The organism is Ancylobacter sp. G4_0304 (genome assembly GCF_047501495.1).
Classification (GTDB): Bacteria; Pseudomonadota; Alphaproteobacteria; order Rhizobiales; family Xanthobacteraceae; genus Ancylobacter.
On the sequence record NZ_JAZDRM010000007.1, the window covers coordinates 55,559 to 110,537 of the forward strand.

General features: G+C 69.1%; 56 protein-coding genes (1 of these 56 only partly in view). 37 read left to right on the plus strand and 19 right to left on the minus strand.

The window, feature by feature from the left end; translation table 11 throughout:
- The 4 genes from mutS to VRZ77_RS05845 all read right to left on the minus strand — a co-directional run.
- Positions 1-582: the 5' portion of a DNA mismatch repair protein MutS gene (gene mutS, locus VRZ77_RS05830; RefSeq protein WP_414591722.1), read on the minus strand. 2,199 nt of this gene lie to the left of the window's left edge; 582 of the gene's 2,781 nt are visible here — the first part of the coding sequence; the start codon lies at positions 580-582; the stop codon falls past the left edge of the window.
- A gap of 81 nt (positions 583-663) precedes the next feature.
- Complete coding sequence (locus VRZ77_RS05835; RefSeq protein WP_414591723.1) at positions 664-1,158, minus strand: MmcB family DNA repair protein; 495 nt, start codon at positions 1,156-1,158, stop codon at positions 664-666.
- A 74-nt stretch (positions 1,159-1,232) separates the two neighbouring features.
- The gene (locus VRZ77_RS05840; protein ID WP_414591724.1) at positions 1,233-2,108 is read right to left on the minus strand and encodes a DUF937 domain-containing protein; all 876 of its coding nucleotides are present in this window, start codon (positions 2,106-2,108) and stop codon (positions 1,233-1,235) included.
- Positions 2,109-2,171: 63 nt separating this feature from the next.
- Positions 2,172-3,629 carry an MATE family efflux transporter gene (locus VRZ77_RS05845; protein ID WP_414591725.1) on the minus strand — a complete coding sequence of 486 codons (1,458 nt, stop codon included), beginning with the start codon at positions 3,627-3,629 and terminating at the stop codon, positions 2,172-2,174.
- 175 nt (positions 3,630-3,804) lie between these two features.
- Between VRZ77_RS05845 and argB the strand changes: the two genes are divergently transcribed.
- From argB to VRZ77_RS05880, 7 genes are all read left to right on the plus strand, one after another.
- Positions 3,805-4,701, plus strand: coding sequence for an acetylglutamate kinase (argB, locus tag VRZ77_RS05850; RefSeq protein WP_414591726.1), 897 nt, complete (start codon positions 3,805-3,807; stop codon positions 4,699-4,701).
- 162 nt (positions 4,702-4,863) lie between these two features.
- A complete protein-coding gene (locus tag VRZ77_RS05855) occupies positions 4,864-5,652 on the plus strand; it encodes a pyrimidine 5'-nucleotidase (protein WP_414591727.1) in 789 nt (262 codons plus the stop codon).
- A gap of 87 nt (positions 5,653-5,739) precedes the next feature.
- Positions 5,740-6,603: a 2,3,4,5-tetrahydropyridine-2,6-dicarboxylate N-succinyltransferase gene (gene dapD / locus VRZ77_RS05860; RefSeq protein ID WP_414591728.1), complete on the plus strand. Its 864-nt coding sequence runs from the start codon at positions 5,740-5,742 to the stop codon at positions 6,601-6,603.
- A 159-nt stretch (positions 6,604-6,762) separates the two neighbouring features.
- On the plus strand, positions 6,763-7,950 hold the full coding sequence (gene dapE / locus VRZ77_RS05865) for a succinyl-diaminopimelate desuccinylase (protein ID WP_414591729.1): 1,188 nt from the start codon (positions 6,763-6,765) through the stop codon (positions 7,948-7,950).
- 6 nt (positions 7,951-7,956) lie between these two features.
- Positions 7,957-8,397, plus strand: a complete 441-nt coding sequence (locus VRZ77_RS05870) for an NUDIX hydrolase (protein WP_414591730.1) — start codon at positions 7,957-7,959, stop codon at positions 8,395-8,397.
- Entirely contained in the window at positions 8,394-8,828 is a 435-nt protein-coding gene (locus VRZ77_RS05875) for a TIGR02301 family protein (protein ID WP_414591731.1), read from the plus strand. The genes VRZ77_RS05870 and VRZ77_RS05875 overlap by 4 nt, the downstream gene beginning before the upstream one ends.
- A 131-nt stretch (positions 8,829-8,959) precedes the next feature.
- A complete protein-coding gene (locus tag VRZ77_RS05880) occupies positions 8,960-9,232 on the plus strand; it encodes a hypothetical protein (protein ID WP_414591732.1) in 273 nt (90 codons plus the stop codon).
- Here the strand turns inward: VRZ77_RS05880 and VRZ77_RS05885 are convergent.
- The 10 genes from VRZ77_RS05885 to VRZ77_RS05930 form a co-directional block, all read right to left on the minus strand.
- Positions 9,219-9,731 (minus strand): GNAT family N-acetyltransferase, encoded by a 513-nt coding sequence (locus VRZ77_RS05885; RefSeq protein ID WP_414591733.1) that lies wholly within the window; start codon positions 9,729-9,731, stop codon positions 9,219-9,221. The genes VRZ77_RS05880 and VRZ77_RS05885 overlap by 14 nt on opposite strands.
- Positions 9,732-9,827: 96 nt before the next feature.
- Complete coding sequence (rpsU, locus tag VRZ77_RS05890; RefSeq protein ID WP_241619528.1) at positions 9,828-10,070, minus strand: 30S ribosomal protein S21; 243 nt, start codon at positions 10,068-10,070, stop codon at positions 9,828-9,830.
- A 201-nt stretch (positions 10,071-10,271) separates the two neighbouring features.
- The gene (locus VRZ77_RS05895; RefSeq protein ID WP_414591734.1) at positions 10,272-10,892 is read right to left on the minus strand and encodes a DUF1330 domain-containing protein; all 621 of its coding nucleotides are present in this window, start codon (positions 10,890-10,892) and stop codon (positions 10,272-10,274) included.
- A gap of 29 nt (positions 10,893-10,921) precedes the next feature.
- Positions 10,922-11,650: an orotidine-5'-phosphate decarboxylase gene (pyrF, locus tag VRZ77_RS05900; RefSeq protein ID WP_414591735.1), complete on the minus strand. Its 729-nt coding sequence runs from the start codon at positions 11,648-11,650 to the stop codon at positions 10,922-10,924.
- A 34-nt stretch (positions 11,651-11,684) separates the two neighbouring features.
- Complete coding sequence (locus VRZ77_RS05905) at positions 11,685-12,269, minus strand: NADPH-dependent FMN reductase (protein WP_414591736.1); 585 nt, start codon at positions 12,267-12,269, stop codon at positions 11,685-11,687.
- 41 nt (positions 12,270-12,310) lie between these two features.
- Positions 12,311-12,946, minus strand: coding sequence for a class I SAM-dependent methyltransferase (locus tag VRZ77_RS05910; RefSeq protein WP_414591737.1), 636 nt, complete (start codon positions 12,944-12,946; stop codon positions 12,311-12,313).
- Positions 12,947-13,101: 155 nt separating this feature from the next.
- A complete protein-coding gene (dnaJ, locus tag VRZ77_RS05915; protein WP_414591738.1) occupies positions 13,102-14,238 on the minus strand; it encodes a molecular chaperone DnaJ in 1,137 nt (378 codons plus the stop codon).
- A 203-nt stretch (positions 14,239-14,441) separates the two neighbouring features.
- A complete protein-coding gene (gene dnaK, locus VRZ77_RS05920; RefSeq protein WP_414591739.1) occupies positions 14,442-16,535 on the minus strand; it encodes a molecular chaperone DnaK in 2,094 nt (697 codons plus the stop codon).
- A gap of 61 nt (positions 16,536-16,596) precedes the next feature.
- Positions 16,597-17,523 carry a sugar phosphate isomerase/epimerase family protein gene (locus tag VRZ77_RS05925; protein WP_414591740.1) on the minus strand — a complete coding sequence of 309 codons (927 nt, stop codon included), beginning with the start codon at positions 17,521-17,523 and terminating at the stop codon, positions 16,597-16,599.
- A 180-nt stretch (positions 17,524-17,703) separates the two neighbouring features.
- Positions 17,704-18,087 carry a VOC family protein gene (locus tag VRZ77_RS05930; RefSeq protein ID WP_414591741.1) on the minus strand — a complete coding sequence of 128 codons (384 nt, stop codon included), beginning with the start codon at positions 18,085-18,087 and terminating at the stop codon, positions 17,704-17,706.
- Positions 18,088-18,298: 211 nt separating this feature from the next.
- Between VRZ77_RS05930 and VRZ77_RS05935 the strand changes: the two genes are divergently transcribed.
- Genes VRZ77_RS05935 through VRZ77_RS05945 form a run of 3 tightly spaced genes read left to right on the plus strand, consistent with a single transcriptional unit; the run spans position 18,299 to position 21,005 of the window.
- Entirely contained in the window at positions 18,299-18,988 is a 690-nt protein-coding gene (locus VRZ77_RS05935; RefSeq protein WP_414591742.1) for a glutathione S-transferase family protein, read from the plus strand.
- Complete coding sequence (gene queG / locus VRZ77_RS05940; RefSeq protein WP_414591799.1) at positions 18,964-20,142, plus strand: tRNA epoxyqueuosine(34) reductase QueG; 1,179 nt, start codon at positions 18,964-18,966, stop codon at positions 20,140-20,142. Before VRZ77_RS05935 ends, queG begins: the two co-directional genes overlap by 25 nt.
- Complete coding sequence (locus tag VRZ77_RS05945) at positions 20,139-21,005, plus strand: NAD-dependent epimerase/dehydratase family protein (RefSeq protein WP_414591743.1); 867 nt, start codon at positions 20,139-20,141, stop codon at positions 21,003-21,005. The genes queG and VRZ77_RS05945 overlap by 4 nt, the downstream gene beginning before the upstream one ends.
- 7 nt (positions 21,006-21,012) lie before the next feature.
- Here VRZ77_RS05945 and VRZ77_RS05950 read toward each other — a convergent pair whose 3' ends face one another.
- Positions 21,013-21,711, minus strand: a complete 699-nt coding sequence (locus tag VRZ77_RS05950) for a TetR/AcrR family transcriptional regulator (protein ID WP_414591744.1) — start codon at positions 21,709-21,711, stop codon at positions 21,013-21,015.
- Between the two features lie 552 nt (positions 21,712-22,263).
- Between VRZ77_RS05950 and VRZ77_RS05955 the strand changes: the two genes are divergently transcribed.
- Both VRZ77_RS05955 and VRZ77_RS05960 read left to right on the plus strand, forming a co-directional pair.
- A complete protein-coding gene (locus VRZ77_RS05955; RefSeq protein WP_414591745.1) occupies positions 22,264-24,147 on the plus strand; it encodes a potassium transporter Kup in 1,884 nt (627 codons plus the stop codon).
- Between the two features lie 286 nt (positions 24,148-24,433).
- The gene (locus VRZ77_RS05960) at positions 24,434-25,522 is read left to right on the plus strand and encodes a UPF0104 family protein (protein ID WP_414591746.1); all 1,089 of its coding nucleotides are present in this window, start codon (positions 24,434-24,436) and stop codon (positions 25,520-25,522) included.
- 32 nt (positions 25,523-25,554) lie between these two features.
- On the opposite strand, the gene VRZ77_RS05965 is transcribed toward VRZ77_RS05960, so the two are convergent.
- Positions 25,555-26,223 (minus strand): hypothetical protein, encoded by a 669-nt coding sequence (locus VRZ77_RS05965; RefSeq protein ID WP_414591747.1) that lies wholly within the window; start codon positions 26,221-26,223, stop codon positions 25,555-25,557.
- Positions 26,224-26,569: 346 nt separating this feature from the next.
- On the opposite strand from VRZ77_RS05965, the gene VRZ77_RS05970 reads away from it, so the two are divergent.
- From VRZ77_RS05970 to phoB, 7 genes are all read left to right on the plus strand, one after another.
- A complete protein-coding gene (locus VRZ77_RS05970) occupies positions 26,570-27,892 on the plus strand; it encodes an ATP-binding protein (RefSeq protein WP_414591748.1) in 1,323 nt (440 codons plus the stop codon).
- A 142-nt stretch (positions 27,893-28,034) separates the two neighbouring features.
- Positions 28,035-29,072 carry a phosphate ABC transporter substrate-binding protein PstS gene (gene pstS / locus VRZ77_RS05975; protein WP_414591749.1) on the plus strand — a complete coding sequence of 346 codons (1,038 nt, stop codon included), beginning with the start codon at positions 28,035-28,037 and terminating at the stop codon, positions 29,070-29,072.
- Positions 29,073-29,247: 175 nt separating this feature from the next.
- Entirely contained in the window at positions 29,248-30,222 is a 975-nt protein-coding gene (gene pstC / locus VRZ77_RS05980) for a phosphate ABC transporter permease subunit PstC (protein WP_414591750.1), read from the plus strand.
- A 10-nt stretch (positions 30,223-30,232) separates the two neighbouring features.
- Positions 30,233-31,066, plus strand: coding sequence for a phosphate ABC transporter permease PstA (gene pstA / locus VRZ77_RS05985; RefSeq protein WP_414591751.1), 834 nt, complete (start codon positions 30,233-30,235; stop codon positions 31,064-31,066).
- A gap of 8 nt (positions 31,067-31,074) precedes the next feature.
- Positions 31,075-31,896, plus strand: a complete 822-nt coding sequence (gene pstB / locus VRZ77_RS05990) for a phosphate ABC transporter ATP-binding protein PstB (protein ID WP_414591752.1) — start codon at positions 31,075-31,077, stop codon at positions 31,894-31,896.
- 25 nt (positions 31,897-31,921) lie between these two features.
- Positions 31,922-32,635 carry a phosphate signaling complex protein PhoU gene (gene phoU / locus VRZ77_RS05995; protein ID WP_414591753.1) on the plus strand — a complete coding sequence of 238 codons (714 nt, stop codon included), beginning with the start codon at positions 31,922-31,924 and terminating at the stop codon, positions 32,633-32,635.
- A 32-nt stretch (positions 32,636-32,667) separates the two neighbouring features.
- The gene (gene phoB, locus VRZ77_RS06000; protein WP_241619552.1) at positions 32,668-33,369 is read left to right on the plus strand and encodes a phosphate regulon transcriptional regulator PhoB; all 702 of its coding nucleotides are present in this window, start codon (positions 32,668-32,670) and stop codon (positions 33,367-33,369) included.
- Between the two features lie 156 nt (positions 33,370-33,525).
- Here the strand turns inward: phoB and VRZ77_RS06005 are convergent, their stop codons facing one another.
- Entirely contained in the window at positions 33,526-34,290 is a 765-nt protein-coding gene (locus VRZ77_RS06005; RefSeq protein ID WP_414591754.1) for an SDR family oxidoreductase, read from the minus strand.
- A 129-nt stretch (positions 34,291-34,419) separates the two neighbouring features.
- Between VRZ77_RS06005 and VRZ77_RS06010 the strand changes: the two genes are divergently transcribed.
- Entirely contained in the window at positions 34,420-35,322 is a 903-nt protein-coding gene (locus VRZ77_RS06010; protein WP_414591755.1) for a LysR family transcriptional regulator, read from the plus strand.
- Between the two features lie 15 nt (positions 35,323-35,337).
- Here VRZ77_RS06010 and VRZ77_RS06015 read toward each other — a convergent pair whose 3' ends face one another.
- A complete protein-coding gene (locus VRZ77_RS06015) occupies positions 35,338-36,690 on the minus strand; it encodes a polyhydroxyalkanoate depolymerase (protein WP_414591756.1) in 1,353 nt (450 codons plus the stop codon).
- 288 nt (positions 36,691-36,978) lie between these two features.
- Between VRZ77_RS06015 and VRZ77_RS06020 the strand changes: the two genes are divergently transcribed.
- A complete protein-coding gene (locus VRZ77_RS06020) occupies positions 36,979-38,373 on the plus strand; it encodes an ActS/PrrB/RegB family redox-sensitive histidine kinase (RefSeq protein WP_414591757.1) in 1,395 nt (464 codons plus the stop codon).
- A gap of 112 nt (positions 38,374-38,485) precedes the next feature.
- A complete protein-coding gene (locus VRZ77_RS06025) occupies positions 38,486-39,034 on the plus strand; it encodes an ActR/PrrA/RegA family redox response regulator transcription factor (RefSeq protein ID WP_241619556.1) in 549 nt (182 codons plus the stop codon).
- Positions 39,035-39,293: 259 nt separating this feature from the next.
- Here VRZ77_RS06025 and VRZ77_RS06030 read toward each other — a convergent pair whose 3' ends face one another.
- A complete protein-coding gene (locus VRZ77_RS06030; protein WP_414591758.1) occupies positions 39,294-40,292 on the minus strand; it encodes an adenosine kinase in 999 nt (332 codons plus the stop codon).
- A gap of 195 nt (positions 40,293-40,487) precedes the next feature.
- Between VRZ77_RS06030 and murJ the strand changes: the two genes are divergently transcribed.
- From murJ to VRZ77_RS06105, 15 genes are all read left to right on the plus strand, one after another.
- Complete coding sequence (murJ, locus tag VRZ77_RS06035) at positions 40,488-42,011, plus strand: murein biosynthesis integral membrane protein MurJ (protein ID WP_414591759.1); 1,524 nt, start codon at positions 40,488-40,490, stop codon at positions 42,009-42,011.
- 143 nt (positions 42,012-42,154) lie between these two features.
- Positions 42,155-43,186, plus strand: coding sequence for a tryptophan--tRNA ligase (gene trpS, locus VRZ77_RS06040; RefSeq protein WP_414591760.1), 1,032 nt, complete (start codon positions 42,155-42,157; stop codon positions 43,184-43,186).
- Between the two features lie 94 nt (positions 43,187-43,280).
- Complete coding sequence (locus VRZ77_RS06045) at positions 43,281-43,790, plus strand: universal stress protein (RefSeq protein ID WP_414591761.1); 510 nt, start codon at positions 43,281-43,283, stop codon at positions 43,788-43,790.
- A 63-nt stretch (positions 43,791-43,853) separates the two neighbouring features.
- The gene (gene cobD / locus VRZ77_RS06050; protein WP_414591762.1) at positions 43,854-44,891 is read left to right on the plus strand and encodes a threonine-phosphate decarboxylase CobD; all 1,038 of its coding nucleotides are present in this window, start codon (positions 43,854-43,856) and stop codon (positions 44,889-44,891) included.
- Between the two features lie 105 nt (positions 44,892-44,996).
- Entirely contained in the window at positions 44,997-45,551 is a 555-nt protein-coding gene (locus VRZ77_RS06055) for a NifU family protein (protein WP_414591763.1), read from the plus strand.
- An 81-nt stretch (positions 45,552-45,632) separates the two neighbouring features.
- On the plus strand, positions 45,633-46,316 hold the full coding sequence (tsaB, locus tag VRZ77_RS06060; RefSeq protein WP_414591764.1) for a tRNA (adenosine(37)-N6)-threonylcarbamoyltransferase complex dimerization subunit type 1 TsaB: 684 nt from the start codon (positions 45,633-45,635) through the stop codon (positions 46,314-46,316).
- A 16-nt stretch (positions 46,317-46,332) separates the two neighbouring features.
- Positions 46,333-46,839 (plus strand): GNAT family N-acetyltransferase, encoded by a 507-nt coding sequence (locus VRZ77_RS06065; RefSeq protein WP_414591765.1) that lies wholly within the window; start codon positions 46,333-46,335, stop codon positions 46,837-46,839.
- Between the two features lie 87 nt (positions 46,840-46,926).
- The gene (locus VRZ77_RS06070) at positions 46,927-47,361 is read left to right on the plus strand and encodes a Fur family transcriptional regulator (RefSeq protein ID WP_241619567.1); all 435 of its coding nucleotides are present in this window, start codon (positions 46,927-46,929) and stop codon (positions 47,359-47,361) included.
- A gap of 4 nt (positions 47,362-47,365) precedes the next feature.
- A complete protein-coding gene (locus tag VRZ77_RS06075) occupies positions 47,366-48,136 on the plus strand; it encodes a lysophospholipid acyltransferase family protein (protein WP_414591766.1) in 771 nt (256 codons plus the stop codon).
- A 230-nt stretch (positions 48,137-48,366) separates the two neighbouring features.
- Positions 48,367-49,800 carry a tRNA (N6-isopentenyl adenosine(37)-C2)-methylthiotransferase MiaB gene (gene miaB, locus VRZ77_RS06080; RefSeq protein WP_414591767.1) on the plus strand — a complete coding sequence of 478 codons (1,434 nt, stop codon included), beginning with the start codon at positions 48,367-48,369 and terminating at the stop codon, positions 49,798-49,800.
- Positions 49,801-49,919: 119 nt separating this feature from the next.
- Positions 49,920-50,951 (plus strand): PhoH family protein, encoded by a 1,032-nt coding sequence (locus tag VRZ77_RS06085; RefSeq protein WP_414591768.1) that lies wholly within the window; start codon positions 49,920-49,922, stop codon positions 50,949-50,951.
- A complete protein-coding gene (ybeY, locus tag VRZ77_RS06090) occupies positions 50,948-51,466 on the plus strand; it encodes an rRNA maturation RNase YbeY (RefSeq protein ID WP_414591769.1) in 519 nt (172 codons plus the stop codon). The genes VRZ77_RS06085 and ybeY overlap by 4 nt, the downstream gene beginning before the upstream one ends.
- A gap of 24 nt (positions 51,467-51,490) precedes the next feature.
- Positions 51,491-52,729: a transporter associated domain-containing protein gene (locus tag VRZ77_RS06095; RefSeq protein WP_414591770.1), complete on the plus strand. Its 1,239-nt coding sequence runs from the start codon at positions 51,491-51,493 to the stop codon at positions 52,727-52,729.
- A 67-nt stretch (positions 52,730-52,796) separates the two neighbouring features.
- The gene (gene lnt, locus VRZ77_RS06100; protein WP_414591800.1) at positions 52,797-54,410 is read left to right on the plus strand and encodes an apolipoprotein N-acyltransferase; all 1,614 of its coding nucleotides are present in this window, start codon (positions 52,797-52,799) and stop codon (positions 54,408-54,410) included.
- A 105-nt stretch (positions 54,411-54,515) separates the two neighbouring features.
- A complete protein-coding gene (locus VRZ77_RS06105) occupies positions 54,516-54,923 on the plus strand; it encodes a helix-turn-helix domain-containing protein (RefSeq protein WP_414591771.1) in 408 nt (135 codons plus the stop codon).
- The last annotated feature ends 56 nt before the right edge of the window (positions 54,924-54,979 follow it).

Here is a 54,979-nt window from a genome sequence, read left to right on the forward strand (position 1 = left end):
CGCGACCCGGAACGAGCCGGTGGAGATGTCCGCGAAGGCCAGCGCATAGACGTGACCGTCCTCGCCCTCGCCGCCGCGCAGCCGGGCCAGCGCCGCCAGCACATTCTCGCGCCGGGCATCCAGCAGCGCGTCCTCGGTCAGCGTGCCGGGGGTGACGAGGCGGGTGACGTCGCGGCGCACCACGCTCTTCGGGCCGCGCTTCTTGGCCTCGGCCGGGTCTTCGATCTGCTCGCACACCGCGACGCGGTGGCCGCAGGCGATCAGCTTGTGCAGATATTCCTCGGCGCGCTCCACCGGCACGCCGCACATCGGAATATCCGCGCCCTGATGTTTGCCGCGCTTGGTCAGCACGATGCCGAGCGCGCGCGAGGCGATTTCCGCGTCCTCGAAGAACAGCTCGTAGAAATCGCCCATCCGGTAGAACAGCAGGCTGTCCGGGTTGGCGGTCTTGATCTCGATATATTGCGCCATCATGGGCGTGACGCGTTCGGCGTCGGCTCCCGCTTTGGGCGCGGCGCGCGGGGCGGCGTCCTGCGTCGCGGGCTCAAGGGAAGCGGCGGCGGCCTCAGTTTTCTCGGTCATGGAATCCATAGGCCAAGGCTTGCAGGGGTGGGCCCGGCACTTCAAGCCCGATGCCGGTCTTGTCCCCCTAAAGCTGCCCGCTCACAGCTCGATGCCGCGCAGCGCGTCGGGGTCCATCAGCGCCATCATCCGGCCGGCGGCGGCCCGGGCGAGCCGCAGCGTCACCGCCCGCCGCGTGGACGCGACCAGCGGATGGCGCGGCGCCTCGCGGATCAGCCCGGCGCCGAACGCATCCGCGACCAGTATGCCGACATCCTCGGGCAGGATTTCCAGCGGGAAGTCGGGAGCGACGGCGAAGAACAGCCGGTCGCAGAACAGGCGGTACTCGGCCCATTTGCGGTCGGTGCGGAAGTCGATGACCGAGGATTTGATCTCCACCACCCACACCTCGCCGCGCGCGTCGATGGCGGCGATATCCGCGCGCCGGCCGGACGCCAGCACGAATTCCGGCACGCCGGCCAGCCCGCAGGCCGCGAGATAGCGCAGCGCGCCGCGCTGGATCGCGCGGGCCGTCTCGGACTGGCGGCCATCGGCCGGGGGCACCAGGTCAGGCAGGGCATAAACGGGCTCGCTCATGTCCGTACTCTATATGTTCTCATCGCGCCCCGGCAAGAGCCGATGGCCGGGAGCGAGCCGGCCATCGGACGAGCTCAGCGCCGCCCGCCGCTGCGGGGGTCGAAGAACTGGTCGAAAATGTCCTGGAACGGCTGCATTTTCGGGTCGGCGGAACGTGGACGCGGCTCAGCCTCGGGCTCGGACGGCGTCGCGTTCCCGCCGGCACCACCGCCGCCAAACATGCCGCCCAGCAGGTCCTCCAGCGGATTGCCGCTGCCGGAGCGCGACTGACCGCCACCCGCGCCACCGGCTCCGCCGCCGAACATTCCGCCGAGAAGATCCTCAAGCGGGTTGCCGCTGCCGCCCGACCGCGGCTGGCCGCCACCCGTGCCGCCGGCCCCGCCGCCGAACATTCCGCCCAGAAGGTCCTCCAGCGGGTTGCCGCTGCCGCCCGAACGCGGCTGGCCCGCCCCCGCGCCGCCGGCTCCCCCGCCGAACATGCCGCCGAGAAGGTCCGGCAGCGGGTTCGAGCCCCCGCCCGATGCCCCGCCGCCCTTCATCAGGCTGCCGAGGACAAGGCTGGCGATCACCGGCAGCATCTGCTTGATCAGCGCCGAGGACAGGCCGCTGGTGGCGGCAGCCTGCGCGGCCACGGCGCGGCTGACATCGGGCGAGCCGAACATGGCGGCGAGCGCGTCATTGCCCTGCTCACGCATCTGCGGCGAAAAGCCGAAACCCGTGTTCTGCATTGCCTGCGCATAAGGATTGCGCGCCATGGTGCCGATCAGGCCGAGCATGCCGGCCTGGGTCTGGGCGCTGCGCTCCAGCCCGAGCTGGAAGGCCGGCAGCACCGCATCCACCGCCTGCTGCGCCTGTTCGGGCGAGATGGCGTAGATGCGCGCGAGATTGTCGGCCACCTCTCCGCTCTGCAGGCCGGCGAGCCAGTCGTTCATGTTGTTCCTGCTGTTCATGGCGTCCTCCCGGAACGTTCCTGTTCGGAACCGGAGCCACCATACGCCCGCTTGCCGCGCGGATCACGAGCCGAGCGCGCTGGCGTCCTCGCCCTTGGAGAAGGGCGGCAATTCGCCCACCGCCAGCGCGGGTGGCGGGGCGGATGTCGACGTCGCGGCCCGGCGCTGGAGCCGCGCGACCACCGCGAAGGCGCTGATCAGCGCGGCGACGCCGAAGGCGACCGAACCCAGCGCCTGCCCGGCGATCACGCCCTCGGCGCCGTACCAGCGGCCGCCGAGCCAGACGAAGGGAACGACGCCCAGCGTCGCCCGCGACCAGTTGAACAGGGTCGAGAGCAGCGGCGCACCGAGATTGTTGAAGGCGGCATTGGCGACGAACAGCGCGCCCATGAACACGAAGCTGCCCGCCGCATAGAGGCAGAAGAACTCCACCAGCGCCACGCCCTCGGGCGACAGGCTGAACACGCCGGCGATCGGCTGGCGCGCCAGCGCCAGTACCAGCCACATGGTGAGCACGAAGCCGAGCGTGAGCTTGAGACTGTCCAGGATCGACTGCCGCACCCGGTCGAAGCGCCGCGCGCCGACATTCTGGCCGATCACCGGCCCGATCGCCCCGGTCAGCGCGAAAAGCGGGCCGAACGCCACCGGGATCAGCCGCCCGATCACCGCCCACGCCGCCACCGCCGCATCGCCATAGGGCGCCAGCGCATGGGTGATGTAGGCGTTGCCGGCCGGGGTCGCGATATTGGTCAGGATCGCCGGGATGGCGATACCCGAGAGCGGGCGCACATCCCTGACGAAGCCGGCGACGCTGGGGCGCGCGGCAAGGTCGTGCACCCGCACCACCGCATAGAGCCCATAGGCCGCCATCACCACCCGTGCGAACACGGTGACGATGGCCGCGCCCTCCACCCCGAGCCCCAGCGCGAGGATCAGCAGCGGGTCGAGCACCGCCGTCACCAGCCCGGCGCTCAGCGTCACCCACATCGAGCGCCGCGCATCGCCCACCGCGCGCAGCGTGCCGGAGGCCGCCATGCCGATGCCGAGCAGCGGCGTCGAGGGCAGCACGATGTTTAGGAACAGCGCCGCCACCTCCCGCGTCTGCCCGCTCGCGCCGAGCAGGGCGAGCATCGGCGAGACCAACGGCATCAGCACGGCGACCAGCAGCGCGGTCGCGACCGTCATGTAGACCAGCGCCGAGGTCGAGAGCCGCCGCGCCTCCTCGCGCCGCCCGGCGCCGATGGCGCGCGAGACCAGCGCGGAGCCGGCGATCATCACGCCGATGGCGACCGAGGTGGTGAAGAACATCGCGGTGCCGGCATAGCCGATGGCGGCGGCAAGCTCGGTCTCGCCGAGCAGCGAAATGTAGAACAGGTTCAAGAGGTCGACGACGAACACCGCCACCAGCCCGACCGAGCCGGCCGCCGTCATCACCGCGACATGGCGGAGCGTCGAGCCCTCCACGAAACGGGCCGCGGGAGCGGAAGCGGGGGCGACCGGGCGATCGGCGTGCGTGTCCATCGCCGCTATATGGCACGCGCTCCCGGCCATCGGTAGGCGCCGCCGGGCAAGGCATGACTTGCAGCCGTGCCATTGCGCCCGTCTTCGGTCGCCGCGCATGGCAATTGAGAAGCGTCATGAAAATCGGCTAGAAGGGCGGCCAGCCTCAAGGTTCTCGCCGCGAACGGATTGCCTCATGACCGCCGACATCACCGACGACCACGCCAAGGCCCGCGTCCTGGTCCAGGCGCTGCCGCACATGCAGCGCTATGACGACGCCATCATCGTGGTGAAATATGGCGGCCACGCCATGGGCGACGAGCAGGTGGCGCGTGACTTCGCGCAGGATATCGTCCTGCTGGAGCAGTCCGGCGTGAACCCGGTGGTGGTGCATGGCGGCGGGCCGCAGATCGGCGCCATGCTGGCCAAGCTCGGCATCAAGTCGGAATTCGCCGCGGGCCTGCGCATCACCGACAAGGCCACCGTCGAGATCGTCGAGATGGTGCTGGCCGGGTCGATCAACAAATCGCTGGTCGGCTTCATCAACGGCGCCGGCGGCAAGGCGCTCGGCCTGTCCGGCAAGGACGGCAACATGGTGTTCGCCACCAAGGCGACGCGCTCCGTGGTCGATCCCGATTCCAATATCGAGCGCGAGATCGACCTCGGCTTCGTCGGCGAGCCGGCGCGGGTCGACACCACCGTGCTCGACCAGATCCTCGGCCGCGAGCTGATCCCGGTCCTCGCCCCGCTCGCCACCGGCGAGGATGGCGGCACGTTCAACGTCAACGCCGACACGTTTGCGGGCGCCATCGCGGGCGCATTGGGCGCCAAGCGGCTGCTGCTGCTCACCGACGTGCCCGGCGTGCTCGACCGCGACAAGAACCTGATCAAGGAACTCACCATCACCGACGCCCGCCGGCTGATCGCCGACGGTACCATTTCCGGCGGCATGATCCCAAAGGTGGAGACCTGCATCTACGCGCTGGAGCAGGGCGTGGAAGGCGTGGTGATCCTCGACGGCAAGGTGCCGCACGCGGTGCTGCTGGAGCTGCTGACCGACCACGGCGCCGGCACGCTGATCCGCAAGGGCTGAGACCGCCCCTTCGTCATCCCGGAACGGCTGTCAGGCCGTCTCCGGGATCGCGACGAGTATGCCGCACACCATCCCGGCTCTGCGGCCCTGCCTCCGGCCGGAATGACGATCTTCAGGCTGGTGCCCGCTGACGCCCCTCCCGGATTGAGCTAGAACAGCGCCATGTCCAGCTCCCCGATATCCAGCTCCCCGCCCCCCGCGTCCAGCGCTTCCGTCCTCCCCGCCGCGCTCGACTTCGCCCATGTCGAGACCTGGGTGTTCGACCTCGACAACACGCTCTATCCGCCCGGTCTCGACCTGTGGCGGCAGATCGACATGAACATGCGCGGCTATATCGCGAACTATCTCGGCCTCTCGCTCGACGAGGCCTTCGCGCTGCAGAAGGGCTATTACCGCAAATACGGTACCTCGCTGCGCGGGCTGATGATCGAGCACGGCATGGACCCGGACGCCTTCCTCGACGCCGCCCATAAAATCGACCTCGCCAGCCTCGACCCGGCGCCCGCGCTCGGGCTCGCGCTCGGCGACCTGCCGGGGCGCAAGCTGGTCTACACCAATGGCTCGCGCGCCCATGCCGAGCAGGTTCTGGCCAAGCTCGGCATCTCCGAGCATTTCGCCGACGTGCACGACATCGTCGCCGCCGAGTTCCACCCCAAGCCGCAGGAGCCGGCCTATCGCCGCTTCCTCGACATGTTCGAGGTCGACCCCACGCGTTCCGCGATGTTCGAGGACCTCGCGCGCAACCTCGAAGTGCCGGCCATGCTCGGCATGAAGACCGTGCTGGTGGTGCCGCCCGCCCTCACCGGCGCCCCCGCCGGCCAGCCGAGCGTGACCGGCGAGCCCAAAACCCGCGAGGACTGGGAGAACGAGGGCTTCGACGCCGCGCATGTCGACCATGTGACCGACGATCTGACCGGCTTTCTCACCGCCCTGCGCGCGCCGGCGCGATGAAGCCGCCCTCAACCCCGCGATGAGCCGTTGACAGACGCCGCGCGGGCCGGGACAAGACCCGGCGCCAGCCAGGAGAGGAAGAAGCCCATGTCCGTGTCGTCGTCCGTTCAGTCGAGCCAGCTCAAGACCATCATCGAGGACGCGTTCGAGCAGCGCGGCGGCATCGGCTTCGAGACCAAGGGCGAGATCCGCGACGCCGTGAACGAGGCGCTCGCGCTTCTCGACGCCGGCAAGGCGCGCGTGGCCGAGCCGGATTCGGACGGCAACTGGACCGTCAACCAGTGGCTGAAGAAGGCGGTGCTGCTGTCGTTCCGCCTCAATGACATGACCGCGATTCCCGGCGGCCCCGGCGGGGCGCACTGGTGGGACAAGGTGCCCTCCAAGTTCGCCGGCTGGGGGGATGACGAATACCGCGCTGCGGGCTTCCGCGCGGTGCCGGGCGCCATCGTGCGCCGCTCGGCCTATATCGCGCCGAACGTGGTGCTGATGCCGTCCTTCGTCAATCTCGGCGCCCGCGTCGACGAGGGCTCCATGGTCGACACCTGGGCGACGGTGGGCAGTTGCGCCCAGATCGGCAAGCACGTGCACCTGTCCGGCGGCGTCGGCATCGGCGGCGTGCTGGAGCCGCTGCAGGCCGGGCCCGTGATCATCGAGGACAATTGCTTCATCGGCGCCCGCTCGGAAGTCGTCGAGGGCGTCATCGTCCGCAAGGGCTCGGTGCTCTCCATGGGCGTGTTCATCTCGGCCACCACCAAGATCGTCGACCGCGCCACCGGCGAGGTGTTCGTCGGCGAGGTGCCGGCCTATTCCGTGGTGGTGCCCGGCTCGCTGCCCGGCAAGCCGCTGCCCGACGGCACGCCCGGTCCCTCGCTCTATTGCGCGGTGATCGTCAAGCGCGTCGACGAGCAGACCCGCTCCAAGACCTCGATCAACGAACTGCTGCGGGATTGAGCGGACGCGATCTCCGGATCCCCGAACGACGATCCTCTTGACCGTCGTCCCGGCCGGAGCGCAGCGTAGCGCCGGGATCGCGTGCCGGCGCGGAAGCCTACTTTGCAATCCCGGAGAGCGGTTTCACCGTTTCCGGGACGTTGGCCAGAGGAGCCAGCCATGTCGATGAACGCGACGCCGAAGACCGATCCCGTCGACATCGCCCGCGCATTGATCCGCTGTCCTTCGGTCACTCCCGAGGAAGGCGGCGCGCTCGGCTATCTCGACGCGCTGCTGTCCAATGCCGGCTTTGCGGTGCACCGCGTGAAGCTCACCGCCCCCGGCACCCCGGATATCGAGAACCTCTATGCCCGCTTCGGCACGCTGGGGCCGAATTTCTGCTTCGCCGGCCACACCGACGTGGTGCCGCCGGGCGATGCTGCGCAGTGGCGCTTTCCCCCGTTCGAGGGCGCGATCTGCGAGGGCATCCTCTATGGGCGCGGCGCGGTCGACATGAAGGGCGGCGTCGCCGCCAGTCTCGCCGCCGCGCTGGATTTCATCGCCGAGCGCGGCGACAGCATGCCGGGCTCGATCTCCTTCCTCATCACCGGCGACGAGGAAGGCCCGGCGATCAACGGCACCGAGAAGCTGCTGCGCTGGCTCGCCGATCGCGACGAGCGCATCGACCATTGCGTGCTGGGCGAACCCACCAGCCGGGCCAGGCTCGGCGACATGGTGAAGATCGGCCGGCGCGGCTCGCTTTCCGGCACGCTCACCGTGCACGGCAGGCAGGGCCATGTCGGTTATCCCCACCTCGCCGAGAACCCGATCCCCGGCTTGGTAAAGCTGCTCGCCGCGCTCAACGACGAGCCGCTCGACGCCGGCACCGCGCATTTCCAGGCCTCGAACCTCGAAGTCGTGTCGGTCGATACCGGCAACCCCGCCTTCAACGTGATCCCGGCGCAGGTCGAGGCGCGGTTCAACATCCGCTTCAACGACATCTGGACCCCCACCACCCTGCGTGAGGCGATCGAGCGCCGGCTGGCCGCCGCCGCTGGCAACGAGGTGCGCTGGAGCGTCGCCTTCGAGGAACGCTCCTCCGACAGCTTCCTCACCGCGCCGGGCGCCTTCGTCGATCTCGTTGTCGACGCCATCGCGCGCGAGACCGGCCACACGCCGGAGCTCTCCACCACCGGCGGCACCTCGGACGCCCGCTTCATCAAGGATTACTGCCCGGTGATCGAGTTCGGCCTGGTCGGCACTTCGATGCACGGCATCGACGAGAGCACCCCGGTCGCCGAGCTGCAGGCCCTGACCGGGGTCTATCGCGGCATTCTCGACCGCTATTTCGCGGCCTTCGGGCGCTGAGGCACCATGAGCGACACCCCGGTTCCGCGTCCCGTTCTGGCGGTGAGCACCGCGATCTTCCGCGAGGGCCGCGTGCTGCTCGCCCGGCGCGGCGCCGCCACCATGAACGGCCTGTGGAGCCTGCCCGGCGGGCGCGTCGAGGCCGGCGAGACGCTGGAAGCCGCCGCCCGGCGCGAGGCGATGGAGGAGGTCGGCGTCGACTGCGCCATCCTCGGCCTGTCCGGCGCGCTCGACATCATCCGCCATGACGAGGCCGGCACCGTGACCACCCATTTCGTGGTGGTGTCCTATGCCGGGCGCTGGGTGGCGGGCGAGCCGTCGACCGGCCCCGAGGCCAGCGAGGTCGGCTGGTTCGCTCCGGACGCGCTGCCGGGCGCGCACGAGACCACGCCCGACCTCGCCGGCATCATCGCCAGCGCCCATCGCGTCGTGGAAGCCGGCACTTGACGGCGGGCGCCGGCTCGCGCACCACTCGGGCGATGACGCCCCGCTCCCCCGCCCCGCTCCTGTTCGGCCTCGGCCTGTGCGCCCTGCTGGCGCTGCCGGCCGGCGCGCAGCAGAACAGCGGCGGCCTGCCGCCCTACGAGCCGGACCTGCTGAAGCTCTCCGAAATTCTCGGTGCGCTGCACTACATCCGTCCGCTCTGCGGCGCGGCGGAAGGCACGCGCTGGCGCGACGAGATGCAGGGCATGCTGGACGCCGAACAGCCCTCCGACACAAGGCGCGGCCAGCTCATCGCCGCCTTCAACAATGGCTATGAGAGCTACCGGCAGGTCTATCGTTCCTGCACGGATTCGGCCCAACTCGCCGCCCAGCGGTATCTGGAGGCGGGAGCGAAGCTCTCCCGCGACATTGCAGCGCGCTACGGCAGCAATTAACCGGGTTACAACGGGTTTCAGCCAGCGGGCGCCGTCGCCGTTAACCGTTCTTCAAAACTTGGGCGGAAGCGCCGGCGGAGCGTGCTAATGTCGATTCGGGCGCGTCACTCCAACGCGCGGAGGTTTTGAGATTGTCCCAGCTCCCCGATCCGCTCACGTTCGACGAAACTGCCGACCAGGCGCATCAGGACGAGCGCCATGCCGCGCTCGCCTATCTGGACGAGGCGTGGAACGAAGCGGTCTATGACGGGCTCGACGAGGACTGCCTCGCTCAGGCGGCGCTGTTCACCGCGATCCGCTCCATGGTCGCCACCTATGGCGAGGAAGCCGCCGCCGGCTTTGCCGAGCGCCTGGCCGGGCGCATCCGCGCCGGCGAATACACCGTGCCGTTCAACCGGCAGTGACGGCGCCGGGGCGCGGCTCTGTATCGCGCGCCAGAATATCGAGACCGGCGACATCGGCCTCGATGAGACCCCAGCCGCCGCGACGGTAGAAGCCGAGGTTCGTCGCCTCGGTGCACAGATAGACCCGGGGCGCGCCAAGCGCGAAGCCGGCACGCGCCGCCTGATCCACCAGCGCGGCGCCGATGCCGCGCCGCTGCTCCTCGGGCTCGACCCAGACCGCCGCCACCCAGGGCGCATAGTCCGGCCGCTCCTCCATGTCGGAGGCGATGAGCGAGGCGGTGCCGAGAAAGCGGCCGTCGTGATGGGCGACCAGCGTCACCGGTACGCCCTCCCCTGCCAACGCCTCTTCCACCCGCGCCCGCAGTGCCGCCAGCGCAACGCCGCTGTCGCGCCACCAGGCCTGCCAGACGCATGACGCCACATGGTCCGCGAAATGCGGCACGCGGCGCAGATCGTCGATCCGGCAGGCGGAAGGGGTGTGGGAAGGGGTGCGAGCCATGCGCCGCTCCGGGGGAGTGCCCAACGCAAAAAGCGCGGCGACCGATGTCACCGCGCTTTCTGATAATCGATGAACCGGCCCGAAGGGCCGAAAAGCTCAGCGGGCGCCGGGGCCGACGGGCTTCGGCTTCGAGGGCAGCAGACCCTCGCGCTGGGCGCGCTTGCGGGCGAGCTTGCGGGCGCGGCGAACGGCCTCGGCCTCTTCGCGGGCGCGCTTCTCGGACGGCTTCTCGTAATGGCCGCGGAGCTTCATCTCGCGGAAGATGCCTTCGCGCTGCATCTTCTTCTTGAGGGCCTTCAGGGCCTGATCGACATTGTTGTCCCGAACGAGAACCTGCACGTTTGTTCCTCTTCGTGCCTTCGCGGATCGCGATACGTGAAAATCTGAAGACCGGAACGGTCATCCCCTCAGGACGAAGGGACGGCTCGGCTGCCGATCAAGGTGTGCGCACATAGCAGAGGGCATCCGGCTTGTCCATATCGCAAGGCCGGGAGTCGCCGGATTCCGCTGATATACCAGAAATGCCGGCGTTGCGGGCGCTCACACCCCCTCGGCGACGATCACCTCGCCCTCGGCCGCCGCCTTTCGGAACGCCAGCGCCGCCTGATATTCCGGCGAGCGGTAACACGCGAGCGCGGTCTCGTAATCGGCGAAGGCCAGCACGACATTGCGCGAGCGCGCCGTCCCGCTCACCGCCTCGTGCCGCCCGCCGCGCACCAGGAACCAGCCCTTGTACTTCGCAACCGCGAGGGCGTCGGCCGCGAGATAGGGCTTGTAGCCCTCAGTGTCGTGGACATCGAGGCGCATCACCCAATAGGCGGCGCCCGGCGCCGTGGGCGGGCCGTCGATCAGGCCGGCGGCGGGCTGGTCGCCTTCATAGCCCTCGATGATGAGATGCTCGTCCTGCGAGGCCGCGATGCGGTGCTCATAGGCAACCTGGTAGTCGGGTGAGCGGAAACAGGCCACTGCCGTGTCGTAGTCCGGAAACTCCACCACCACATTGCGCGCCCGCGCGGTACCTTCGAGAGCCTCGAAGCCGCCGCCGCGCACCAGAAACCGCCCGCCGAAGGCCTCGATGGCCGGTCCCGCCGCGGCCGCGTAGAGCTTGAAGCGCTCGGGATCACGGACATCGATGCGGCTGATCCAGTAGCCCTTGGCCATGGCGGTGCTTCCCTTTTTGTCTGTGTGGTTCAGGCGCCGGCCACGGCCGCCGCGATTTCGGCCTGCACCGCGCGCGCGGCGGCGGCGGGGTCCGGCGAGGCGACGATCGGGCGGCCGACCACCAGATGGTCCGCCCCGGCACGGATCGCCGAGGCCGGGGTAGCGACGCGCTTCTGGTCGCCCACCGCCGCGCCGGCCGGGCGCACGCCGGGGGTGACGATGGCGCGGCGCGGCCCGAGGATCGCGCGCACCGTCGCCGCGTCGGTCGGGGCGCAGACGATGCCGTCGATCCCCGCCTCGCGCGCCTGCGCCACCCGGCGCGCCACGGTGGCCGCGACGTCTTCGGCATATCCGGCCTCGGCGAGGTCGGCATCGTCATAGGAGGTCAGCACCGTGACGGCGAGGATGCGCAGCGGGCTCGCGCCCTTGCCTTCCATCGCCGCGCGCATGGTCTGGGGATAGGCGTGTACGGTGAGGAAGCTCGCGCCCATCGCGGCGATCGAGGCGACGCCGCGCGCCACCGTGTTGCCGATGTCGTGCAGCTTGAAATCGATGAACACCTTCTTGCCGTCCGCGATCAGCTCGCGCGCGAACCCCAGCCCGCCGGCATAGCCCAGCTCATAGCCGATCTTGTAGAAGGTCGCGGCATCGCCGAGCCGGGCCACCACGCTCTCCGCCGCCCCGACCGAGGGCAGGTCCAGCGCCACGATCAGGCGGTCGCGAGGGTCGGCAACGGTGTCGGTCCCGGAAGCGGTCATGAGCGAAGGTCCAGCCGTCCGGGCGAAAAGGGGATCAGGCGCGCAGCCCGGTCCTGAGCGCCGACTGGTCGATAAGCGCTGTGAGCACGGCGCGCAACTGCCTTTGCGAACGCTCCTCCTTCAGCCCGCCCTGGTCGTCGAAGGCCTGCCCGGCGCCGGGCACCATGGCCTGCTCGGCGAGAACGAGGCAGCCGAGCCCCAGCGCCAGGGTCTGGCGCAGCATCATCGCGGCGCGATAGCCGCCCAGCGCGCCGGGGGAGGAGGAGCCGATGGCATAGACCGGCCCCTTGAAGGCGTCGCCCTCGGTGGATTTCACCCGGCTCACCCAGTCCAGCGCGTTCTTGAGCAACGGCGGCAGGCCGGCATTATATTCCGGGGTGACGATGAACACGCCATCCGCCGAGGCAAGCTGGTCGCGCAGCTGGCGGGCCGGGGCGGGCACGCCCTCGGCGGCCTCCAGATCGCCGTCATAGATCGGCATCGGATAGTCGGCGAGCGAGAGCAGCACCGGCTCGGCGTTCATCAGCGCCATGTCGCGCGCCGCCAGCGCGGCGAGGCTCGCCGAATAGGACCCGGTACGGATCGAGCCGGCAAAGGTGACGATCTTGGGCGCGCGCATGCTGGTCTCCGCTTTCCCCGACGGGGCCGGCTGGTGGCTGGTCAGGCGGCGGGAAGGCTCGCCTGTTCCGCCGGCTCCTGCGCCGAACGATAGACCCAGACCCGGGCCGGCGGAAGGTTGCGCCAGACGCGCGGGCTGACATGGGCGTGGATCGGCTGGTCTTCCAGCGGCAGCGGCGAGACCACGGCATAGGTGAACTGGATGAACGGCGCGCCCGGCCGTGACAGCTCGAACGCCTGCCGCACCAGGGCGTGGCGCTCCGGCGCGGGCCGCGTGAACAGCGGCAGGCTGGAGACCACGGCGACCGCCGGGGCGGAGAGAGCGCCGTCCAGCGTGGCGCGCATGTCGTAGGCGTCGCCGCGAATCACGGTGGCGCCGGGATAGCGCGCCTTGAGCAGCCGGCAGAATTCCGGGTTGTACTCGATCAGCACCAGACGTTCCTGGGCGATGCCGCGCGTCACCAGCGCGCTGGTCACCGGCCCGGTGCCCGGTCCCAGCTCGATCACCGGCCCGTCCTCATGGGGATCGACGAAATTGGCCATGGTCCGCGCCAGAGCACGCCCCGATGGCGAGACCGCCCCGGTCCGCAACGGGTTCTGGAACCAGGACTGGAGAAACCGGACCTCATCGGGCCGGGTTTTCGGCGTCGAGCAACGGGTATCAGCGCGGTGCAGCATGCCACTAGGATTCCAGCAGACCCGCGCGGGCACGGGACGCGATGCGACGGAAAGACAACGAAACGTGCGTCAACACTAGAAAGCTAATCGGCTCTTGTTAAGGCCCGGTGATGACGCAGGCATAACGGGCGCTGTTTCCGGCGATGACAGGCAACTTATTCGGCATCGCCGGCAAAGAAATCCTTCACCTTCGCGAAGAAACCGCTGGATTCCGGGTGCGTCTCCTTCGAGCACTCGCCGTCGAACTCGGCCAGCAGCTCGCGCTGGCGCTTGGTGAGGTTCTGCGGGGTTTCCACCATCACCTGCACATACATGTCGCCGCGATTGCGGGTGCGCAGCACCGGCATGCCCTTGGCCGTGAGCCGGAAGCGCTTGTCGGACTGCGTGCCCTCGGGAACCTTCACCTTGGTGGTGCCGCCGTCGATGGTCGGCACCTCGAACGTGCCGCCGAGCGCCGCCGTCACCATGGAGATCGGCACGCGGCAGAACAGGTCCGCGCCGTCGCGGCGGAAGAATTCGTGCGGGGTGATCGACAGGAAGATGTAGAGATCGCCCGAGGGGCCGCCACGGGTGCCCGCCTCGCCCTCGTTGGACAGGCGGATGCGGGTGCCGTCCTCGACGCCGGGCGGGATCGCCACTTCGAGCGTGCGCTCGCGGGTCTGGTGCCCGGTGCCGCCGCAGGAGGGGCACGGGTCCTCGATCACCTGGCCGCGCCCTTGGCAGGACGGGCAGGTGCGCTCCAGCGTGAAGAAGCCCTGCGCCTGGCGGATGCGCCCCGAGCCGGAACAGGTCCGGCAGGTGGTGGGCTGGGTGCCGGCCTTGGCGCCGGAGCCCGAGCAGGTCTCGCAGACGATCGAGGTCGGCAGGCGGATGGTGGCGTCCTTGCCGGAGAACGCTTCCTCCAGCGTGATTTCCATGTTGTAGCGCAGGTCCGCCCCGCGCTCGCGCCCGCCGCGCTGCTGGCCGCGCCGGCCGCCGCTCATGCCGAACAGGTCGTCGAAGATGTCGGAGAAGGTCGAGGCGAAATCGGCGCCGAACCCGGGACCGCCGCCGCCACCCATGCCGTTCTCGAAGGCGGCATGGCCGAAGCGGTCATAGGCCGCGCGCTTCTGCGGGTCTTTCAGCACCTCATAGGCTTCGCTGATCTGCTTGAAGCGCGCCTCGGCCTCGGCATTGCCGGGGTTCTTGTCCGGGTGCCACTTCATGGCGAGCTTGCGGTAGGAGCTCTTCAGCTCGCCCTCGTTGCACGTCCGGGTGACTTCGAGGAGCTCGTAATAGTCGATCTTGGCCATGAGTTCAGGTCAACTCGGTCGGTTAAGCCGCGGCAGGGGCAGGCGAGCGCGGCATTCCTCAGGGAAGGCGCGCGCCGGCCGCGACGCCGGATCATGCAGGAACCCTGCCGCGCGCATCGTCAAATGGACCCGCGCCGATCCGCCCTGCCGCAAAAAATGCCGCCCCCGGTGATGAGACCGGGGGCGGGATGAAACGTCGGCGATCAGGCCGACTTCTTCTTGTCGTCGTCGACCTCGGTGAACTCGGCGTCCACCACGTCGTCCTGCGGCGCGGCGCCGGCATCGTCACCGCCCGTCTGCGCGGCGTACATCGCCTCGCCGAGCTTGAGCGAAGCCTGGGCCAGCGTGTTGGTCTTGGCGGCGATCGCCTCGGCGTCGTCGCCTTCCAGCGCCGTCTTCAGCTCGGCGATGGCGGTGGTGATCGCGGCCTTCTCGGGCTCGCCGACCTTGTCGCCATGCTCGGAGAGCGCCTTCTCGGTCGAGTGGATCAGCGCCTCGCCGTGGTTCTTGGCCTCGACGACCGCCTTGCGCTTCTTGTCTTCCTCGGCGTGCGCCTCGGCGTCCTTCACCATCTTGTCGATGTCGGAATCCGAGAGGCCGCCCGAGGCCTGGATGCGGATCTGCTGTTCCTTGCCGGTGCCCTTGTCCTTGGCCGACACGTTGACGATGCCGTTGGCGTCGATGTCGAAGGCGACCTCGATCTGCGGCACGCCGCGCGGCGCCGGGGGAATGCCCACGAGGTCGAACTGGCCGAGGATCTTGTTATCCGCCGCCATTTCGCGCTCGCCCTGGAACACGCGGATCGTCACCGCGGTCTGGCCGTCTTCCGCCGTCGAGAACACCTGGCTCTTCTTGGTCGGGATCGTGGTGTTGCGGTCGATCAGGCGCGTGAACACGCCGCCCAGCGTCTCGATGCCGAGCGAGAGCGGGGTCACGTCGAGCAGCAGCACGTCCTTGACGTCGCCCTGCAGCACGCCGGCCTGGATCGCGGCGCCGATGGCGACCACTTCATCCGGGTTGACGCCCTTGTGGGGCTCCTTGCCGAAGAACTGCTTCACGATCTCCTGCACCTTCGGCATGCGGGTCATGCCGCCGACCAGGACGACCTCGTCGATCTGACCGGCCGAGAGGCCCGCATCCTTGAGCGCCTTCTTGCAGGGCTCGACGGTGCGCTGGATCAGGTCGTCGACCAGCGCCTCGAACTTGGCGCGGGTGAGCTTCATGGTCAGGTGCTTCGGGCCCGAGGCATCCGCCGTGATGAACGGCAGGTTGATCTCGGTCTGGGTCGCGCTCGACAGCTCGATCTTGGCCTTCTCGGCCGCTTCCTTCAGGCGCTGAAGGGCCAGCTTGTCGTTGCGCAGGTCGATGCCCTGCTCCTTCTTGAACTCGTCCGCGAGATAGCCGACGAGCCGCATGTCGAAGTCTTCGCCGCCGAGGAAGGTGTCGCCATTGGTCGACTTCACCTCGAACACGCCGTCGCCGATTTCGAGGATCGACACGTCGAAGGTGCCGCCGCCGAGGTCATAGACCGCGATAACGCCGGACTGCTTCTTGTCGAGGCCATAGGCCAGCGCGGCCGCGGTCGGCTCGTTGATGATGCGCAGCACCTCGAGGCCGGCGATCTTGCCGGCGTCCTTGGTGGCCTGGCGCTGGGCGTCGTTGAAATAGGCCGGAACGGTGATGACCGCCTGCGTGACCTTGGCGCCGAGATAGGATTCGGCGGTTTCCTTCATCTTCTGAAGGGTGAAGGCCGAGATCTGCGAGGGCGAGTACTTCTTGCCGTCCGATTCCAGCCACGCGTCGCCATTGTCGCCACGTACGATCTGGTAGGGCACGAGGCCCTTGTCCTTGGCGACGGTCGGATCGTCGTAGCGGCGGCCGATGAGGCGCTTCACCGCGAAGAAGGTGCGCTCGGGGTTCGTGACCGCCTGGCGCTTGGCCGGCTGGCCGACGAGGCGCTCGCCATCTTCGGTGAAGGCGACGATGGACGGGGTGGTGCGCGCACCTTCCGCGTTCTCGATCACCTTGGGCGTGGAGCCTTCCATGACCGCGACGCAGCTATTGGTCGTGCCGAGATCGATGCCGATGACTTTAGACATATGGTTTCTCCTTCTGGCAGGCCGGCCGGGCCTTCGTGAAGCACCCGGAGAAGAACGGCGGTTGAAACCCGCGCGGCCTCCGGGACCGGCCCCCAAACAATTCGGGTACGGCGCTCGCGAGCACCGTTCGCCGCCGATATAGGGGTGGCCATCAGCGCCCGCAAGACGCTGGCGACACCGACGGGCCACTCCCTGCATTTAAAAGCCGCCGCCGGCCGCAAACGCCGTCCCCGCGCGGTCCGGCCACCGCCCTGCCGCGTCAGGCCACCGCCGAGGACAGCGCGCGGAACCGGCTCGCCAGCGCCTTGAGCACGCCGACCTGCTCGGGCAGTTCGCGCCAGTGGCGGGGGTCGAGCTCCATGATCGCGACCGCGCCGGGCGCGACCGGCACCGCGTTCACCACCGCGTCCCAGTCGATGCCGCCCCAGCCGATCGGCAGATGCAGGTCGCCCTCGCCCAGCGCCACCGCCTCGGCGGGGTGATAGGTCCACAGCTCCGACGGCCGGCCGAAGGAATCATGCAGGTGCAGATGCGCGACATGCGGCGCCAGCGCGGCGATCTCGGGCAGCGGGTCGAGCCGCTGCTCGGCGCAGCGAATGAAGGCGTGGCTGACGTCGAGCGTCGCCTTCACCGCCTTGTGGTCGATCGCCGTCAGTTCGCCGGCGAGCTTGGACGGCGTCGCGGTCTCCCGCGCCGCGCCGTAGCGGAAGATGTTCTCCACGCACAGCGTCACGCCGAGCGCGGCCGCCTTGTCGCCGGCGCGCACCAGCGCCTCGCGCTGGCGCTCATAGGCGAGTTCAAGATCGTCGGCGGCATCGCGCACCACGCCGGTGTGCATCACCAGGTGCTGCGCGCCGATGGCGGAGGTGATCTCGATGCTGGCCTCCAGCACCGCCTCGTGGCGCGCGAGCCGCTCGGGAATATCCATCAGGTTGATGGCGAGCGGGCCATGCACCGTGTAGCCGACCCGGCGGCCGGCCAGCACCCGCTTCAGGTCCTCCAGCCGGTTCTTCAGCAGACGGCCGCCGACGATGAGGTGCCAGGCATAGACCGGCAGCTCCACCACATCGACGCCCAAGGCCTCCGCTTGGTCGAGGCCGGCACCGAGATCGTCGAATTCGGGGCTTCCTTCCAGCAGGGCATAACCGGAGGCATGGATGGGGGAGGGCTGGACATGCATCTGCATCGATCAGCTGTTCCTGTCGTTCGAGGGGACGGGCCATGAATTGGCCACGGGAGCGCCATGGCATGCGCCACGCGCCGCCATGTCTGCGCCGCCACTATGGCACACGGATTACGCCCGCGCCGAATCCCGCCCGCGGAACGACCCGAGCGGCCTCATAAGCGCGGGTTCACATGCGCGGGTTCACATGCGCGGCGTGAGCCAGCCCATATGGGCGCCCGTCGGATCCTGCACGATCGCGAGGCGGCCGACGCCGGGAATGTCGAACGGCGCCTTCGCCACCGTTCCGCCAGCCGCGACCGCCGCCGCCACCTGCGCGTCGACGTCGTCCACCGCGACATAGGTGAGCCAGTGCGCGGGAATGCCGGAAAATTCCGGCGCCGTCAGCGGGAACAGGCCGCCAATATCCTTGTCGCCATGGCGGATGGTCCAGTACTCGCCCTGCTCCATCGGGAAGGGCGAGAAGCTCCATCCGAACATCTTCTCGTAAAAGGCGCGGGCGGCTTCGGGGTCGGGCGTGTTCAGCTCGTTCCAGATGATAATACCGTGTCGGGGCGCTTCCGCCATGATGTCCTCCCGAGGCTGCTCGCAGTTCGAGGCCGGAAACTATCCGCCTCTCTTAACAATTCAGATACGATATCTTGAACATTCCGGCACCGGGGTGGCACAGATGCGGCGGGCTCGCCTTGTTGGTGCCGCGATCACTTGCGAAGTCGCAGGATCCCTTCTAGACCACATGAAGGTACGCCCCGCGGCGGCCATGTGATTTTCCCGGAAAATGCAGCTTCATCATCACCCTTTCTGCGCGCATTCGCGTCTTGTCCGCCTCGCCCTGGGCGAGATGGGCATCGAGCCCGAACTCATCGAGGAGCGGGTGTGGGAGCGCCGGCCGGAGTTCCTGATGCTCGACCCCGCGGGCGCGACCCCGGTGCTGGTCGAGGATGACGGCTTCGTCGTGCCGGGCGCGGCGGTGATCGCGGAATATCTCGACGAGACGCGCGGCCACGCGCTGAACGGGCGGCGCCTGCTGCCGACCGACCCGTTCGAGCGGGTCGAGGTGCGCCGGCTCTCGGCGTGGTTCAACGACAAATTCTTCGCCGAGGTCTCCGAGCCGCTGGTGCGCGAGAAGGTCTACAAGCGCTACATGCCGCGCGAACTGGGCGGCGGGCCGCCGGACATGGCGGTGATCCGCGCCGCGCGCTCGAACATCCGCTACCATCTCCAGTACATCGGCTGGCTGCTCAAGACGCGGAACTGGCTTGCCGGCGAGCGGCTGAGCTATGCTGACCTCGCCGCCGCCGCGCATATTTCCTGCGTCGACTATCTCGGCGACGTGCCGTGGGAAGAGGATGAGGGAGCGAAGATCTGGTACGCCCGCATCAAGTCGCGCCCGGCCTTCCGGCCGCTGCTCGCCCTCACCATGGCGGGCATGCCGCCGGCGGCCTGCTACGCGGATCTCGACTTCTAGACCCGGCCGGCGCGCGCGAACTGCTGTTCGCCCTCGCCCGTGACGAAGGTTTCGACGCCATGGGCATCGCCGCCCCCGGCGCGATTCCCCATGCTGGCCCGCGCCTCAGGCAATGGATCGCCGAGGGCGCGCATGGCGACATGGACTGGATGCCGGAAACCGCCGATCGGCGCGCCGCTCCTGGCAGTCTCTGGCCGGAGGTCGGCGCCGTGCTCATGCTCGGGCTCAATTACGGGCCGGACAGCGACCCGCGCCTGTCGCTGGCGCAGCGCGAGGCCGGCACCATCTCGGTCTATGCCCGCGGCGACGATTATCACGAGCTGATCAAGGGCAAGCTCAAGCGCATCTGCTCGCGCTTCGTGCCGCGCGCGGGCGGCCAAGAGAACGTTCAGGTGAAGGTGTTCGTCGATACCGCGCCGCTGATGGAAAAGCCGCTGGCGCAGGCCGCCGGGCTGGGCTGGCAGGGCAAGCACACCAATCTGGTGTCGCGCGAGAAGGGCTCCTGGCTGCTGTTAGGCGCCATCGCCACCTCGCTCGCTTTGCCCCCGGACGAGCCCGAGCGCGACCATTGCGGCTCCTGCCGCGCCTGCCTCGACGCCTGCCCCACGGGCGCCTTCCCCGCGCCCTACCGGATCGATGCGCGCCGCTGCGTCTCCTACCTCACCATCGAGCACAAGGGACCGATCCCGCGCGAACTGCGGGCGCTGATGGGCAACCGCATCTATGGCTGCGACGACTGCCTCGCCGCCTGCCCGTGGAACAAGTTCGCCGCGCTGGGCCGCGAGGCACGCCTTGCCGCCCGCGAGGAGAACCGCGCGCCCGCGCTCGCCGACCTCGCCCGGCTCGACGACGCCGCCTTCCGCGCCCGCTTCACCAAGAGCCCGATCAAGCGCACCGGGCGCACCCGCTTCCTGCGCAACGTGCTGGTGGCGATAGGAAATTCCGGCGATCCGGCGCTCGCCCCGGAGGCGCGGCACCATCTCGATGCCGGCGAGCCACTGATCCGCGGTGCGGCGATCTGGGCACTGTCGCGGCTGCTTCCCGCCCCCGACTTCCATGCGTTGCGCGCCGCGCGCCGCCCCGGCGAAACCGATCCGCTGGTGCGCGAGGAATGGGACGCCGCACCGCCCACCGCCGATGGACCTGCCGCATGACCACCCTGCTCAGCCTCGGCTATGGCTATTGCGCCAGCCGCTTCGTCGCCTTGCATGGCGAGATGTTCACGCAGCGCACCGGCACGCATCGCGGCGAGCCGGGCGAGCGGGATGGCACCCGGCTTCTCACCTTCGCCGGCACCGCATCGCCGGAACTGCTGGACGCCGCCATGGAGGCCGACATCGTGCTCGCCAGCGCCGCGCCGGGCGAGGCGGGTGATCCGTTTTTGCCGGAACTGGGCGCGGCGCTCGCCGCCTCCTCGCGCAAGGGGCCGCTGATCTACCTGTCCACCATCGGGGTCTATGGCGACACCGGCGGTGGCTGGATCGACGAAAGCGTCACGCCCGCCGCCGCCAGCCCGCGCGCCCGCCGGCGCGTCGAGGCCGAGGCGGCCTGGCAGGCGCTCGGGCGAAAGGCCGGGCGGCCGGTGTTCATCCTGCGGCTCGGCGGCATTTACGGGCGGGGACGCAACGCGCTCATCGACGTCGCCGCCGGCACCGCCCGCTGCATCGAGCGCGAAGGGCAGGTGTTCAACCGCATCCATGTCGACGACATCGCGGACGCCATCCGCGCGGCGTGCCTTTCCAGCGACGGCGGCATCGTCAATGTGGTGGATGACGAGCCCTCGCCCTCCTGCGCGCCGGTGCGCTTCGCCGCGAACCTGCTGGGACGGCCCGCGCCGGAGCCCGAGCCGTTCGAGCAGGCGGCGCGCACCATGTCGCCCATGGCGCTGTCGTTCTGGGCAGACAATCGGCGCGTGAGCAACGCAGCGCTGCACCGGCTGACCGGCGCGCCGCTGCGCTATCCGAGCTATCGCGAAGGGCTTGCTGCGATTTTCGCCGCCTCGGGCGGGGCCGGCTGAGGCGGCCTCAATGCACCGGGTCGTCGTCCCGGCGGCGCCGCCGGGCATAGGCGCTCATGAACGAGTTGACCGTGTGGTGAACCACGCGCTCGACCATTTGCGCGTCGGGCTCGCGCGCGCCGCCGAACAGCATCGGCATGCCCACCAGCGCGTGGCAGCCCACCATGAACTGCCAGGCAGCGAGTTCCACATCGTCGATGCGTAGTTCGCCGCGCGCGATCTTGGCGCGCAGCCACTCCGACAGGCGGCTCACCCCGGCTTCCTGCCCGGCGGAGAGATAGGCCTGCCCGATGGCGGGAAATTTCTCGGTGACGCCGAGCACCATGCGCACCGTGGCGATGGTTTCGGGCCGCGTCATCGCCGCAACATAGCGAAAGCCGGTCTGCGTCAACGTCTCGCGGACATCGGCGTCGACATCCAGCACGAAGCAGTGCTCAGCGGTCTGGCCGCATTCCTCGCGCACCAGCGCGGTGAACAGGTCTTCCTTGGAGCCGAAATAGACATAGAGCGTGCCCTTGGACACGCCGGCCGTGCGGGCGATCTCGCCCATGCTGGCCCCATCGAAACCGCCGGCCAGAAACACTTCGCGCGCGCCCGCCAGAATCTGGCGCCGCTTCTCTTCGCCCGGGTTCGACGACGCCGGAACCGATTCGCCCTCGGTTTGAGGCGCAAACAGCAGGGTCGGGAGGTGATCTCTGGCCCCCATTTAACGAGCATTCCGTGTGAAAAACACATTATCCGCGATCCCGTCCCGGCTTATCGGCGATTTTGACTATCTGGTCCGATAAACGCAATGGCCTGAAGCGCGATCGGCACGGGCAACCCGTGCCAGCCACGGCGCGAGCCCGATTCAACCGATAAAGAAATGACCGAACCGTTCGGTTCTACTTGCTTGTATCCAATTCTCGGCTAAAATCGTTTGCGTACCTCCGGACGGAGCTCGAAGGACCCCGCAAGCCTTCGGTTCAGCATCGGCCGATGGTCGAGGGAGGAGGGTTATATCCGCCCCCCAATCCTCCTCCCTCATTATCCCCCGGCATCGCTCGCCCCGGGGAGCGCGACGGCGCGGCGATCCCGCCCGGGCGCCGAGACGCCGCTTGGCGGCAGGCGCGTTGAAGGGTATTGCTGCGTAGCCTGCATCTACGGCATATCCCGTCCGATCCTGGCCCATGCGAGCCATCGCCGCCTGCCCTGCAATGGGCCGCGGCGGCGAAGCTGGCGGGCGTGAGCGACGCGGCCGTGCCGAACCGGTAACGCCATGGCCAAAACCACGTCGCATACTCGCCGCTCGTTCCCGTTTTCCGCCGAAATAGCGGCCCTCGGCGTCGTGTTCGGCGATATTGGCACCAGTCCGCTCTACGCGTTCAAGCAGGGACTGCTCGCCGTCGGCGGCGACGGCGTGAACGACGCCGACGTGCTCGGGCTGCTTTCGCTCGTGACCTGGGCCATCATCCTCTCGGTCACCATCAAATACGTCATGCTGGTGCTGCGCGCGGACAATGACGGCGAAGGCGGCATCCTCGCGCTGGTGACCCTGCTCGACCTGCACCGCAGCGCCAGCGGCGCGCGGCTCTGGCTGCTGGTCGCCGGGCTGGTCGGCGCCGCCATGCTGATCGGCGACGGCGTGCTGACTCCCGCCATCTCCGTGCTTTCGGCCATCGAGGGGCTTGAGGTCGCCGCCCCCGCGCTCGACCACTGGATCGTGCCGGCGACGGTGCTGGTGATCATGGTGGTGTTCGTGTCCCAGCGCGCCGGCACCGACCGGATCGGGGCGTTCTACGGGCCGGTGATGCTGCTGTGGTTCTTCTCGCTCGGTGCGCTCGGCATCCACGGCATCGTGCAGGCGCCCGACGTGCTCGCCGCGCTCGATCCGCGCCATGGCCTGGCGCTGCTGGGCGATCATTACCTGCTGGCCGGCGCCATTCTCGGCGCGACCTTCCTCGCCATCACCGGCGGCGAGGCGCTCTATGCCGATCTCGGCCATTTCGGCCGCCCGACCATCACCCGCGCCTGGCTGGTGGTGGCGATGCCGGCGCTGCTGCTCAATTATTACGGACAGGGCGCCAATGTGCTGGTGCACCGCGAATCGGTGAAGAACCCGTTCTACGACCTGTCGCCCGACCTTCTCGAACTGCCGCTGATCATCCTCGCCACCGCCGCCACCGTCATCGCCTCGCAGGCGATCATCACCGGCGTGTTCTCGCTTGCCAAGCAGGCCATCGAGCTGGGCTACCTGCCGCCGATGCGCATCCGCTACACCAGCGAGCACAACGACCAGCACATCTATATTGGCCGGCTGAACTGGCTGCTGATGATCGCCTGCATCGGGGTCGTCATCTCCTTCGGCTCCTCGGACCGCCTCGCCTCCGCCTATGGCATCGCGGTGGCGATGGCGATGGTGTCGACGACCATCCTGTTCGTCTCCTTCGTGCGCCGGCGCTGGGGCTGGCCGCTGCCGGCGCTGGCGGGCCTCGCGCTCGGGCTGGCGGTGGTCGACCTGTCCTTTGTGGCGGCCAACCTGACCAAGCTGCACGACGGCGGCTGGCTGCCGGTGGCAATCGCCGCCTGCGTGCTGGTGGTGATGGTGAGCTGGCGGCGCGGGCTGGAAGGGCTGGGCATCCAGCAGCGCCGCTTCACCGAGCCGCTGGAGGATTTCGTGGCGCGCGGCAAGCCGGTTGGCTGCGCGGTGAGCCCGCGCACCGCGATCTTCCTCGCCCGCGGCGGCGCGGTGACCCCTGTGGCGCTGGGCCGGCTCTCCGACCTGCTGAACATCCAGTTCAACCGCGCGGTCATCGCCTCGGTGTGGATTGCCTCGCGACCACGCGTGGCGGTGGACGACCGGGTGCGCATCGTGGCGCTGGACGCGGTTCATGTGCGGGTCGACGTCCATTTCGGCTACATGCAGCAGATCGACGTGCCCTCGGTGCTCGGCCCGGCGCTCTATGCGCGCGGCATCGATCCCGACGAGGCGGTCTACGTCATCGGCCATGAGCGGGTGATGCCGCCCGATGAGGTGCGGGGCGTCCGCGACGTGCTGGCCCATGTCTTCGCCTTCCTCGCCCGCAATGCCGAGCGCTCGGTCGACCGTTTCGGCCTGCCGCGCCCACGCACCATCGAGATCGGCTACCCGGTGCGGCTGTGAAGCCGCGATCCGGGCGGCGCCGATCACGGATGCGCCGATCACGGATGCGCGATGTCACACCGGCGTCACGTCCCTGCCGCGATGTGGTCGGACAAGCCCCGGCCTCGGCGGTGCGCGTCGAGCGGCCGCGGCCTTCCCCTGCGGTAATGCGCCGCGCGTGGCGGCGTAAACGGTTCCGAAACGCGCCGAGGTCTGGTAGGCCATGCGCCCATGGCCCATCGTCCGGGGCGGACGATACAGGCCGGCCTTTCGGCGGGGGCGGCGTGATGAAAGTGACGAGTGCGGCATGAACAGGCTGAAGGCGTTTACCGGCTGGCTGCGCGACCGCGTGGGCTGGCACACGCTCGGCCTCGTCGCCAGCCTCATCATCATCGGCATCGCCGTGGTCGTGCTCTACGAGATGCTGAAGAACATCCGGCCGGCCGAGGTGTTCGACGCCCTGACCGGAACCGATCCGTGGCGGGTGGCGCTGGCCGCGCTGTTCGTGGCCTGTGCCTATTTCACGCTCACCTTCTATGACTGGTTCGCGTTGCGCACCATCGGCAAGCCGCATGTGCCCTACCGCACTGCCGCGCTCGCCTCCTTCACCTCCTATTCGATCGGCCACAATATCGGCTTCTCCGCCTTCACCGGCGGTACGGTGCGCTACCGCATCTATTCCGCGCACGGCCTCGGCGCGATCGACGTCGCCAAATTGTGCTTCATCACCGGCCTGACCTTCTGGCTCGGCAACATGGCGATCCTCGGCCTCGGCATCACGGTGGAGCCGTGGGCGGCGAGTGCGGTCGACCATCTGCCGCCCTGGGTGAACCGGCTGATCGGCATCGCGCTGCTAACGGCGCTCGGCGGCTATGTGGTGTGGGTCGGGCTGAAGCCGCGGCGCATTGGCATCGGCGAGGGGCACTGGACCGTCACCCTGCCCGGCTCGCGGCTCACCCTGGCGCAGATCGCCATCGGCATCGTCGATCTCAGCTTCTGCGCGGCGGCGATGTATGTGCTGATGCCGCAAACCCCGTTCATCGACCCGATCGCGCTCGGCGTGGTGTTCATCTCGGCGACGCTGCTGGGCTTCGCCAGCCACGCACCCGGCGGGCTCGGCGTATTCGATGCCGCCATGCTGGTGGCGCTGCCGCAATTCGAGAAGGAGCCGCTGCTCGGCGCGCTGCTGCTGCTGCGTCTGCTCTATTACGTCACGCCCTTCGCGATCGCGCTGATCATCATGGGCGTGCGTGAATTGCTGCTCAGCCGGAAGCGGCGGCGGCAGGCGCTGGCGGACACGCTGGACGAAGCACTCCACCAGGCCGCCGCGACCGACGGCGCCGCCGAGCCGACAAGTCTCGACGAACGTCCGGCCAGCCGCCGCGCCGCCGGCTGACGGCGCGCCACTTCCTCGCGAAGCGGGCGCGGCTACTCCATCAGGCTGGGGAACAGCTTCATCATGCCGCGCGGAATCCGCGTGACGCTGGTGCCCGGCGGCACCACGAAACGCGCCGGATCCTGCTCCACCCGTTCCAACTCGGTCACCTCGAAGCCGGCGCCGTTCCCGCCCGGCCCGCCGCGCATGCGCAGTGGAATGCCGTCATCGGTGAGGCAGACTTCGAGCGATTTCGACGATCCCGGCTCGCCGACACGCCAGACGCCGCAGGGCTCGGTAGCCACAATGTCGGCGCCAGCGAACCGCGCGTCGGGCGGCAGGTCAAGGTAGCGGAACTTCGGCGGCAGGTCGACCTCGACCGCCATCCCCTCCATGCCCGCGACGCCGGAAAGCAGCGTCATGCGGTGCGACGGCAGGTCGAGAAGGCCGGTCACCACCGATCCCGCCTGCTCCGCCGACACCTCGATACGCATCCGCCCCTGGCGATGGGCGATCATAATCTCCCCGCCGCCGGGCTGGGTGCGCCCGCGCATCGCGTAATCCGCGCTGGGGCGGGGCGGCTGCATCTGGCCGACCGCCGGCAGCGGCTCCAGCAGCACGAGGCCCGCGAACAGCGCCAGCCCGCGCCATTGGGCGCGCAGCGGGTGTTCCGGCCCCGCGGGGCGCCGCGGAACCAACGGACAGGTACGGCCGGAAGGCATGTCAATCATTACGCCACGCGAGGAAAACAGGACGGTCGAGGACGAAGGCCGCGCCGGACACGCCGGCCCCCCGGTCACCGCGCTCGTCATAGGGAAGCGAGCTCGGCAACCGGCGTGTGACGCCCAATCGCGTCCCCATCATGTCGCGCACCGCTTTCCGGCCGATTTTCCCGGCTTCTTCGTCATATGGAAGCCTCTCAGCAGGGGCTAAAGGTAAGGATCGCACGCAACGGTCGTCCCCTCGCGGTAGGCGCCCCGCACAGCGAATAAAGCCGTTCACGTCGCCGGACAACCATATCCAAGAACGCGACGTTGAGGAAAGAATAGCTGGAGGAAAGAGTAGGCCATGGCCCTGAGCGATTCGCGTCAATTCGCGGAAGATACGCTGCGCGAGCGCCTCTTCGGCGCGCGGTGGATCCTTTCGGGCGTCGCGCTGGGCCTCGGCATCTCGCTCTGGGGCGGCGCGCTCGGTCCCGCCCCGGCGCTGGCCATCGCGGCGCTGGCGCTTGCCGGCGTGGCGCTTCCCTCCCGCCGCCGGCCGGTGGCGGCGGCGCTGGCGCGGCTCGGCGGCGAGACGCTTGCCCCCGCCGCCCGCCCGCAGGGCGAGGAGAAGCTGCGCGCCCTGGTCCGCGCCCTTCCCGAGGCGGCGCTGCTTCTCGACCCGCGCGGCACGGTGCTGGTGGCCAATGCCCGCGCCTCGGGCATCGTGGCGAGCGTGCGGGCCGGCGATCCGGTCTCCTTCGCCGTGCGCGTGCCCGAGGTGCTGGAGGCGATCCGTGCCAGCGCGGCCGACGGCACGGCCCGCCGCATCGAATTCGCCGACCGCGTGCCGGTCGACCGCTGGCTGCGCGCCGACATCGTGCCCTTCACCACCACGGCGCGCGAGGGTCGCGATTCCGGCGCCATCCTCGTGACCTTCATCGACCTCACACCGCAGCGGCGCGTCGAGCAGATGCGCGTCGACTTCATCGCCAATGCCAGCCACGAACTGCGTACCCCGCTCGCCTCGCTCTCCGGCTTCATCGAGACGCTGCAGGGCCCGGCGAAGAACGACGCCCCCGCGCGCGAACGCTTCCTCAAGATCATGGGCGAGCAGGCCCGGCGCATGTCGCGCCTCATCGACGACCTGCTGTCGCTTTCGCGCATCGAGCTGAACGCTCACCAGCGCCCCGGCGCCGAAATCGACCTCGTGGCGGTGGTCGGCCATGTGCGCGACACGCTGGCCCCGCTCGGGCGCGAGCGCGGGGTGGAGATCGGCTTCGAGCACCCGCCGGCGCCGGTGACGGTGCGCGGCGACCGCGACGAGCTGATCCGGGTGTTCGAGAACCTGGTCGAGAATGCGCTGAAGTATGGCGGCGCGGGGCGGCGCGTGGAGATCGTCATCGCGCGCGAGGGCACCGATGCGGTGGTCTCGGTGCGCGACTACGGCCCCGGCATCCCGCCCGAACATGTGCCGCGCCTCACCGAGCGCTTCTACCGGGTCGACACCGCCCATTCGCGCGAGCAGGGCGGCACCGGGCTGGGGCTCGCCATCGTCAAGCACATCGTGGCGCGCCACCGGGGGCGCCTTGGCATCGAAAGCGTGCCGGGCGAAGGTTCGACTTTCTCGGTAAGACTGTCCGCGCTGCCGACGGCGACCGATAAAACGGAAGACGATTCAAAGGGTTGAACTGTCATTCACCCGTCATCTCCACGTCATAGAACCTTGGTGCCGGGCCGCTAAAAGTCCTGCGTTGTTCGCCGCCTCCGACCAGAGACGCATCCGGCATGGGCCGTGATGCCGCCGGACTCCCGAGCTAAGGAGAAGACCCTTGAAACTCACCCGCATTCTCGGCGCCGCCGCGCTGTCGTTCACCATGCTTTCGGGCGCCGCTTTCGCTGCCGACATCAATGGCGCGGGCGCCTCGTTCCCCGCCCCGGTCTATCAGGCGTGGGCCGCGGCCTATAAGGCCAAGACCGGCACCGGCCTCAACTACCAGTCGATCGGCTCGGGCGGCGGTCAGAACCAGATCGTGAACCGCACCGTCGATTTCGGCGCCTCCGACGCGCCGATGAAGGACGACAAGCTGGAAGCCGCCAACCTGCTGCAGTTCCCGACCGTGATCGGCTCGGTCGTCGCCATCGTCAACATCGACGGCGTCGAGACCCTGACCCTGGATGGCGCCACCATCGCCGACATCTATCAGGGCAAGATCACCAAGTGGAACGACCCGAAGATCGCCGCGCTCAACAAGGGCGTGACCCTGCCCGACACCATGATCGTGCCGGTCTATCGTTCGGACTCCTCGGGCACCTCCTTCGTGTTCACCTCCTACCTCGCTGATTCCAGCGCGGGCTGGAAGTCCGACGTCGGCGCCGCCACCTCCGTGCAGTGGCCGACCGGCGCGGGCGCCAAGGGCAATGAAGGCGTTGCCGGCACCGTGAAGAACACCAAGGGCGCCATCGGCTACGTCGAGTTCATCTACGCCGCCGCCAACAAGCTCGCCGCCGCCGACCTCGTGAACAAGGCCGGCAAGGTGGTGAAGCCGTCGGTTCCGGCCTTCATGGAAGCCGCCGCCGCCGCGGACTGGAAGAACGCGAAGAACTTCGCCGCCTCGATGATCAACACCGCCGGCGAAGGCGCCTGGCCGATCACCTCGGCGACCTACATCCTGCTGCCGAAGAACCCGACCAGCGCCGCCCAGTCGGCCGAAGTCATCAAGTTCTTCGACTGGGCCTATGGCGCGGAAGGCGACGCGGTCGCCGAGAAGCTGCACTACATCGCCCTGCCCGACTCGGTCGTCGCCGACATCAAGAAGGCCTGGGCGAGCGAAGTGAAGGCCGACGGCAAGCCTGTCTGGACCAACTGATCGTCCAATCGCAAACGGGGCGGCCGCCACACGCGGCCGCCCTTTTTTGGCCGCCCCTTCTCGTGCACACGCCGCAAGGCTAGTCTAGCTCGCCGTTCCGGCGATGCCGTGCCCGCCGCCCGTCATGGTAAGCCGCCGGCCGTTTGCGGGGCCCGGCGCCGAAGGATCACAGGACATGGATGCCACACTCAGCGGAGCGCAGGCCGTGAAGGGTCTTGCCGCCGCGAAGCCGACCGGCCGGATCAGCGATCCTCTCTTCGTGGGATTGCTCTGGGCGAGCGGAATCTTCGTTCTCCTGCTTCTCGGCCTCATCATCGCGATGCTGTTCGAGGGCGGCCTGCCGGCGCTGCGCGAATTCGGCATCTCCTTCCTGTGGTCGACGGCCTGGAACCCGGTCACCGAGCGCTTCGGCGCCGGCGTCATGGTGTTCGGCACGCTGTTCAGCGCCATCATCGCCGTCATCGTCGCGCTGCCGCTGTCCTTCGGCATCGCCTTCTTCCTCACCGAGATCGCGCCCGGCCCGTTCCGCCGCCCGATCGGTGTGGCGATCCAGCTTCTCGCCGCCATTCCCTCGATCATCTACGGCATGTGGGGCTTCTTCGTCGTGGTGCCGCTGATTGCGGCCTATGTGCAGCCGCCGCTGATCGAATGGCTCGGCCCGATCCCGCTGATCGGCGCGCTGTTCCAGGGCCCGCCGCTCGGCGCGGGCATGCTCACCGCCGGCCTGATCCTCGCGCTGATGATCCTGCCCTTCATCACCGCCATGTTCGTCGAGGTGCTGGAATCGGTGCCGCCGATGCTCAAGGAATCCGCCTATGGTGTCGGCGCCACCACCTATGAGGTCTACCGCAACGTCTCGGTGCCCTATGGCCGCACCGCCATGGTCGGCGCGGTGATGCTGGGCCTTGGCCGCGCGCTCGGCGAAACCATGGCCGTCACCTTCGTTATCGGCAACGCGACGCGCATGTCCGCCTCGCTGTTCGCGCCCGGCGCGACCATCGCCTCCACCATCGCCAACGAGTTCCCCGAAGCCTCGATCGGCTCGCTCAAGCTCCAGGCGCTGCTGCAGCTCGGCTTCATCCTGTTCGTCATTTCCTTCATCGTGCTTGCGCTCTCGCGCATGCTCGTGCGGTCCAAGCTCAAGGGCTGAGAGGCAGATCATGGCTTCCCTCGCGCGCCGCCGCGCCACCGACTACACGGTCAAGGCCATCTCGATCGGTTTCGCCGGTCTCTCGCTCGTCCTTCTGGCCTGGATCATCTGGACCCTGCTGTCACGCGGCCTGCCCGCGCTCGGCCCCCATGTCTTCACCCGCATCACCCTGCCGCCGGGCGCCGGCGGCGGCCTGCTCAACGCCATTGTCGGCTCGCTGATCCAGATCGCCATGGCGCTGGTGATCGGCACCCCGATCGGCCTGATGTGCGGCACTTTTCTCGCCGAGAACGGCCGCGGCACCCATATCGGCAATGTGGTGCGCTTCGTGAACGACGTGCTGCTGTCCGCCCCGTCGATCCTGATCGGCCTGTTCGTCTACCAGCTGCTGGTCGTGCCCTTCGGCGGCTTCTCCGGCTGGGCGGGCGTCGCGGCGCTGGCGATCCTGGTGATCCCCGTGGTGGTGCGCACCACCGAGGACATGCTCGCGCTGGTGCCGATCGGCCTGCGCGAGGCCGCCTTCGCGCTCGGCGCGCCGCAGTGGAAGGTGGTGACCATGATCACCTGGCGCGCGGCCCGCGCCGGCATCACCACCGGCGTTCTGCTGGCGCTGGCCCGTGCCGCCGGCGAGACCGCGCCCCTGCTGTTCACCTCGCTCGGCAATAATGGCTGGTCGGTGAGCCTCAACGCGCCGATGGCTAGCCTGCCGATCGCGATCTACCAATATGCCGCCAGCCCCTTCGAGGACTGGGTTGCCCTTGCCTGGGCCGGCGCGCTGCTGATCACCGCCGGGGTGCTCGCCCTCAACATTGTTTCCCGCCTCGTGCTGGCGAAGATGAAGTGAGACGGACCATGAACTTCGCTCCCGAAACGTCCATCGACGTCGCCTCCGCCGTCAACCGCGCCACCGCGCCGTCGGCCGAGCCCAAGCTCAAGGTCGAGAAGCTGAACTTCTATTACGGCGACAACCACGCCCTGAAGAACATCAACTTCGAGATTCCCGAGAAGCGCGTCACCGCGATGATCGGGCCCTCGGGCTGTGGCAAGTCCACGCTGCTGCGCATCTTCAACCGCATGTTCCAGCTGTATCCGGGCCAGCGCGCCGAAGGCACCATCCTGTTCGACGGCATCAACCTGCTCGGCAAGGAACTGGACTCCACCATCGTGCGCTCGCGCATCGGCATGGTGTTCCAGAAGCCGACCCCGTTCCCGATGTCGATCTACGACAACATCGCCTTCGGCGTCCGGCTGCATGAGAGCCTCTCCAAGGCGCAGATGGACGAGCGCGTGGAATGGTGCCTGCGCAAGGCCGCGATCTGGGAAGAGACCAAGGACCGCCTCCACACCTCCGCGCTCGGCATGTCGGGCGGCCAGCAGCAGCGCCTGTGCATCGCGCGCACCATCGCGGTGCGCCCGGAAGTGATCCTGCTCGACGAGCCGACCTCGGCGCTCGACCCGATCTCGACCTCGAAGATCGAGGACCTGATCGACGAGCTGAAGCAGGAATTCACCATCGTCATCGTGACGCACAACATGCAGCAGGCCGCGCGCTGCGCCGACATCACCTCGTTCTTCTATCTGGGCGAATTGATCGAGGTCGGCCCCTCGGCCGAGATCTTCACCAATCCCCGCGAAGCCCGCACCCGCGACTACATCACCGGCCGCTTCGGCTGAGCGAATGACGAGAGAGGTTCATGCCATGACCGAACATATCGTTTCGTCATTCGACACCGATCTGAAGGAAATCGGGCGCCGCGTCGTGGAAATGGGCGGCCAGGCCGAGCGGCTGGTGGCCGATTCCGTGGCGGCTCTGGTCAAGCGCGACACCGAGCTCGCCCAGAAGGTCATCGTGCTCGACGGCCCGATCGACCTCCTGCAGCGCGAGATCGAGGAAAAGGCGATCCTCACCATCGCCCGCCGCCAGCCGCTGGCCGGCGACCTGCGCGAGATCGTGGCCGCCATGCGCATCGCCAACGATCTGGAGCGCATCGGCGACCTCGCCAAGAACACCGCCAAGCGCGTGCTCGCGCTCACCGGCGAGTTCCACCCGCAGAAGCTGGTGCGCGGGGTCGAGCACATGTCGGGCATCGTGTTCGAGCAGCTCAAGACCGTGCTGGACGCCTATGCCAGCCGCGACGACGCCAAGGCGGTCGAGGTGTGGCAGCGCGACGGCGAGGTCGACGTGCTCTACACCTCGCTGTTCCGCGAACTCCTCACCTACATGATGGAAGACCCGCGCAACATCTCGCTGTGCACCCACCTGCTGTTCTGCGCCAAGAACATCGAGCGCATCGGCGACCACGCGACCAACATCGCCGAGACGGTGCATTACCTCGCGACCGGCACGCTGCTCACCGAGGAGCGGCCCAAGCAGGACACGTCCAGCCTTACTTCCGTGGCGTTCCCGTCCTGATCGTCAGGCGCGGCGTGCGGCGAGGATAGACCATGCCGACCAACATTCTGATCGTGGAGGATGAGGAGCCCCTCACCCTCCTTCTGCGCTACAACCTCGAATCCGAAGGCTACGCCGTCGAGAGCGTGGCGCGCGGCGACGAGGCCGAGACCCGGCTGCGCGAGAGCGTGCCGGACCTCGTGATCCTCGACTGGATGCTGCCGGGCCTGTCGGGCATCGAGCTGTGCCGGCGCCTGCGCGCCCGGCCGGAGACCGAGCGCATGCCGGTGCTGATGCTCACCGCCCGCGGCGAGGAGACCGAGCGCGTGCGCGGACTCGCGACCGGCGCCGACGATTATGTCGTGAAGCCGTTCTCGGTGCCGGAGCTGGTGGCGCGGGTGCGCGCCCTGCTGCGCCGCGCCAAGCCGGACCACATCTCGACCCTGCTGCGTGCCGGCGACATCGAGCTCGACCGCGAGACCAAGCGGGTCCACCGCTCCGGCCGCGAGCTGCATCTGGGGCCGACCGAGTTCCGGCTGCTGGAGTTCCTGATGCAGTCGCCCGGCCGGGTCTATTCCCGCGAGCAGCTTCTCGACGGCGTGTGGGGCCAGGACGTCTATATCGACGAGCGCACCGTGGACGTGCATGTCGGCCGCCTGCGCAAGGCGCTGAACCGCCCGCGCCAGCCCGACCCGATCCGCACCGTGCGCGGCTCCGGCTACTCGTTCAACGAAATGTTCGCCCGCGCCCATTAAGGGCGCAGGCGCCGCAACGAAATGTTCGCCCGCCCCATTGAGGGCGCAGGCGCCGCAACGAAATGTTCGCCCGCCCCATTGAGGGCTGGCGCTTCGACAAGACGATCGCCCGCGCGCCGCAAACGCGCGGGCGTTGTCGTCAGGCGGACAGTGCCGTCAGGTCCGTGTGATCGAGAGCCCGCCATCGACCAGATGCGCGGTGCCCGAAACGAAGGACGCATCGTCCGAGGCGAGATACAGCACCGAGCGCGCCAGTTCCTCCGGGGCTGCCACGCGCTTCAGCGCGTGCAGCCCGGTGATGAAGGACTGCGCTTCGGCCGTGCCGTTGGCTTCCTTGTACATCTCGGTCTCCACCGCGCCGGGCAGCACGGCATTGACCCTGATGCCCTGCGGCCCGAACTCGGCGGCCAGCGCCTGGGTGAGCCCGATCAGGCCGGATTTCGAGGCGGCATAGGCGGCAAGGCCCGGAAAGGCGGTTGTGTAGCCGACGAAGGTCGAGGTGAAGATCACCGACCCGCCGCCGGTCTTCAGCATCTGCGCGATCTGGTGCTTGGCGCCGAGGAACGAGCCGGTGAGGTTGATCGCCAGCGTATCGGCCCAGCCCTCCTCGGAAATGCCCGTGCTCGGACCCTTTTCGCCGAGCGTGCCAGCATTGTTGAAGGCGATGTCGAGCCGGCCATAGCGCTCGGCCGCCAGCGCCACCAGCGCCTGCGCATAGTCTTCCGAGCGCACGTCGCCGGCGAGCGCGACTGCCTCGCCGCCGGCGGCCACGATCTCGGCGACCGCCGCGTCGAGTTCCGGCTGGCGGCGGGCGCCGAGCACCACCTTCGCGCCTTCCTTTGCAAACAGCACCGCGGTCGCGCGGCCGATGCCGGAGCTGGCGCCGGTCACCAGCGCGACCTTGTTGATAAGACGGGACATTGACTTCTCCTGCAATGAACGATCCGCCGCCGGGGCTTCCGGGGGCCTGTGTCACGCAGGAGTATGGCAAGGCCACCGCGTTCGGATTAGCCTGAGGAGAATGGAAATCATGTCCGGAAAATCCGAACGATGAAAATCGACGGCATCGCCGCTTTCGTCGCCATCGCCGAGGCCGGCTCGATCAGCGAGGCCGCGCGCCGGCTGCGCCTGTCGAAATCGGTGGTCAGCGACCGGCTGGCCCAGCTCGAACGCCAGCTCGGCGCCAGGCTGGTACATCGGTCCACCCGCAGCCTGTCGCTGACCGAAGACGGGACGACCTTTCTAGAGATGGCCGCGCAGTCGCTGCGCGGGCTCGACGCGGCGGCCGCCGCCCTGGCCGAGCGGCGCGGCACGCTGGCCGGCCCGTTGCGCATCTCCGCGCCGGTGACGCTCACCGCCCTGCATGTCGGCCCCGCGCTCTATCCCTTCCTGCGCCGCCATCCGCAGATCGAGCTGAGCATCGAGCTCGACGACCGCGTGGTCGACGCGCAGGCTGAGGGCTTCGACGGCGTGATCCGCCACGGGCCGATGCGCGACAGCCCGCTCACCGCCTGGCGCCTCGCCCGCAGCCGCCGCGTTCTGGTGGCCTCGCCCGATTATCTCGAACGGGAGGGAACCCCGGGCGACCTTGCCGGGCTCGAACACCATCGCGGGATTTTCTACACCCATCGCGGCCTCGCCGACTGGCGGTTCGCGACCGAGGCCGGCTTCGTGCAGGTCCGCGCCAGGATCGGGCTTCAGGTCAACAACGGCATGGTGATGCGCGACGCGGCAATCGCCGGCCTTGGCGTCACCATGCTGCCGCTGTTCATCGCCGGGCCTGAAATCCGGGCCGGCACGCTGCGGGCCATCGACATCGGCGCCGAGCCCGAGGCGGAGTTCATTTATGTCGCGCACCCGGAGGGCCGCAATCCGACCGCCAAGCTGCGCGCGCTGGCCGACTGCCTGCGCGAGGCGTTCGGCGATCCGCCTTACTGGGAAGCCGGGCTGTAGCCGTGCCCGCCAGCCTCACGCCCCGCGATTGTGCCCCTTCTTGGGCCAGTTGTGCGACAGCGTGAAATCGGCGATGCGCGGCGCGATCTCGGAACGGAAGCGCGAGCCGTTGAACACGCCGTAATGGCCTACCGTCGGCTGAAGATAATGCACACGCATGTCCTCCGGCAGGCTGGAGCACAGGGTCTGCGCCGCGCGGGTCTGGCCGACGCCGGAGATATCGTCGTTCTCGCCCTCGATGGTCAGCAGCGCCACGTTGCGGATCTTCGAAGGGTCGACCTTCTCGCCGCGATGCGTCATCTCGCCCTTGGGCAAAGCGTGGTCGATGAACACGGTCTGCAGCGTCTGCAAATAATATTCAGCCGGCAAATCCATGACCGAGAGATATTCGTCGTAGAACTCCCGGTGCTTAGCGGCGGAATCGCCGTCGCCCTTCACCAGATGGCCGAACATGTCGGCATGGGCGCGCAAATGGCGCTCCAGGTTCATCGAGACGAAGCCGTGAAGCTGGAGGAAGCCGGGATAGACCTGCCGCATGAAGCCGGGGTACGGAAACGGCACGGTGGTGATGACATTGCGCCGGAACCAGTCGATTCCGCGCTCCTGCGCGAAATCGTTCACCGCGGTCGGGTTCTCGCGGGTGTCGATCGGCCCGCCCATCAGGATCATCGAGGCCGGAACCTGCGGGTCGCCCTCCGCCTCCATCCGCGCGACCGCGGCCAGCACCGGCACCGCCGGCTGGCACACGCCCACCACATGCATGCCGCCGTCCATGTGGCGGAACATCTCGATCAGGTAGTCGATATAGTCGTCGAGATCGAACCGCCCGGCGCTCATCGGCACTTCGCGGGCATCCACCCAGTCGGTGATATAGAGATCGTGCGTCTCCAGCAGCGTCTGCACCGTGCCGCGCAGCAGCGTGGCGTAATGGCCCGAGAGCGGCGCCACGATCAGCATGCGCGGCTGCGGCCGGCGCGGGGGGCGGGCGAAGTCGCGCCGGAAATGCAGCAGCCGGCAGAACGGGCGCTCCCATACGGTCTCGACCGTCACCGGCACACGCACCGCGCCGATCGTCACCTCGTCGATGCCCCATTCCGGCTTGCCATAGCGCCGCGTGCTTCGCTCCAGCATCTCGAACGCCGCCGACATCGAGCGGCCGACCCCGGTGTGGGACAGCGGATTGACCGGGTTGCGGTAATAGAGCCGGCCGGCATCGGCCATCAGCCGCACCGGTTCCAGCGCCGCCTGCCCCATCTCGAACATCCAGTAGAGCGGCCGGGTGAAGGCCGACGCGAACTGGACCTGTGCATCCGGCGTGCGGACCGCGTCCTCCGCCTCGTAGACATCTCCGAAAACACCGATCGCCATGCATGCCTCCGTGGGGAAATCCCGACCGCCGGCCGACGCGCCTGAGCGGCTCCGGCCGCCTTCCGGGGCCGCGAGCCCCCTCGCGCCGACGGCCGCACCTTACATTGTGCGCTGCAACATAAATAGCGGCTTTCTTCGCCAGTTCAATGACCGCCCCGATGACCGCACCCGCAGCCGGCGGCAACGCGCCGCCGCGCCGCCGGTTCCGCCCGCCGCGCATGCGATCGGCGAGACCCTTCGCGCCCCCGCCCTTCGGCGCTATAGAAGAAGCGCGACGGCAGGACATTCATGACGCTCTCTCTCGACCGCCCCATCGGGGAACGCTTTTTCGGCCTCCGGCTGGACACGCTGATCCGCCTGCGCTGGCTCGCCATTGGCGGGCAGACGCTGGCCATCGTGGTGGTTCAGGGTGTTCTCGGCTTCACCCTGCCACTCGGCGCCTGCCTCGCCGTGGTCGCGCTCTCGGCCTGGCTTAACCTCGCCTTGCGGCTGCGCAATCCCGGCGCGCGGCGCTTGTCGGATGTCGAGGCGGCGTGGCTGCTGGCCTATGACATTCTCCAGCTCTCCGCCCTGCTGTTCCTCACCGGCGGCCTCGCCAATCCGTTCGCGGTACTGTTTCTCGCCCCGGTGCTGATCTCGGCCACCGCGCTCTCGCCGCGCACCACCATCCTGCTCGGCATGCTGGCGAGCCTGTGCGCGGCGCTGGTCGGGCTCTGGCAGATGCCGCTGCCCTGGTCGCACAGCGAGGCGCTGGGCGTCGGCCCGGTGCTGCCGCCGGTCTATCTCGCGGCGATCTGGTGCGCGCAGGCCATCGCCATCGGCTTCATCGGCGTGCACACCTGGCGCGTGGCGGAGGAAACGCGCGAGCTTTCGGAGGCGCTCGCCGCCACCGAGCTGGTGCTGGCGCGCGAGCAGCATCTCTCGGCGCTGGACGGGCTGGCCGCCGCCGCCGCCCATGAACTCGGCACCCCGCTCGCCACCATCACCGTGGTCGCCAAGGAACTGGCGCGCGCCCTCCCGCCGGACAGCCCGATCGCCGACGACATCAAGCTGCTGGGCGAACAGTCCGAGCGTTGCCGGGCGATCCTGCGCACCCTGACCTCGCTCGGCGCGGGCGATGCGCCGTTCGACCGCATGCCGATCTCGCATCTTCTGGAAGACGTGGTCGCCCCGCACCGCAATTTCGGGATCCTCATCAACGTCGCCCTGCCCTCCGGCGCGACCGACGTGCCGGTGCTCGCCCGCAATCCCGGCCTGCTCTACGGGCTCGGCAACATCGTCGAGAACGCGGTGGACTTCGCGGAAAGCCGCGTCGACATCGTCGCGAGCTGGAGCGGGGACGCGATCACCATCATCGTCACCGATGACGGGCCGGGCTTCCCGCCGGAGCTGATCGACAGCATCGGCGCGCCCTATGTCACCAGCCGCGGCCGGCAGCGCTGGCGCCGCGAGCCCGACGAGGACGAGGAGCCCAATGGCGAGGGCCTGCGCGAGGGGCTCGGCCTCGGCGTGTTCATCGCCAAGACCCTGCTGGAGCGCACCGGCGCCGCGCTGAGCTTCGTCAACCGCACGTCGCCCGCCCATGGCGCCGAGGTGGTGGTGCGCTGGCCGCGTCGCCTGATCGACATTTCCGGCGAGGCCGAGCGCGAGGCTCTGGCAAATCTGCCGGGCGAGGGACTATAAGACCAAAGCAGATGCGACAATTTTGCACTGTCGGGATCGACAGTGTAGTCTGCGCCGCAACAGAAAAGAGAGGGGTCGTGCCGTACCTGATCACGGCTCCAGGGAACACGCCATGCTCGATGCCACCGCCGAAACGCTCGACCGGACACTGCTGATCGTCGATGACGACAAGCCGTTCCTGCAGCGCCTCGCCCGCGCCATGGAAATGCGCGGCTTCACGGTGGTCACCGCCGAGACCGTGGCGGACGGCCTCGCGCGCGTCGAAGGCGGCGCGCCGGCCTATGCCGTGGTCGACATGCGGCTCGGCGACGGCAACGGGCTGGACGTCATCTCCGCGCTCAAGCGCCGCCGTCCCGAGGCGCGCGGCATCATCCTCACCGGCTATGGCAACATCGCCACCGCCGTGAACGCGGTGAAGATGGGCGCGGTGGATTATCTCGCCAAGCCGGCCGACGCCGACGACATCTGCGCCGCGCTGAACGCGCAGGGCGATTTCAAGCCGCAGTTGCCCGAGAACCCGATGTCGGCCGACCGTGTGCGCTGGGAGCACATCCAGCGCGTCTACGAACTGTGCGGGCGCAATGTCTCTGAGACCGCGCGACGGCTTTCCATGCATCGCCGCACCCTCCAGCGCATCCTCGCCAAAAGGGCGCCGCGCTGAGAAGCGCAGTGCCGCGCGCCAAGGGCCCAATCACCGGGTGTGCTTTGAAAAGCCGGCGAACAAGAATGTCGTCACCGAAATGTCCGGCGAATGGTTCGACCTGAACGGCAATACAAGCCGACTGCTCGCTCTCCTTGACCTGCAGAAGATCGCGGCCATTCAGAACCAGCCGTTCGAGCCGATGAAACTGTCCGAAGTCCCGATCCATACGCATTATTTCGATGCACGCATGGGCATGGTGCACTTCCGCCGGCAGCCCTCACACCCGCAGCCCGTGCTCCCGCGCCAGTTCCTTCAGCGCCTTCTCCGGGCGGGCGCCGATGTGGCTGATGATCTCGCTTGCGCACAGCGCGCCGAGCTTCAGCGACTCTTCGGGCGAAAAGCCCTTGGCGAAACCGTGGAGATAGCCGGCGGCGAACAGGTCGCCCGCGCCGGTGGTGTCCACCACCTTGGCCACCGGGAAGGCCGGCACTGAAACCGTCTCCTCGCCCGCCACCGAGAGCGCGCCCTTTTCCGAGCGCGTCACCACGGCGCGCGCCACGTCCTTGCGGATCGCGGCGAGCGCGGCGTCGAAGTCCACCTCGTAAAGCGCGGTCAGCTCGGTCTCATTGGCGAACACCAGATCGACCACGCCCGAGCGCATCAGATCGAGGAATTCCGCGCGGTAGCGCCCGACGCAGAACGCGTCCGAGAGCGTCAGCGCCACGGTGCGGCCATTGGCGTGGGCGATGCCAGACGCCTTGAGGAACGCTTCCTTGGCCGCCGGCGGGTCCCACAGATAGCCTTCGAGATAGGTCACGCCCGCGAGCGCGACCGCCGTCTCGTCGACATCCGCCGGGGACAGGTCCTGCGCGGCGCCGAGAAACGTGTTCATGGTGCGCTCGCCATCCGGCGTCACCAGAATGAGGCAGCGCGCCGTGGTCGGGCCGGAGGTCGCCGCCGGCGTGTCATAGGCGACGCCCGCCGCGCGGATATCGTGGGCGAAGATGCCGCCCAGCTCGTCGTCGCGCACCTTGCCGATGAAGCCGGCCGCCCCGCCCAGCGCGGCGATGCCAACCATGGTGTTGGCCGCCGAGCCGCCGGAAATCTCCACGCCCGGCCCCATCGCGCCATAGACCGTCCCGGCCCGCGCCTCGTCGATCAGCGTCATGCCGCCCTTCTGCATGCCGTGGGTGGCGAGGAACGCGTCGTCCGCGCGGGAGATCACATCCACGATGGCATTGCCGAAGCCGATCACGTCGAGCGGTTGCGCGGTCAAGGGTCTGGCCTTTCACGAGGGAAGAGAGATGGCGACCGCGGTAGCAGAGCGAGCCGTGGCCCGCAACGCTTTCCCGCCGGGCGCAACTTGCTCCATCGCGGCGGCCGCCGCGCGCGACGTTCCAACCGGGCGCTTTCCCGCCCGGTCGTGCGCCGCTATTGCTGGAGCCTTCGCTCCGTCCCGCCTCGGGTACTCATGGCCCTGTTCCGGCATGCCTCCACCGTCGCCGCCCTCACGCTGACCTCGCGCGTGCTCGGCTTCGCGCGCGATGCGGCGATCGCGAGCCTGTTCGGCACCGGCGTGGTGGCGGATGCGGCGGTGGCCGGGCTCGCTCTGCCCCAGCTCGCGCGGCGGCTGCTCGGCGAGGGAGCGCTGAACGGCGCCATCGCCCCGCGGCTCGGCGAAGGCGAGGCGGCGGCGCAGCGGGCCTCGGGCGCATTGGCGCTGTTCGCTCTGGTGGCGAGCGCGCTGGCGCTCATCGCCTATGTCTTCATGCCGTGGGTGGTCGCGCTGATGGCGCCCGGCTTCCCCGGTGACGGGCCGCGCGAGCTCGGCGCGGTGCTCGCCGGGCGGCTCGCGGTGATCTGCCTGCCGCTGGCCGCCATCGCCGGCGTGCTGGCGGCGCTCGCCAATGCGGCGGGGCGCGTCACCCGCCCCGCCATGGCGCCAGCCCTCGGCAATGTCGCGGTGATCGCGGTGATCGTGCTGCTGTATCTGAGCGGCGCGGTCGAGACCGGCAGCGAGGTGGCCAATCTCGCCTGGCTCGCCGGTGCCACGGTGGCGGGCGCGGTGATGCAGCTTCTCGTCATGCTCTCCGCGCGTCCCGAGGGGGCGCTCGCCGCAGGGCTGTCACCCGCGGCGCTGCGGGCGGCGATGCCGATGTTGTTCGCCGCCGGCCCGACCCTGTTCGCGGCCGCCCTGCCGCAGCTGCGCTTCCTGCTCGCGGCGGCAGCGGCCTCCACGCTCTCCGGCGGCGTCGCCGCGCTGTTCTTCGCCAACCGGCTGGTGGAATTGCCGCTCGGGCTGGTCGGCGCCAGCGCCGGGGCGGTGCTGCTGCCCGCGCTCGCCGCCGGCGGCAGGGATGGCACCGAGCTGCGCGCGCGCAGTGTCGAGGCCGCGCTGGCGCTGGCGCTGCCGGCCGCGCTGGGCCTTGCCGTGCTGGCCCATCCCATAGTCGCCGTGCTGTTCCAGCGCGGCGCGTTCGATCCGGCCGCCACCGAGCTGACCGCCCGCGCGGTCGCCCTGCTGGCGCTGACCATCCCGATCCAGGCGCTGGAAAAGGTGCTGGCGGCGATCGCCTTCGCGCGCGGCTTCGGCCGGCTCGTCATCCGGGCGAATCTGGTCGCCCTGCCGCTCGGCGCGCTGGCCGGATTTTCCGGCGCCGGCACGCTCGGCATTGCCGGCCCCGCTTTGGGCGTGGTGGCCGCAAGCCTCATCGGCACGGCGGGGCTGGCGCTGGCGCTGGCACGCCGCGGCCTGCTGACGCTCGACCGGACGGGACGGCGCCGCGTGCTGGCGCTCATCGCCTCCGCTGGCGCCATGGCGCTCGCGCTCATGCTGGCCGCGCATTGGCTGGAGGGGCCGCTGGTGGCAGGCGGATGGCACGCGGTTCCCGCGCTCGCGGGTCTCGTCGGGCTCGGCGTCGCGATCTATGGCGCGCTGGCCGCCGCGCTCGGCGCCGTGCGGCTTCCCGCGCTGCGGTCGGCGCTGCGCAAGTGAGGCGAAGGTGAGGCGCGGGCCAGGCCGGGGCTCCCCGCGCACGAAAGCCTTGCGAGCGCCCGGATCGCGTGCCATGAGGCCCGCAAATGACACGGCTCTAGCGGGACCGGCGGGACGCCGCCGGTCGTCGAGGACGTAACGATATGGCTTTCCAGCAGCGTGTGTTTTCCGGCGTTCAGCCGAGCGGCAACCTCCACCTCGGCAATTATCTCGGCGCCATCAAGCGCTTCGTCGAGATGCAGGCGGATTATGACTGCCTGTACTGCGTGGTCGACATGCACGCCATCACCGTCTGGCAGGACCCGGCGGAGCTGAAGCGCTGCATCCGCGAGGTCACCGCCGCCTTCCTCGCCGCCGGCATCGATCCGAAAAAGCACATCGTGTTCAACCAGAGCCAGGTCGCCGGCCATGCCGAGCTCGCCTGGGTGTTCAACTGCGTCGCGCGCCTGGGCTGGCTGAACCGCATGACCCAGTTCAAGGAGAAGGCCGGCAAGGACCGCGAGAACGCTTCGGTGGGACTCTACGCCTATCCGAACCTGATGGCCGCCGACATCCTGCTCTACCGCGCCACCCATGTGCCGGTGGGCGAGGACCAGAAGCAGCATCTGGAGCTGACCCGCGACATCGCGCAGAAGTTCAACAACGACTTCGGCCCCTCCATTGCCGAGCTGGGCCTCGGCGAGGCGTTCTTCCCCTCGCCCGAGCCGCTGATCGGCGGGCCGGCGGCACGAGTGATGAGCCTGCGCGACGGCTCCAAGAAGATGTCGAAGTCCGATCCCTCGGATAATTCGCGCATTAACCTGACCGACGACGCCGACGCCATCGCCTCCAAGGTGCGCAAGGCCAAGACCGACCCCGAGCCGCTGCCCTCGGATGTGGAGGGGCTGAAGCCGCGCCCGGAGGCCGAGAACCTCGTCGGCATCTATGCCGCGCTCGCCGACACCACCAAGGCCCAGGTGCTGGCCGATTTCGGCGGCGGCCAGTTCTCGACCTTCAAGTCGGCGCTGGTCGATCTCGCGGTCGCCCGGCTCGGCCCAATCGGCGCGGAGATGAAGCGTCTGGTCGCCGATCCGGCCTATGTCGACGGCGTGCTGCGCGACGGCGCCTCCCGCGCACGGGTGCTGGCCGAGGAGACCATGGGCCACGTCAAGGACATCGTCGGCTTCGTGCGCTGAGAGCGGGGCGCGATCGGCGATTCCGCTCCGCCTGTGATATGACCACCGGCAAGCGCCGGCTCCGCAGAGGGACGACGCCTCACAGGAATCCGCCATGCCGCGCAGGCGCCAAAGTCACGAGCCCGGCCACCGCCGCAAGTTTCTGGTGGTGATCGACGACACGCCGGAATGCGACCGCGCGGTGTATTACGCCGCCCGCCGCGCCGCGCGCACCCATGGCGGCGTGGTCATGCTCTCCGTTCTGGAACTCGCCGACGTGCAGAGCCAGTGGCTCGGCGTCGCCGACCTGATGCGTGCGGAAGCCACCGACAAGGCGCAGGCCCAGCTCGATCATTTCGCCGCCCGCGCCCGCCTGCTCTCCGGACTGGAGCCCGAACAGGTGATCGTCGAGGGCAAGGTCGCCGAGGAAATCCTGAAAGTGATCGAGGCCGACGAGGACATCGCCATCCTCGCGCTCGCTGCCGGCGCCGGCAGCGAGGGGCCCGGCCCGCTGGTCGGCATGCTCGCCGCCGGAATGGGCGCGGGAAGCTGGGCGCATCTGCCGATCCCGATCACCATCGTGCCGGGCGCGCTCGAAGACGCCGAGCTCGACGCGCTGGCCTGAGCCGGCCTTCACAGCCCCGCACCCGGCCGCTGGAGCCGGCGCAGGCCGACAAGAGGACGTCACTTGGACGCGCGCCACGATCCCGCCCCTCCATCGGCAGCCAGCCGCCCCCGCCACGGCGGCGAACTGGACGCGGCGCGCGCCCGCTTCCCGCAGGCGCCCGAGCCGTGGATCGACCTGTCCACCGGCATCAATCCGCGCCCCTACCCCTTCGAGGCCAGTACGCTGGGCGAAGAGCTGTGGACCCGGTTGCCGGAGCGCGCGGCGCTGGAGCGGCTGGAGGCCGTGGCCGCGCGCGCCTATGGCGTTCCCGCCCATGGCCGCGTGGTGGCGGCGAGCGGCACCCAGCCGCTGATCGCGGCGCTGCCGGCGCTGTTTCCCGCGCGTCGCGTCGCCATTCTCGGCTTCGGCTATCAGGAACACCCGGCCCGCTGGCACGCCGCCGGCGCGCAGGTGCGGATCGTCGAGGAAATGGAGGCGCTGTGCGCGCAGGACATCGACCTCGGGGTCGTGGTCAACCCCAACAATCCCGACGGACGGCTGGTGGAGCCGGGCGATCTCGACAGCGTCGCGGCCCGCCTTGCGGCGCGCGGCGGCGCGCTGGTGGTGGACGAGGCGTTCATGGATGTGGTCGCCCCCTCGCGCAGCCTCATCCCCGCCCTGCCCCCGCGTACGATCATCCTGCGCTCCTTCGGCAAAGCCTATGGCCTCGCCGGCCTGCGGCTGAGCTTCGCGGTAAGCGAGCCGGAAACTGCCGGACGCCTGCGCGCCGCGCTCGGCCCTTGGCCGGTCTCCGGGCCCGCGCTCGCCATCGGAACGCAGGCGCTCGCCGATGCCGGCTGGCTCGCGCGCGCCCGCGCGCAACTCGACCACGATGCCGCCCGGCTGGACGGAGTTCTGCGCGCCGCCGGGTTCGAGCCGGTGGGCGGGACCAGCCTGTTCCGCCTTGCCGCCACGCCGGACGCCGCGCGCTGGTTCGAGCGCCTCGGCCGCGCCGGCATTCTGGTGCGGTCCTTCCACGAGCGGCCGCATTGGCTGCGTTTCGGCCTGCCGGGCAATGACGCGGCCTGGCGGCGGCTGGAAGCGGCACTCGCCGCGTGACCGGCGGCATCGCGCCCACTTCCCCTTCGGCGGGCGAGAGCTTATCTAGATTCCAAATCCCCACGTCGCCGGGGCCTTGACCCCCGGTAGGCAGGAGCCAGACCCATGTTCATCCAGACCGAACCCACGCCGAACCCCGCCACGCTGAAGTTCCTGCCCGGCCGCTCCGTGCTGGGCGAAGGCACGTTCGAGGCACGCGACGCCGCCGAGGCCGGGCGCTCGCCGCTCGCCAGCCGCCTGTTCGAGATTCCCGGCGTCTCCGGGGTGTTCTTCGGCTCGGATTTCGTCACCGTGACCAAGCAGGACGCGGAATGGCCCCATCTCAAGCCGGCAATCCTCGGCGTGATCATGGAGCATTTCGTCTCCGGCCAGCCGGTTCTGCCCGAGACCCATGAGCACGTCGAGGACGATGCGTTCTTCGAGGCCAAGGACGAGGGGCTGGTCGACACCATCCGCGAGCTGATCGACACCCGCGTGCGCCCGGCCGTGGCCAATGACGGCGGCGACATCACCTTCCGCGGCTACAAGGACGGCGTGGTGTTCCTCGCCATGAAGGGCTCCTGCGCGGGCTGCCCGTCCTCAACCGCGACGCTGAAGAACGGCATCGAAAACCTGCTGCGCCATTTCGTGCCGGATGTGGTCGAGGTGCGCGCGGTCTGATCCGCGTCCCCGCGCGCCGGCCGCCACTTTCCTTCGCCCGCCGGCCGTGCGCATGGTGAGGCGAGACGTGACGGAAGGCCCATGCTGATTCTCGCCATCGATACCGCGCTGGAAGCGTGCTCCGCCGCGCTCCACGACATCGCCGAAGACCGCACCCTCGCCAGCGAGAGCCTGGCGATGGAGCGCGGCCATGCCGAGGCGTTGATCCCGCTGGTGCAGCGGCTGATGGACGAAGCCGGCGCGGAGTTCCGCGACATCGGCATGTTCGCGGTCACGGTCGGGCCCGGCAGCTTCACCGGCCTGCGCGTCGGCCTCTCCGCCGCCCGCAGCTTCGGCCTCGCCACCGGCCGGCCGGTGATCGGCATCTCCACGCTGGCGACGCTGGCCGCGCCGCTCTTCGCCACCGACGACAGCATCCCGGTCGCGGCGGCGATCGATGCCCGGCACGGCAATGTCTATCTCCAGATGATCGGCCCGGGCGGGCGGCTGCTGGTCGGCCCTCGCGCCATGGCGCTGCGCGATGCCGCCCGTGCGGTCGCCAACGTCCCGGTGCGCCTCGTCGGCTCCGGGGCGGCGCTGCTGGCCGAACACTGGCCCTCGGGCGAGCGCCCGCCATTGCTGGTTTCGCCCGAGGCGGTGCCCGATCCGGTGTGGCTGGCACGCCTCGCTTCGGTCGCCGATCCCGCGCGCTCCGAGCCGCGCCCGCTCTATCTGCGCGACGCCGACGCCAAGCCGCAGACCGCGGCGCGGATCGCCCGGCGATGATCGGCAGGTCCCGATGATGAGCCGGGCGCTGGCGTGGCTGGGCGGCAGGCTCGGCTTCCCGCGCCGCGCCTTCCACCTGCGCGCGGCCTCGCCCGCCGATGCCGACAGCTTCGCCCGGCTCCACGCCGAGGGCTTCCACATCGCCTGGGACGGCGCCGAGTTCGAGCGCCTGCTGGCCGATCCGCTGAGCCGCGCCTGGCTGGTCACGGCGGGGCCGGGCGGCCCGGCGGCCGGCTTCGTGCTGTTCAAGGGCGTGCGGCCGGAGACCGAGATCCTCTCGGTGGCGGTCGCCCGCGCCCGTCGGCGCGAGGGCATAGGCCGCCTTCTTCTGGAGCGCAGCTTCGCGCTGCTGGCGGCGGAGGGGTTCCGCACCGTGTTCCTGGAGGTCGAGGACGGCAATGCCGCGGCCCTGCGGCTATACGAGCATCTCGGCTTTCGTGAAATCGCCCGGCGCCGGGGCTATTATCGCACCGCTTCGGGCGCGAGCGCGACCGCGATCGTGATGCGGCGGGATATCGCCTGAGGGCAAGCCCGCGACGCGTGCCGTCGAGGGTTGCCCTTCCGGGGCGCCCTGTTCCATAAGGCGCCGGAGACGGGAGACCCGCCGGATATGAACGACGAGAAGCCGACCGCCATCGAGGATGCCTGCGTTACGCTCGGCCTGCGCATGACCGACCAGCGCCGCGTCATCGCCCGCGTGATCGCCGATGCCCAGGACCATCCCGACGTCGAGGAACTGCACCGGCGCGCGGCGGCGGTGGACGACCGCATCTCCATCTCCACGGTCTACCGCACGGTGAAGCTGTTCGAGGATGCCGGCATCATCGAACGCCACGATTTCCGCGACGGCCGTTCGCGTTACGAGCCGGTGCCGGACGAGCACCATGACCATCTGATCGACATCCGCTCCGGCCATGTCGTCGAGTTCCGCTCCGAGGAGATCGAGCATCTTCAGGAAGAGATCGCCCGCAAGCTCGGCTACAAGCTGATCGGCCATCGGCTGGAGCTCTACGGCGTGCCGCTCGACGCCAAGAAGAAGGGCTGAGCCCTTGCGCACCGGCCTTCGCGCCTGGCTGGTGCTGGTGCCGGTGGTGGCGCTCACGCTGGTCGGCATCCCCTTGCAGGCGGCCGCGCTGGCGCTGAACCTGAGTGCGCAGCGCCGCATTCCCCTGCTGTTCCACCGCGCCGTTCTGGCGCTGATCGGGATCAGGGTGCGCGTTACCGGCGCGCCGGCCACCGCCCGTCCGCTGCTTCTGGTCGCCAATCATGTCTCCTGGCTCGATATCTGCGTGCTCGGCGCGCAGTTTCCGCTCGCCTTCGTCGCCAAGAGCGAGGTCGGAAGCTGGCCGGGCATCGGGCTGCTGGCGAAGCTCCAGCGCACCGTCTTCGTCGACCGCGCGGCCCGCACTGCAACCGGGCGCGCCGCGCACGAGATCGCGGGGCGGTTGGGCGGCGGCGATCCGGTGGTGCTGTTCGCCGAAGGCACGTCCAGCGACGGCAACCGCGTGCTGCCGTTCCGCTCGGCCCTGCTGGGGGCGGCGAGCCGGGGCGAGGGGAACGCGGCGATCCAGCCGCTCGCCATCGCCTATGTCGCGCAGGGCGGGGTGTCGCTCGGGCGCACGCGCCGCCCGCTGGTCGCCTGGTATGGCGACATGGACCTCGCTCCGCACCTGATGGAAGTGCTGCGACGCGGCACGCTCGATGTCGAGCTGCGCTTCGGCGAGCTGGTCGAGGCCGGCAACCGCAAGGCGGCGGCGGGCGAGGCGGAGCGCGCGGTGCGGGCGCTTCTGGCCCGCGCGCTGAACCCGCGCGGTGAATGAGGCCGTTAACCTCCGCTTTACTTCGCTCCTCCGCATTCCCTTTTGGCGGGAATCCGGCTACACAGGAGGGAGGTGTCACCTATCGGAGACGTGGACGATCTCAAGCTGGGAACGAGCGGCGAATTGCGGGGGCGCCTCATTGGCGGCGCATCTGTCGCGCGCAATGTTTTCAAGGGATTTGACCGCCCCCTCGCGTGCCGAGGCGGTGTGGCACAGCTCGATCGACACGCATGAGTGAACCGCGCAAGCTTTATATCAAGTCCTTCGGCTGCCAGATGAACGTCTATGACGCCCAGCGCATGACGGATCAGCTCGCGCATGAGGGCTATGTCGAGACGCAGACGGCGGAGGACGCCGACCTCGTCATCCTCAACACGTGCCACATCCGCGAGAAGGCCGCCGAGAAGGTCTATTCCGAGCTCGGCCGGCTGCGCAAAAGCCAGGAAGAGCTCGGCCGCCGCCAGATGGTCGCGGTCGCCGGCTGCGTGGCGCAGGCGGAAGGCGCGGAAATCATCAAGCGCGCCCGCTCGGTCGACCTGGTGGTCGGCCCGCAGAGCTACCACAAGCTGCCCGAGCTGATCGCGCAGGCCGAGCTGCGCGGCTCGAATCGCCGCGCGGGCATCGTCGAGACCGAGTTCCCGGTCGAGGACAAGTTCGACCATCTCGCCGCCCCCTCGCGCGCGGCGATCGCCAAGCGCGGCCCCACCGCCTTCGTCACGGTGCAGGAAGGCTGCGACAAGTTCTGCACCTTCTGCGTGGTGCCCTACACCCGCGGGGCGGAAGTCTCCCGCCCGGTGGCGAAGATCGTCGAGGAAGTGCGCCGCCTCGCTGATGGCGGCGTGCGCGAGGTCACGCTCATCGGCCAGAACGTCAACGCCTATCACGGCGAGGACGCGGCCGGCCGCCCGGTGAACCTGCCGGACCTCATCCGCGCCATTGTCGAGGTCCCGGGCATCGCTCGCGTGCGCTACACCACCAGCCACCCGCGCGACATGGATGACGAGCTGATCGCCGCCCATCGCGACCTGCCCGAGCTCATGCCCTATCTGCACCTGCCGGTGCAGTCCGGCTCCAACCGCATTCTCGCCGCGATGAATCGCAAGCACGACCGCGAGCTGTTCTTCGAGACCGTGGAGCGCGTGCGCGCGGCGCGGCCCGACATCGCCTTCTCCTCGGACTTCATCGTCGGCTTCCCCGGCGAGACCGACGAGGATTTCGCCGACACCATGGACCTCGTGGAGAAGGTGCGCTTCGCTGGCGCCTTCTCGTTCAAATACTCGATACGTCCGGGCACGCCGGCCGCGACCATGGACGGCCAGCTGCCCGAAGAGGTGAAGTCGCAGCGCATCTATGCGCTGCAGGCCCTGCTCGACCGCCAGAAGGCGGAATTCGACGCGGCCTGCCGTGGCCGGCGCTTTGAGATTCTCCTGGAAAAGCATGGGCGCCTGCCCGGCCAGCTCATCGGCCGCTCGCCCTATCTCCAGTCCGTGGTGGTGCTGGCGCCGCCGGAGGCGATCGGCACGCTCGCCACCGTCGAGGTGCGCGAAGTGTCCACCAAGAGCCTGTCGGGGGACATCCTCGGCGGCGAGTTCTTCGAGAGTCGCGGTGAACCCGCGGCCATGATGACGGGTTCAATAGGGCAGAGCGAACAAGTGGAGGCTTAAGCGTGCGTCGATCCGGGTCTGATTCCGATCGTGCCTTGGTAAGTGCCCGTGCGGGGACCACATCGGCCGGAACCCGCCCGCCTCGAACGCCCGCTTCCTCCGATACAACGGCACGCTGGATGACACCCACCGTCGACGCTACCAACCAGACTGTCCTGGCCTTCGACGACAACAGGCTCGCCAGCCTGCTGTTCGGCCATTACGGCCAGAACCTCGCCTTGATCGAGCGTCGGCTAGAAATCGTGGCCGAGCAGCGCGGCAACCATGTCACGCTGGAAGGCCCGCGCGAGGCCTGCGATCAGGCCCGCCATGTGCTGGAGACGCTCTATGCCCGGCTGAAGAAGGGCGGCGAGATCGCCCCCGGCGATGTCGAAGGCGTGCTGCGCGAGGCCGCCAGCCAGGGCTTCCTGTTCGATTTCGACCCGGCCGCGCGCAAGCAGAGCTTCGACGAGATCCAGCTGCGCCGCCGCCCGGTGCGTGCCCGCACCGCCGCGCAGGACGCCTATATCCGCGCGCTGAAGCGCCAGACGCTGGTGTTCGGCGTCGGCCCGGCCGGCACCGGCAAGACCTGGCTCGCCGTCGCCTATGCCGTGCACCTTCTGGAGCGGCGCGTGGTGGACAAGATCATCCTCTCGCGCCCGGCGGTGGAGGCGGGCGAGCGGCTCGGCTTCCTGCCCGGCGACATGAAGGAGAAGGTCGACCCCTATCTGCGTCCGATCTATGATGCGCTCCACGACCTGATGGACCGCGCCTTCGTCGAGCGGGCGCTGACCTCCGGCGAGATCGAGATCGCGCCTCTGGCCTTCATGCGCGGCCGCACGCTGGCCAATGCCTGCGTCATCCTCGACGAGGCGCAGAACACGACGTCGATGCAGATGAAGATGTTCCTGACCCGTCTGGGCGAGAATTCGCACATGATCATCACCGGCGACCCCAGCCAGATCGACCTGCCGCCCGGCCAGACCTCCGGCCTCGCGGAAGCGGTTTCGCTGCTGGAGAATGTCGAGGGCGTCGAGGTCTGCCATTTCGCCGCCGCCGACGTGGTGCGCCACGAATTGGTCGGGCGCATCGTCGCCGCTTACGACAACAAGGCCGCGAGCGCCCGCGCCGCCGCCGAGGCGAAGGCGGAAACAAGGACGGCTACGCGATGAGCGACGCCCCCGCCATCGAGATCGACGTGCTGGTGGAAGCGCCCGCCTGGGAGGGCGTGCCCGATGCCGAAAGTCTCGTGACGCGGGCGGTGATCGCCGCCGTAGAGGGCGCGGCCACCGAATACGAGCTCGACATCGAGGGCGCGGAGATCGCGGTGATGCTCACCGACGATGCCGGCATCCGCGCGCTCAACCGCGACTGGCGCGGCAAGGACAAGGCGACCAACGTCCTGTCCTTCCCCACGCCCGAAGTGGCGCGGGGCGGGGGCGATCCCCATCTCGGCGACATCGCCATCGCCTTCGAGACCCTGGAGCGCGAGGCGGCCGGCGAGAACAAGAGCATCGCCGACCATCTCCAGCACCTGTCGGTGCACGGCACGCTGCATCTCCTCGGTTATGACCATGAGGTCCCCGAGGAGGCCGAGGAGATGGAGGCGATGGAGCGCACCGTGCTCTTGACGCTTGGCGTGTCCGATCCCTATGCCGAAACCGAACCCGTATCTCAGGCATCCTAGAAGAAGGCCAGAAGAAGCAAGGCTATGTCCGACCCCGTTTCTCATACCTCGCCCTCCGCTGCCGACACTTCCGGCAGCGAGGGGCCAAGTAGTCCCTCGGCCGGCTCGCGAAGTGCCGGCGAGGTCCGCGCCACCGACGGTCGCGGCGGCCTGTTCGATCGGCTTCGTGGCCTGATCGGCGGCTGGCGTTCCACCGGCTCGCTGCGCAGCGACCTCGCCGAGGTGCTCGCCGCCAATTCCGATGCCGGCGCAGACCTGACCGCGACCGAGCGCGCCATGCTGAAAAGCATTCTGGAGCTCCGGGAGCTCAGGATTGGCGACGTGATGGTGCCCCGCGCGGACATCGTGGCGGTGCAGAAGGACATCTCTCTGGGCGAACTGCTCGCCGTCTTCGCCGAAGCCGGCCATTCCCGCCTCGTCGTTTATGACGACACGCTCGACGATCCCGTCGGCATGGTCCACATCCGCGACCTCGTGACCTATCTGACCCAGCGCGCCATGGCGCCGCGCCCCGGCGCCGCCCGCTCGGCGGCACGGGAAGCGTTCGGGCGGGAAACGGCTTCACGAGAGCCGGCGGCGCGGGAGCCGGAGGAGCGCTCCGCGCGCGGCAAAGTGCGGCCCGCCTTCAACCTCAAGGCGATCGACCTCTCCGCCTCGCTGTCCTCGGCGAAGCTGATTCGCCGCCTGCTGTTCGTGCCGCCCTCCATGCCCTCGATCGAACTTCTGGCCAGCATGCAGGCGAGCCGCATCCATCTCGCCCTGGTGATCGACGAATATGGCGGAACCGACGGCATCGTCTCGATGGAAGACCTCGTCGAGGAAATCGTCGGCGACATCGAGGATGAGCACGACGACGACGAGACCCCGCTGATCGCCCGCCAGCCCGACGGCAGCTTCATCGCCGACGCCCGCGCCAATCTGGAAGACGTGGCCGAGGAGGTCGATCCGGCCTTCGCCGCCGGCGAGGAGGCCGAGGAGGTCGACACGCTGGGCGGGCTTCTGGTCACGCTCGCCGGCCGCGTGCCGGTGCGCGGCGAGATTGTCGCCGGTCCCGGCGGCTTCGAGATCGAGGTGCTCGATGCCGATCCGCGCCGGGTGAAGCGCCTGCGCATCGCCGCCGCGCGCGGCGGAGCCGGCCGGGCGACCGCCGTCGAGGACGAGCCCGCCCCGCGCGGACGACCGGTTCCCGGCAGCCTGCCCCCGCCCGCCGAGCAGGCAGGGGCCCGTCATTCGGCTTCCGCGCGCGGCCCGGATGCCGCCTGAAGCGCCGGGCGAGGCCGGGCGGGTGGCCCTTGAGGCGCCGCGTCCGGCTCCCGCAGCTGCCGGGCGGATGGGAAGCGTCCTCGCGGGCCTGGCGCGGCGCCTGAACCGCCTGTCGCCGCGAAAGCGTGGCGGGCTGGCTTTTCTAGCCGGCGCGGTCTCCGCGCTTGCCATGCCGCCCTTCTCGCTGTGGCCGCTGCTGGCGCTGACCCTGCCGCTGCTGGTGCTGCTGCTGGACGTCGCGCTGGAGGGTCGCCCGGCTCGCGCGAGGCTATGGCCCGCCTTCGCCACCGGCTGGCTGTTCGGCATGGGCTATTTCCTCGCCGGCCTGTGGTGGATCGGCGAGGCATTCCTGGTTCAGGCCGACGCCTTCGCCTGGCTGATGCCGTTCGCGGTGCTGGCCCTGCCGGCGGGCCTCGCCCTGTTCACCGGCCTCGGCTGCGCGCTGGCGGCGCTGGGCTGGGGCGGCAGCCGGGGCCGCATCCTGCTGCTCGCGGCCGCGCTTACCGTCGCGGAATGGCTGCGCGGCACGGTGCTGACCGGCTTTCCGTGGAACAATTTCGGCTATGCGCTGGCCGGTGATTTGCGGCTGGCGCAGGCGGCTTCCATGTTCGGCCTTTACGGTCTGTGCGTGATCGCGCTGGCGACGCTGGCCTCCCCGGCGGCCCTGTTCGGCGCGCGTGGGGGTATCAAGGACCGCCTTGGCCCGCCGGTGCTCGCCGCGCTGGTTCTCGCCGGCATGTGGGGCGCCGGCGCCTGGCGGCTCGCCACCACGCCCACCACCTTCGTGCCGGAGGTGCGGCTGCGCCTGATGCAGCCCGACCTGCCGCAGGACCAGAAATTCCGCTACGACGCCCGCCGCTCGGTGATGGACCTCTACATCGCCACCAGCCAGCAGCAGGGCGGGCTTGCCGGCATCACCCATCTGATCTGGCCGGAATCGGCGTTTCCGTTCTTTCTGGAACGTGAGCCCGAGGCGCTGGCGCGGCTGCGCGGCCTGCTGGGGCCGACCGGCACCCGGCTGATCACCGGCGCCGCCCGCATGGAACCGCGCCCGGGCCAGCCCCGCCCCGACGCCTATAACAGCCTGCGCGTGCTCGGGCCGGACGGCACATTCCTCGCGACCGCCGACAAGGTGCATCTCGTTCCGTTCGGCGAATATCTGCCGTTCCAGGAGACCATGGAATGGCTCGGCTTCGAGCAGCTCACGCGCCAGCGCGGCGGCTTTTCATCCGCGCCGCGCCGCGAGCTGATGATGATTCCCGGCCTGCCGCCCACCGTGCCGCTGATCTGCTACGAAGCGATCTTCCCCGGCCGGATCCTGCCGGAAAACCTCGCCCCGGACGCGCGCCCCGGCCTGCTGCTCAACGTCAGCAACGATGCGTGGTTCGGGATTACGCCGGGTCCCTACCAGCATTTCGAACAGGCCCGACTTCGTGCCGTAGAGGAAGGGTTGCCGCTGGTCCGCGCCACGAATAACGGTATTTCCGCCATCGTCGATCCCCTGGGTCGGATTACCGAAATGCTACCCCTGGGTGTACGCGGCGCGCTCGACGGACCCCTCCCGAAACCGGTCAAACCGACGATTTATTCGAGCATTGGCAGCTTGATACCGCTAATAATTGTACTTTTGTGCGTAATCGTGACAATTATGCTGCAACGCCGTTATGCACGCGGTGATTGATCGACGATGCCAAGCGCTTTGCCTAGACTAGACGGGTATGAGGCAGCGCTTCCCTTCTCCCCGGCGGAGGAGGGGGCATTTTTTTGCTTGAGGCTGGGGAAGCTGATGACCAAGAAGTCTCCCAATCCAATCGACAAACATGTCGGCAGTCGCGTTCGGATGCGGCGGATGATGGTCGGGATGAGTCAGGAGAAGCTTGGCGAAAGCTTAGGCATTACTTTCCAGCAGATTCAGAAATACGAAAAAGGCACTAATCGCATCGGCGCCAGCCGCCTGCAGAACATCTCCAGCGTGCTGAGCGTCCCGGTGGCCTTCTTCTTCGAAGGCGCGCCGACCGGCACCGCCGGCGAGGGCTTCGCCGAAGACGCCTCCCCGGCCTATGTCAGCGATTTTCTCGCGACCTCGGAAGGGCTGGCCCTGACCCGTGCCTTCACCCGCATCGCCGATCCGAAGGTGCGCCGACGCATCGTCGATCTCGTGGAAGCGCTCGCGGAAGCCCCCGACGCCGGCTGAAGCGTTCTTTTTTCCGAACGAATTCGCCAAAATTCTTGACCCTTCGGCCGACGCTT

What these genes read in the sequence shown, in the direction of transcription:
- phoB (WP_241619552.1), top strand. Translation starts at nt 32,668, where the DNA reads ATGCCGACCAACATTCTGATCGTGGAGGATGAGGAGCCCCTCACCCTC.
- VRZ77_RS05960 (WP_414591746.1), top strand. Translation starts at nt 24,434, where the DNA reads ATGAACAGGCTGAAGGCGTTTACCGGCTGGCTGCGCGACCGCGTGGGC.
- VRZ77_RS05935 (WP_414591742.1), top strand. Translation starts at nt 18,299, where the DNA reads ATGCAGCTTCATCATCACCCTTTCTGCGCGCATTCGCGTCTTGTCCGC.
- ybeY (WP_414591769.1), top strand. Translation starts at nt 50,948, where the DNA reads ATGAGCGACGCCCCCGCCATCGAGATCGACGTGCTGGTGGAAGCGCCC.
- VRZ77_RS05910 (WP_414591737.1), bottom strand. Translation starts at nt 12,946, where the DNA reads ATGCTGCACCGCGCTGATACCCGTTGCTCGACGCCGAAAACCCGGCCC.
- argB (WP_414591726.1), top strand. Translation starts at nt 3,805, where the DNA reads ATGACCGCCGACATCACCGACGACCACGCCAAGGCCCGCGTCCTGGTC.
- VRZ77_RS05855 (WP_414591727.1), top strand. Translation starts at nt 4,864, where the DNA reads ATGTCCAGCTCCCCGATATCCAGCTCCCCGCCCCCCGCGTCCAGCGCT.
- VRZ77_RS05930 (WP_414591741.1), bottom strand. Translation starts at nt 18,087, where the DNA reads ATGGCGGAAGCGCCCCGACACGGTATTATCATCTGGAACGAGCTGAAC.
- VRZ77_RS06015 (WP_414591756.1), bottom strand. Translation starts at nt 36,690, where the DNA reads ATGGCGATCGGTGTTTTCGGAGATGTCTACGAGGCGGAGGACGCGGTC.
- VRZ77_RS05945 (WP_414591743.1), top strand. Translation starts at nt 20,139, where the DNA reads ATGACCACCCTGCTCAGCCTCGGCTATGGCTATTGCGCCAGCCGCTTC.
- murJ (WP_414591759.1), top strand. Translation starts at nt 40,488, where the DNA reads ATGGCCCTGTTCCGGCATGCCTCCACCGTCGCCGCCCTCACGCTGACC.
- pstC (WP_414591750.1), top strand. Translation starts at nt 29,248, where the DNA reads ATGGATGCCACACTCAGCGGAGCGCAGGCCGTGAAGGGTCTTGCCGCC.
- pstB (WP_414591752.1), top strand. Translation starts at nt 31,075, where the DNA reads ATGAACTTCGCTCCCGAAACGTCCATCGACGTCGCCTCCGCCGTCAAC.
- dapD (WP_414591728.1), top strand. Translation starts at nt 5,740, where the DNA reads ATGTCCGTGTCGTCGTCCGTTCAGTCGAGCCAGCTCAAGACCATCATC.
- VRZ77_RS06095 (WP_414591770.1), top strand. Translation starts at nt 51,491, where the DNA reads ATGTCCGACCCCGTTTCTCATACCTCGCCCTCCGCTGCCGACACTTCC.
- VRZ77_RS06085 (WP_414591768.1), top strand. Translation starts at nt 49,920, where the DNA reads ATGACACCCACCGTCGACGCTACCAACCAGACTGTCCTGGCCTTCGAC.
- VRZ77_RS05905 (WP_414591736.1), bottom strand. Translation starts at nt 12,269, where the DNA reads ATGCGCGCGCCCAAGATCGTCACCTTTGCCGGCTCGATCCGTACCGGG.
- dnaJ (WP_414591738.1), bottom strand. Translation starts at nt 14,238, where the DNA reads ATGGCCAAGATCGACTATTACGAGCTCCTCGAAGTCACCCGGACGTGC.
- VRZ77_RS05895 (WP_414591734.1), bottom strand. Translation starts at nt 10,892, where the DNA reads ATGGCCAAGGGCTACTGGATCAGCCGCATCGATGTCCGTGATCCCGAG.
- VRZ77_RS05845 (WP_414591725.1), bottom strand. Translation starts at nt 3,629, where the DNA reads ATGGACACGCACGCCGATCGCCCGGTCGCCCCCGCTTCCGCTCCCGCG.
- VRZ77_RS06105 (WP_414591771.1), top strand. Translation starts at nt 54,516, where the DNA reads ATGACCAAGAAGTCTCCCAATCCAATCGACAAACATGTCGGCAGTCGC.
- VRZ77_RS06010 (WP_414591755.1), top strand. Translation starts at nt 34,420, where the DNA reads ATGAAAATCGACGGCATCGCCGCTTTCGTCGCCATCGCCGAGGCCGGC.
- VRZ77_RS06020 (WP_414591757.1), top strand. Translation starts at nt 36,979, where the DNA reads ATGACGCTCTCTCTCGACCGCCCCATCGGGGAACGCTTTTTCGGCCTC.
- VRZ77_RS05840 (WP_414591724.1), bottom strand. Translation starts at nt 2,108, where the DNA reads ATGAACAGCAGGAACAACATGAACGACTGGCTCGCCGGCCTGCAGAGC.
- pstA (WP_414591751.1), top strand. Translation starts at nt 30,233, where the DNA reads ATGGCTTCCCTCGCGCGCCGCCGCGCCACCGACTACACGGTCAAGGCC.
- pyrF (WP_414591735.1), bottom strand. Translation starts at nt 11,650, where the DNA reads ATGACCGCTTCCGGGACCGACACCGTTGCCGACCCTCGCGACCGCCTG.
- dapE (WP_414591729.1), top strand. Translation starts at nt 6,763, where the DNA reads ATGTCGATGAACGCGACGCCGAAGACCGATCCCGTCGACATCGCCCGC.
- VRZ77_RS06045 (WP_414591761.1), top strand. Translation starts at nt 43,281, where the DNA reads ATGCCGCGCAGGCGCCAAAGTCACGAGCCCGGCCACCGCCGCAAGTTT.
- VRZ77_RS05925 (WP_414591740.1), bottom strand. Translation starts at nt 17,523, where the DNA reads ATGCAGATGCATGTCCAGCCCTCCCCCATCCATGCCTCCGGTTATGCC.
- miaB (WP_414591767.1), top strand. Translation starts at nt 48,367, where the DNA reads ATGAGTGAACCGCGCAAGCTTTATATCAAGTCCTTCGGCTGCCAGATG.
- VRZ77_RS05835 (WP_414591723.1), bottom strand. Translation starts at nt 1,158, where the DNA reads ATGAGCGAGCCCGTTTATGCCCTGCCTGACCTGGTGCCCCCGGCCGAT.
- VRZ77_RS05965 (WP_414591747.1), bottom strand. Translation starts at nt 26,223, where the DNA reads ATGCCTTCCGGCCGTACCTGTCCGTTGGTTCCGCGGCGCCCCGCGGGG.
- tsaB (WP_414591764.1), top strand. Translation starts at nt 45,633, where the DNA reads ATGCTGATTCTCGCCATCGATACCGCGCTGGAAGCGTGCTCCGCCGCG.
- VRZ77_RS05970 (WP_414591748.1), top strand. Translation starts at nt 26,570, where the DNA reads ATGGCCCTGAGCGATTCGCGTCAATTCGCGGAAGATACGCTGCGCGAG.
- VRZ77_RS05950 (WP_414591744.1), bottom strand. Translation starts at nt 21,711, where the DNA reads ATGGGGGCCAGAGATCACCTCCCGACCCTGCTGTTTGCGCCTCAAACC.
- VRZ77_RS06065 (WP_414591765.1), top strand. Translation starts at nt 46,333, where the DNA reads ATGAGCCGGGCGCTGGCGTGGCTGGGCGGCAGGCTCGGCTTCCCGCGC.
- VRZ77_RS06055 (WP_414591763.1), top strand. Translation starts at nt 44,997, where the DNA reads ATGTTCATCCAGACCGAACCCACGCCGAACCCCGCCACGCTGAAGTTC.
- VRZ77_RS05885 (WP_414591733.1), bottom strand. Translation starts at nt 9,731, where the DNA reads ATGGCTCGCACCCCTTCCCACACCCCTTCCGCCTGCCGGATCGACGAT.
- VRZ77_RS05870 (WP_414591730.1), top strand. Translation starts at nt 7,957, where the DNA reads ATGAGCGACACCCCGGTTCCGCGTCCCGTTCTGGCGGTGAGCACCGCG.
- VRZ77_RS06025 (WP_241619556.1), top strand. Translation starts at nt 38,486, where the DNA reads ATGCTCGATGCCACCGCCGAAACGCTCGACCGGACACTGCTGATCGTC.
- dnaK (WP_414591739.1), bottom strand. Translation starts at nt 16,535, where the DNA reads ATGCAGGGAGTGGCCCGTCGGTGTCGCCAGCGTCTTGCGGGCGCTGAT.
- phoU (WP_414591753.1), top strand. Translation starts at nt 31,922, where the DNA reads ATGACCGAACATATCGTTTCGTCATTCGACACCGATCTGAAGGAAATC.
- VRZ77_RS06005 (WP_414591754.1), bottom strand. Translation starts at nt 34,290, where the DNA reads ATGTCCCGTCTTATCAACAAGGTCGCGCTGGTGACCGGCGCCAGCTCC.
- VRZ77_RS05955 (WP_414591745.1), top strand. Translation starts at nt 22,264, where the DNA reads ATGGCCAAAACCACGTCGCATACTCGCCGCTCGTTCCCGTTTTCCGCC.
- lnt (WP_414591800.1), top strand. Translation starts at nt 52,797, where the DNA reads ATGGGAAGCGTCCTCGCGGGCCTGGCGCGGCGCCTGAACCGCCTGTCG.
- trpS (WP_414591760.1), top strand. Translation starts at nt 42,155, where the DNA reads ATGGCTTTCCAGCAGCGTGTGTTTTCCGGCGTTCAGCCGAGCGGCAAC.
- VRZ77_RS06070 (WP_241619567.1), top strand. Translation starts at nt 46,927, where the DNA reads ATGAACGACGAGAAGCCGACCGCCATCGAGGATGCCTGCGTTACGCTC.